Raw genomic sequence first — 54,169 nt, 5'->3', positions numbered from 1 at the left:
AGTCACCAACATGAACCGATTCTCCCAGCGCCGCGCACTGCCCACCGGATTCACCTCGGCGCGTTAACCAGAAAGTTCTGACCCACGCACCTAGGGCGCGACTGACACCCAGGAGGCCCTCGATGGTGCGCTCCGGGATCCGCAATGCCGCCCCCAACTCCGCCCGCAAACTCCGCCACGCTAACTGCCGAGACCCAGCCCGGGTTCGCTCCGTGCCGGACTCGCCCAGCAGTAAGGCCTGCTCGAACAGGATCGCCCGATCACCCAGAAGGCTCGCGACACCCTGTTCCACCCGCTCCAACTCGTCAAGGACCCGCTCCATTGCTTCGATCGGACCAGCCGCGCCTGCCGCGACACCGTACGGGTACCCACGACTCGCCTCAAGCCCATCGCCGGACCGGCCGGAACTGTCGCGGCGATCGGACTGGTCATACTGATCCGGCTGGCCGGGCTCGTCAAGCTGCCCCGGGTGGTCGGGGTAGTCGTGCTCGTCGACCCAGAGCGGATCATCCAGATCAGGGTCGTGCGGGAACATCTCCGCCGGCATCCCCTGAAACGGCAGGCCGCCCCCCGGCCGGTAGCCCTTCGCGGCCATCTCCCTATCCGCCTCGATATTGAACTGCAGCATCGACTCGGCAAGCTCCGCCTCCTGCTCCGCCGACCACCGATAGCTCCTCATACCCATAGTGAATACCCACCCACCGACATTTGAATTGACTCGGGAACGGCGCAAATCGGCCCAGCCCACGCCGAGCCGCGGACCCCGTTCCCGCGCCCCTCCGGCCGCGACGCCACAGAGCCGGCACCGCGATGCCAGGCGGACGGCACAAATCCGGCACAAACTCCGACTCAGGGGTTCGTCGGCGAAATCTCCGACCACGTGAACAGGCTCGCCCACGGGCCCAACGCGCGAGCTACAGGCTCTTCACCGCACTCAACACCTTGGTGAGCGAGGCCTTCGCGTCGCCGAAGAGCAGCGTCGTCTGGGGTGCGTAGAGCAACTCGTTCTCGATCCCCGCGAACCCGGGCCGCATCGACCGCTTGAGAAAGACCACCTGGCGCGCGGCCTCGACATCGAGGATGGGCATGCCATAGATGGGCGAGCCCGGGCTCGTCTTCGCCGCCGGGTTGACGACATCATTGGCGCCGACGACGAGCACGACATCGGCCGTCTTGAACTGCGGGTTCACCTCGTCCATCTCCTTGAGCTGCTCGTAGGGCACATTGGCCTCGGCGAGCAACACGTTCATGTGCCCGGGCATGCGCCCGGCGACGGGGTGGATGCCGTAGACGACCTCGATCCCCTTACCCTCGAGTGTCGAGGCCAGCTCGGCCATGGTGTGCTGCGCCTGGGCGACGGCGAGCCCGTAGCCGGGCACAACGATCACGCGCTGCGCATACGCCAGCAGGATCGCCACGTCCTCGGCGGAGGACGACCGCACCGGACGCTCCGACACGACCGTCGATCCGGCCGTCGACCCGCCCTTGAACGCCCCGAAGATGATTCCGCTCACGTTGCGGCCCATCGCGGATGCCATTGCGCGGGTCAGGATCGTTCCGCTCGCACCCACGAGGGTGCCCGCCACGAGCAGCAGAACGTTGCCCAGCACGAGGCCCGACGCGGCGACGGTGAGCCCCGTGAACGCATTCAGCAGCGAGATCACGATGGGAACGTCAGCCCCGCCGACCGGGTTGACGAGCAGCACCCCGGCGATCAGGCCGAGCACGAGCAGCAGCGATGCGCCCGGCATCCACCGGTCGATGACGACCGCAACGGCCAACCCCACCGCGGCGATGAGGACCAGCCCCATGACCCAGGCCTGGCCGGGGAAGATGAGCGGGCGGCCCGGCAGGATGCCCTGCAGCTTGGCGAAGGTGATGCACGACCCCGAGAACGACACGGCGCCGACGAGCACCGTGAACGCGATCGCGCCCGCGGCGAACTGCGTCTCGACGTGGGCGAGCTCGAGAAGGGCGACGATCGCGGCCGCGCCACCGCCGACACCGTTGAAGAGTGCGACCAGCTGCGGCATCGCGGTCATCTGCACCCGGCGCGACACGGGGGTCGCGATGAGCGCCCCGACGATGATCACGGCGACGACGAGCGGCACGTTGTCGAGATCGGTCGAGAGGAACACCGTCAGCACGGCGATGGCCGCGCCGGTGGCACCGATGAGGTTGCCGCGACGGGCCGTCCGCGGGTTGCCGAGGCCCTTGAGCGCGAGGATGAAGCAGGCGGCGGCGGCGAGGTAGAGCACCGCCGTCCATTCCGGGCTGAGCAGGCTCATCGGTCGCCTTCCTTCGCGGATGCGGAGGGCGGCGCTGCGGAGGGCGGCGCTGCGGAGGCCTGGGCCACCGGCCGGCGCCCGCCGAACATCTCCAGCATCCGGTCGGTCACCACGAAGCCACCGACGAGGTTGACCGTCGACATCAGCACAGCGGCGAGCGCCGCGATCAGGATGCCGACATTCTCGGCCTGCCCCGCAACGATGATCGCGCCGACGAGGATGATGCCGTGGATCGCGTTGGCCCCCGACATCAACGGGGTGTGCAGGGTGCTGGACACCTTCGAGACGACCTCGAAGCCGACGAAGACGGACAGCACGAAGATCGTCAGCAGGGTGACGGCATCCATCAGTTGGTTCCCTCCAGGGCGTCGCGGGTGGGTTGGTGCACGATGGCTCCCTCGTGGGTGAGGCAGGTTCCGCGGACGACCTCGTCGTCGAAGTCGGGAACGACCGCGCCGTCGACTGTCATGAGCGCGATGAGGTTGGAGATGTTCCTCGCCAGGAGCCTTGAGGCATCGTTGGCCATTTTGGACGGGACGTCCTTCATGCCGAGCAGCACGATGTGGCCGTCCGCGACCGCCACCCGTACCTCCTCTCCGGGGATGCTGCCCTCCACATTGCCGCCCGACTCGGCGGCGAGGTCGACGATGACCGATCCGCTCCGCATCCCCTGCAGCATGTCGGCGCTCACCAGGCGCGGCGCGGGCCGGCCGGGGATGGCCGCGGTCGTGATCACGACGTCGGCACCCGCAACGAACGGGGCCAGTCTCTCCTGCTGGAGACGCGCGCGATCCTCGGCCAGTTCAGGTGCGTAGCCCCCCGCCCCGTCGATCGCGTCGAGGCCGAGGTCGACGAAGGTGCCGCCCATAGAGCGCACCTCATCGGCGGATGCGACGCGCACGTCGTACGCGGACACCCGGGCCCCGAGGCGCTTGGCCGTGGCGATGGCCTGCAGCCCGGCGACGCCGGCACCCAGCACGAGCACCTTCGCCGGGGGGATGGTGCCGGCCGCGGTCATGTAGAGCGGGAAGAAGCGGGGCAGGCGCATGGCCGCCTCGAGCGCGCAGCGATAGCCGGACACGAGCGCTTGCGAGGTGAGGGCGTCCATCGACTGGGCGCGGGAGATGCGCGGCACGAGCTCCATGGCAAAGGCGGTCACGCGCGCATCACGGAATGCCGCGACCGCCGGGAGCTGACTGGACGGCGAGCCGAACCCGATCGTGATCGTGCCCGCGCGCAGGAGCCCGATGAACTCGGCGGTCAGCGGCCGCACGTGGGCGAGCACGTCGATCGTCTGCGGGTCGATGCTCGTCACGACCTCGGCGCCGGATGCTGCGTAGGCGGCATCCGTGTATCCGGCGGCCTCGCCCGCGCCCGCCTCGATGACGACCTCGAGCCCCTGGTCTGCGAGGTGGCGCACGGAATCCGGCGTCGCCGCGACGCGCAGCTCGCCGGGATCTTGCTCCCGTTTGACGGCTACCTTCATTGCCAGCTCCTCGCATCGTTGTGCTCAGTTGACGCTATCGAGATTGTGGGGATTTGTCGGGGAGGCGGGCGCGGCATTTGGTGGGGAGCGTCTGGCGCGGCGGGCACACCGAGGGACCTTGGCCCCTGACGCGGGAGCGTGCGATGCCCCAACGTGGGAGATCACGACGACTGGAGAAGCCATGCCCCCGCACTGCGATTCGCTCGACGGCCCGGTAGTCACCGCCGCTCGGCAGGCTCTGAAGGCCGAGGACGTGGAGCTGGTTCTTCCCTACGTTCACGCGGAGGGCGAATCGGAGGTGCGCAGGATGTTCGACATGGTGCTGCCGGTGCGCCGCGAGAGCGCGGAGACGAGGGCGGTCGCGGACCAGCTCTTCTTCGAGACAGTCGTTCGCGTGCATCGTGCGGGCGAAGGAGCGCCCTATACCGGCATCAAGCCGGCGGGGCTCTCGGTCGGCCGCGTGATTCCGCTTGCCGAGCACTCCGTCCAGAGTGGTTCGTCCGAGGCGCTCGTGGCGTTTCTCAGCGATGTGCTGCGCGACGAATTCACCAGCAGGCTCGAGCACGTCAAGCTACTGGAGGCCATGAAGCACCTCTCGCTGGACTTCGCGCGAAAGCACGTCGAGGCGATGCTCAGTTTCGAGGTCTATGCCCACCACGTGTACCAGGCGCTGTCCGCGCCCGCGATCCACAACGAACGCGATCTCGTGCACGACCGCTGAGTCGTCAGCGCTGCGAATCAGCGCTGACGGAGGAGGATCCGCGGCGTTTCACCGTGATCGCCGCGACCTCTTTCGCCTCGGGCCGGAGCATGTCGCCGCGCTCGACGATGCCGGAGACCCAGCGCACCCGCAGCCCGTCGGGGGTCTCGACCAGGCTCGCGAGGCAGTTGTCGAACCAGGGCCCCGCGATGCCCGACCAGTGGAGGGGCGGATCGGCGACCCCCGCCGTGCGGGCGAGGCGCGCGGCGAGCTTCGTGGCGATCCCGTAGGCGAGCACCGCGTTGAAGGTGCGCAGCACCACGTGCATGGGGTTGCGGATCGGCGAGCACACCGCCTGCACGATGCGACTGCCCGACGACCTCTCGACCTCGGAGATGTAGGAGAAGTGCACGTCGCCGGAGAGGAAGGTGACGGTCTCGGGTGGCTCGCCGCGCGTGCCGTCGGCCACCTCGGTCGCCATCTCGGCCAGCCGCCGGAAGCTCCTCTGGAACGCACCCCAGTGTTCGAGGTCGAAGGCCTGACGCAGCCGTTCGCCGACGGCGGCCGCGAGCCTGCCCCAGGCGCCCTCCGAGATCGCCTCGTCCCACGACTCGATGTGGTGCAGCCCCGGCGGCAGCAGGAAGGGCAAGGAGGTGCCGACGAGGAGGTGCCGGAACCCTCCCCGCATCCGCTCATCGAGCCACCCGGTCTCCTCCTCGTCAAGGAGCGCTCGGCTCGCCGGGTCGAGCTCGCGGGCGGCACGGGAGTCGATCACGATCAGCCGCGAATCGGCGAAGTCACGGCAGAAGCTCCACCGGTAGCTCCCCGACTCCCGGTCGCAGCGGGCGGCGAACTCGTCGAGCACCTCGCTCAGATCGAGCTCGGACTCGAGCTCGGACTCGAGCTCGGACGCGCGGCCGTGCTCGGCGATCCGCCGCCAGATCTCGTCCTCGGCGCGCTCGGCCGCGGAGAGGTTGCCGATGTGCTGGTGCACCCAATACGACGCCAGGCCGGCAACGATGCGCCCGTGCCACCAGGGCTTCGCCTCCATCGTGCGTTTCCAACTGAGGGATGCATTCCAGTCGTCGCGCACGTCGTGATCGTCGAAGATCATCGCGCTCGACACCGTCGACAGCAGCCAGCGGTTGGCCTCGTCCGACCAGGCCAGTCGGTACAGGTGCGCGTACTCCTCATAGTCGGCGAGCTCCTTCCCTGGCGGCTCGTGGATGTCGCGCCGGGCAGCAATGAACTCCTGCATCGCCGCGCTCGTCGAGTCGGCATAGACCTGGTCGCCCAAGAACAGCATCAGGTCGGGCCACTCGATCACCCGGTCTCGCGCGGCCAGCTGCAGCGCGAAGGCGCGCAGCGCATCCACCCCGTGGCTTCGATTGCCCGCCTTGTCGTGCGGCACGCTCGTGCGGCACGATCCGAACGACATCCGCAGCGGTCTCCCCCGCTCCAGGGTCGAGATGACGGATGCCGGAAGCGACGAATCGACATCCGGCCACGCCCGCGTGCCGTCGACCTCGACCGAGTACGGCGTGACCGAGCCGGCCGCAAGGCCCTCGACGTGCACGAGGGCGTAGTGGTGCCCGTGTACGGCGAACGTGCGTGCCGACGCGGAGCGGTGCGGGGTGAGGACGGTCACCGTCGCAGACTCCCTCGTCTCGACCCAGATGCTCGCCGAGACCTCGTCGACGTGACGCAGGATCGGACCGAGGACCAGAGGAGACGTCGTCATGACTAAAGGTCTAGCGTGCCATCGCGCACTCGGCTAGGGCTTTGACGACGGGGTCTTTCCCTGCCGATTTAGGGTTCCTCATCCCAGCGGGTGCCCTCGAGGTCGCCGCGCAGGGTGCCCGTCGCGTCGTCGACGGCCGCGCCGACGGTCTGCGCGAACCGCTCCGGCGGAAAGCGTCCGCTCAGGCCGTAGGCACGAAGAAGATCCTTCACCGGGCCCTTCATCTCGGCGAAGATCAAGGTGATCCCGCGGGAGGCGAGGAAGTCGTCGAGTTCGACCAGCTCGTCGATCGCCGTCGTGTCGATGTCGGTGATGGGTTCGGCCGCGAGGATCACGGTGCGCACCCCGGTGCCGGCCGCAGCGACCGTCTCACGCACGTAGTCGTCGAACAACCCGCCGTTCGCGAAGAAGAGCGGCGCGTCAAAGCGCACGATCACGATTCCGGGCAGGCGCTCACCGTCGGGATGCCGCGAGAGGTCGTGGTAGCCGCGCACGCCGTGCCGGCGGCCGAGTTCTGCCCGGTACGGCCGCCGCGCCTGGTTGACGAACGCCAGGAAGGAGAGCCCGATCGCCACCGCAATACCCTGGATCACCCCGACCACGAGCACCCCGACCAGCGCGGCGAACGACAGGAGCGCGTCGACCCGGTTCACCCGGGCGATGGCGACGAAGCCCTTCACCTCGACGAGACTCGCGGCGGCGACGATCACCACCGCGGCAAGCACCGCCGAGGGGAGGTAGACCGTGAGCCCGGGGGCGGTCAGCATGAACGCCACGATGAGTGCCGCGCCGACCAGACCGGTGAGCTGCGAGCGCGCGCCCGCCTTCTCAGCGACCGGGGTCCGCGACGAGGATGCCGAGATCGGGAATCCGCCGAACAGTCCGCTCGCGAGATTCGACACCCCGATGGCGGCCATCTCCTGGCTGCCGCTGACCGATTCGCCGCGCCGCGCCGCGAAGGTGCGCGACAGCACGGCGGTATCGGTGAAGGCGATGAGGGCGATGCCGAGCGCCGGCAGCGCGAGGTCCGCGACATCCGCCCACCCCACCCCGCCGAGGGCCGGCGCCGGCACGCCCTGCGGGAGCGCCCCGACCACGGGCAGCCGCTCCGACAGTCCGAGGATCGCGGTGAGCGCGGTCGCGAGCACCACCGCCACGAACACGCCGGGCACGCGCGACAGGAACCGGCCGAACAGCACGATCACGGCGAGCGATCCGAGGCCGAAGGCCAGCGCCAGGGCATCGACGCGACCCTCGACGATGCCGCCGATGATCGCGGAGACGTCTCTGAGCGGGGACTCCCGGTCGATCGAGAAGCCGAGCAGCGCCGGTATCTGCGAGACGAGAACGAGGAGGGCGATCGCGTTCAGGTAGCCGACCCGGATCGGCTTGGAGATGAGGTCGGTTACGAAGCCCAACCGCAGCAGTCCCCCTACCAGCAGGATCACGCCGACCATGAGGGCGAGCAGGCCGGCAAGAGCCACCGCGCGCTCATCATCACCGAGCGCAAGCGGGAGGATCGCGGCGGCGATGATCGGGGCAAGCGCGGAGTCGGGCCCGAGCACGAGAATGCGCGACGGACCGAAAATCGCGTACGCCAGAAGAGGGAGGATCGTCGCGTAGAGGCCGGTCTCCGGCGGCAGCCCCGCGACCTCGGCGTATCCGATCCCGGCGGGAATCAGCAGGGCGGTGAGCACCACGCCGGCACGGAGGTCGGGCAGCAGCCACGCGCGGTGGTACCCGCGTGCGGTTGCGAAGCCTGGCACCCAGCGTCGGGGCAGCCAGTGCCCCGGTCCCCAGCGGCGGCGCACCGAGCGCCGCGCCATCGCGCCCCCGGTCTCGTTATCGCCCATTCGGCTCATTGTGTCCCAGTTCTCGCGCGCACAGAAGGGTCGCTCGCGAAGCGCCGCGCTGCCCCGAACTGGGGAACCCGAGGAACCTTCGCGCGAGCACGGGCGCGCTATCGACTACCGTTGTACAGTGACGCATCCTGACACGACCGCGCCGAGCGAGGCAGACACTGCCAGCGACGCTAAGACCTTCTCCGACCTCGGGCTGAGCGACGCCATGCTCAAGGCGCTCAAGGACGTCGGCTACGAGACCCCGTCGGCCATCCAGGCCGCGACCATCCCCCCGCTCCTCGCCGGCCGCGACGTTGTGGGCCTCGCCCAGACCGGCACCGGAAAGACGGCCGCGTTCGCGCTGCCGATCCTGTCGCGCCTCGACGTGTCGCAGAAGAGCCCGCAGGCGCTCGTTCTCGCCCCGACCCGCGAGCTCGCCCTGCAGGTCTGCGAGGCATTCGAGAAGTACGCCTCCCACATGCGCGGCGTGCACGTACTTCCCGTCTATGGCGGCCAGGCCTATGGTGTGCAGCTCTCCGCCCTGCGGCGTGGCGTGCATGTCGTCGTCGGCACCCCTGGCCGCATCATGGACCACCTCGCCAAGGGCACCCTCGACCTCTCCGAGCTCAAGTACCTCGTGCTCGACGAGGCCGACGAGATGCTCAAGATGGGCTTCGCCGAGGACGTCGAGACGATCCTCGCCGACACCCCCAGCGACAAGCAGGTCGCGCTGTTCTCGGCCACCATGCCGCCGCAGATCAGACGCATCTCTCAGAAGTACCTGAACGACCCGGAAGAGATCACGGTCAAGAACAAGACGACGACCTCCGCGAACACCACCCAGCGCTACCTGATGGTGTCGTATCCGCAGAAGGTCGACGCCCTCACCCGCATCCTCGAGGTCGAGAACTTCGAGGGAATGATCGTCTTCGTGCGCACCAAGAACGAGACCGAGACTCTCGCCGAGAAGCTGCGTGCGCGCGGCTACTCGGCCATGGCGATCAGCGGCGACGTCGCCCAGGCCCAGCGCGAGCGCACCGTCAACCAGCTCAAGTCAGGCAAGCTCGACATCCTCGTCGCCACGGATGTCGCGGCCCGCGGCCTCGACGTCGAGCGGATCAGCCACGTCGTCAACTACGACATCCCGATCGACACCGAGTCCTACGTGCACCGCATCGGGCGCACGGGGCGCGCGGGCCGCAGCGGCGCCGCGATCAGCTTCGTCACGCCGCGCGAGCGCCGCCTGCTCGGCGCCATCGAGAAGGCGACCCGCCAGCCGCTCACCCAGATGCAGCTGCCGAGCGTCGACGACGTCAACGTCACGCGCCTCGCCCGCTTCGATGACGCGATCACCGAGGCCCTCGGCCAGGCCGAGCGCATCAGCGGGTTCCGCGACATCATCGCGCACTATGTACAACACCATGACGTGCCCGAGGCCGACGTCGCGGCAGCCCTCGCTGTGGTCGCCCAGGGCGAGGAGCCGCTGCTGCTCTCACCCCAGGATGCCCGGTTCCAGCGCCCTGAGCGCGAGCGGCCTCCCCGCGATGACCGCCGGGACGACGGGTGGGACCGCGCCGACCGCGCCGACCGCGCCGAGCGCGCCGAGCGTCGCCCCCGGGACAGCAACCGCAAGATGACATCGTTCCGCATCGAGGTCGGCAAGCGGCAGAAGGTCGAGCCGCGCCAGATCGTCGGTGCGATCGCCAACGAGGGCGGCCTGAGCCGCGAGGACTTCGGCGCGATCAAGATCCTGCCCGACTTCTCGATCGTCGACCTGCCGGCCGACCTGCCCGGCGACGTGCTCGACAGGCTCAAGGACACCCGCATCAGCGGCAAGCTCATCGAGATCCGTGTCGACCGGGGCACGCCGAACCGGCGTGACGACCGTGGCGAGCGACCTCCGCGGACAAGCTACCGCGACTAGGGCGTTTTGCCGGTGCGCACGATGACCTCCCACTCGCCGAAGCGCGTGAACCCTGCCGAGGTGGCCAACGCCACCGATGGTGCGTTGTCGCGCTGGCAACGGTACTGCGGTTCATAACCCATCGCGATCGCGTGCGCGCTGATCGCGCGCACGGTCGCTCCCCCCAGTCCACGGCCCCGATAGTCCGGCAGAGTAATCACGCCGAGGTCAGCAAGCCTGGTGCCCTCCCATGGATACATGCTCGCCGCGGCGACGAGCCGACCGTCCACGAAGGTTCCGAAGACGAGCCAGTGGTCGAGTTCGACGAACGCTTCGTCGATGTCGGCCTCGGGGGCCTCCCCGGCGAACCGGACAAACGCGTTCTCGTCTTCCGACGTCAGCTGCCGCGTTCCGCCCAAGGCAGGCTCGTCGCGGAGTGCAGCCTGCTCGGCGACGGGGAGATAGAAGACGTAGTCGGGGTCGTTGAGAGTGATGCGCGCGCCGCGGTTCACGGCAGCACCAGGCGCTCTCGATCCCACGACACGGACCAGTCGAGCTCGTCGAACATGCGGGAGAGCACGATCGCGGTGAATCCCCACACGAGTGCGCCGTCGAGGGTGAAGGCGGGGGTGTGCACGGTGCGCCCGCGCCACTCGTGCACCACGCTGGCGCGGTTCGCGGGGTCGAGCAGGTCGGCGACCGGAACGCGGAACACCTCCACCGACTCCCGGTGGTCGACCGCGGCCACCTGCGAGGTGCGCGTCCACCAGGCGGGAACCGGGGTGACGAGATTGTTGCTGACCGGCAGCGGCAGCTCGGGCAGCGTCCCCAGAATCTCGACGCCGCTCGGGTCGAGTCCGGTCTCCTCGACGGCCTCGCGCAGCGCGGTCGCCGCCGCGTCGGAATCGGATGCGTCGGCTCCCCCGCCCGGGAAAGAGATCTGCCCGGGGTGGTGGCCCATCGTCACCGCCCTGCGTTGCAGGAGCACGTCGAGGTCGCGTGCCACCGGGCCTGCCGCGGCCGCCGACGTTGCCCGGGCCGGCAGCGAGTCGAGCACCCCGAACAGCACGAGCACGGCGGCCCGGCGCGCGCGGGAGTAGTCGAGCAGCATCCGCGAGGGACCCACTGCCCAGTCGATCCCGCGCGCGCACAGGGCGCCGAGTTCGGAGCGGGCGTCACCACGGGGCTGCGACATGGCCGCAAGCCTAGGCGCGATGTGCCCGCTCCGTCGTTCGGCCGGGCTCAGACCTTGACCTCCGCGAGGATCGCGTCCATCTGGCCCATCGCCTCCCGCATTCCCTCCTCCATGCCCATCTCCATCATCTGCTGGAGCTGCTCGGCGCTCTCGAAGCTCGAGAGCGAGGTCATTCGGGTCTTGCCACCGACCTCGTCCAGGGTCACGACGCCGTGGACGATGCCCATCGCGTCGACCGGGTTGCCGTCGTCGTCCGCGAAGCCGTCGTCGAACTCGAACCTGGTCGGCTCCTCGATCGCCGTGATCTGCCACCATCCGCGGGGCTTCTCGCCGTCCGGGCCGGTCATGTAATAGGCGGATCGCCCTCCCACCCGAAAGTCGTGCTTCTCGAAGGTCGCCGGGTAGGTCGGCGGTCCCCACCAGCGCTCAAGCTGACGCGGGTCCTTCCAGAGCTGCCAGACCCGGTCGATGCCCGCGTCGAACTCCGCGATGAACTTCATCGTGAGGGCCTCGACGTCCTTCTCAATGCTCACTACGGTCATTGCTTCATTCCCTTCTCATCCTCGGCCAGCAACTGGTCGATGCGATCGGCCCGGCCACGCCAGATCTCCTCATAGGAGTCGAGCAGCCGTGCCGCTCTCCGGAGCATGCTCGGGTCGGGGTGCACGATCTGCTCCCTCCCCCGACGCTTCTTGGTGACGAGCCTCGCCCGCTCGAGCACCGCCACGTGCTTCTGGACCGCGGCGAAGCTCATGGTGTACACGCGCGCCAGGTCGGAGACCGACCGCTCGCGGGTGGTCACCCGGGCGACGATGTCGCGGCGAGTCGCATCCGCCAGTGCCTGGAAGATGCGATCCACCTCAGCTTCGCTCAGCTGGGTGTCGCTCGACTTTTCTACAACCATTTGGTTGTACGTTAGCGCTCTATCATCGCGGGCGCAATGGGCAATTTTGGCCCTTCCGCGCCCGGCGACCACGGGTCTACCGTGAAACGCATGGTGGAGCAGATCACACCCAGGCAATTCCATGACGGCGCGGGAGTCGAAGGCTGGCGGATGCTGGCCCACGGGGTCTGCGCGTACTTCCGCACCGGTTCGTTCCAGGCGGGCGCCCAGCTGGTCGACGCTATTGCCGAACTGGCGGATGCCGCGAACCATCACCCCGACATCGACCTGCGCTACGCCGGTGTCACCGTGCGACTGATCACCCACGAGGTCGGAGGGCTGAGCACCCGCGACGCCAGCCTCGCGCGCCAGATCTCCGAGGTCGCCCACGAACTCGACATTCCGGCCGACCCGGTCGCCCTTCACGACATCGACCTGACGATCGACTCGCTCGTCGCACCGCAGGTGATGCCGTTCTGGCGGGCCGTTCTCGGCTATACGCAGGTCGGCGACGCCGACCTCGAGGATCGGTTCGGGCGCGGGCCCTCAATCTGGTTCCAGGAGATGGACGCCCCGCGCCCCCAGCGCAACCGCATCCATGTGGATGTCTGGGTTCCGCACGATGCGGCCGAGGCGCGCGTCGAGGCGGCGATCGCCGCCGGGGGCCACCTCGTCACCGACGAGCACGCTCCCGCCTGGTGGACACTCGCCGACGCCGAAGACAACGAGGTCGACGTGGCCACGTGGATGGGGCGCGACTGACCGGCTATCCCGCCGTAACTTCCGCGAACTGCTGGGCCGGGGCGGCGAGCGGCTCGGGGAGCACGTGCAGCCCCCCGACGCTGTTCGCGGACCTCATCAGCTCCCCAAGCCACGCCGCATTGACGGGACCGACCGCCACCTTCGCGTACTGGAAGCACAGGGGGATGCTCGGGTCGAACCAGATGCTGACGCGTCCTCCGCCGGTGTCGACGGGCAGCGTCCACGTGCACATGAAGCGCTCGTCCCGGCGGAGCTTCGCCGTGATCACGAGCTGCAGGTGGGTAAGAACCCGGTCGTCGAACTCGAACCGTGTCATTCCAGTGCCATAGAGCAATACACCCACGCGTGACCTCCCTGATCCTGCCGTCCACGGTAAGCGAGAACAGTGACATAGTCTCGGGGCGAAAGTCCCCCAATCGATCACCTTCCGGCACCGCGTGCCAAGCGGGCCGTTCCCCACGCGTCAGCGCTGCATCAACGCGTCGAGCCCGACCGCCATCGCGGCGGCGAGCCGGAAGTCGAGCCGTGGGTCGGGAACAGTGACCGTGTATCGGTCGCGAAGCGAGAACTGGCGCTCGCTCGACATGACGATCGCGCCCGAGCTGCGGTCGGTGAAGTCGAAGTGGAACGCGAACGGGAGGTCGATGAAGCGGCGGATGACGCCGATGGCCGGGTTCCTCTCCTGCCCATACGCCTCGAGGCCGGGGCCGCCGAGGTGGAAGCTCGATCGCAGCAGGCTCGCGCGGAAGTCCTTCTGGAAAAAACCGAGCGGCTCTCCCGCAGCATCCGTCACGTCGTAGACCGCGGCGAGGTCGAGGGCCTGCCGGGCCTTGAACGAGAACACGGGCCGTGTGCGCGCTTCGTCGGCGTAGAAGGTGACCTGCTCTTTGAATGCCATCCGCTTCTGCTGGGCGATGGCGATCACGCCACCCTCGGAGCCGTCGGGCTTCGCCTCCCTGATCTCGTAGCGGTTCACCATCATGGTGATGCGCTGCTTGACGAAGAATCGGTTGAGGTGGTGGGGCGTTTCGCCCTGAGGGATGTTCGTCACTCGCGCAGCCTAACGCCGGGGGCAGCGCGGAGACGCGAAACGCCCTCCCGGAGGAGGGCGTTTCGTGAATCTGGTCCAACTGGCGTCAAGCCCGAGGATCAGGCCTCGCTCATCGCCGTCTTCTCGGCCTGGCCCTTGGCCGCGTAGTACGCGGCACGGGCGGCGATGCGCCGCGTCTGCTCGGCCTGGCCGGCGTCGAGAACGTCCTGCGCCACGTCGACGTTGGGCACGCGGCTCACGCCGTTGTGCTTCGCGATGTACTCGTCGAGCTGGGGGCCCGACTCCCACGAGGTGATCAGGCAGTAGCGCGGGTCGCTGCCGAGATGGGTGGCAGCGTGCCACAGGCGCTGCGTGTCGATGATCAGCTGGGCGCCGGCGGGAAGCGCGATGCGGTACTCGACGCTCGGGTCGGTGCGGTTCTCGCGCAGCACGAAGTAGCTGGTCTCGTCATCGGAGAGGTTGAAGAATCCACGCACGACCCAGCCGGTGCCATCCGGGTTCAGGCGGTTGTTGTCGTCCTGGTGCAGGTTGTAGAGGCAGTCGGCGTAGGTGTTCGGCAGCAGCTCGATGACCCGGCAGCGGCCGACGTTGGAGCCGGGCTCCTGGGCGCGACGGGTGAGGTTCGGCGCCTTCTCGACCTGGGACGGGATCCACACGCCGTCTTTGTCGGTGCGCGGCGGCTTGTGGTTCCAGAATCCGTTGACCTCGATCTCGCCGAACGCACTGGCGAGCGGAGCGAAACGGGTCTCGCCGGAGGACTTCCAGTCGACATACTCGATGTCGAGCCACTCCTTCGGCTCGAGCTCCTGGTTGTAGCGGTCGAGCACGACGTAGCCGGTCTCGTCGAGTGCAGCCGATTTGATATAACCCATGATCGAGATCATGTCCTTTCGTCAGGGGCCAGCACGTTTTAACAGGCCCAACTTAGGTAAGCCTACCTTCGGATACAGTTGATCGACATGGCCACTGCCACCAACATCACTGCGACCGCGGTCAACACGATTCGCTGGCTCTCCGCCGCGAACACCACCATCGTCGTGCCCGTCTACCAACGCCAGTACCGCTGGGACATCGGCGGATGCGAGCAGTTGCTCGCCGACATACGCGCCGTCGCCGACTCGGACGACCTGCACCGGCACTTCATCGGCTCGATCCTCTCCGCCGGGAGCACCGCATCCGAGGAGCTCGTGCTCATCGACGGCCAGCAGCGCATCACCACGCTCATGCTGCTGATCGCGGCCCTGCACCACACCGTTCAGGGTCAGCAGTTCGGCGATCACGCGCTTGCCGCCGAACTGGAACAGGTGCTCGTGCTCGCCGGTGACGGCAGCCGAACCAAGCTCCGCCCGCACCGGGCCTGGGCGGACGTCTTCGAGAGCGTCGTGCTGGGCCGACGGCTGGCCGCCGGCGATCTGCGCGACTCACGGTTCGACGACAACTACGCCTTCTTCCGTAGCCAGGTTCCCGCCGAAGAGGTGCCGCGCATCTGGGCGGGACTGCAACGGCTTGAGCACGTCGCCATCACCCTCGGCGCGGAGGCCAACGCCCAGCAGATCTTCGAGAGCCTCAACTCCACCGGCGAACCACTTCGTGACCACGAACTGATCCACAACTACGTGCTGATGGGCCTGTCTCACGCGGAGCAGACCGAGATCGAGGCGTCTTTCTGGCTGCCGATCGAGCAGAACACCGGGGAGTCCATCGCAGGCTTCTGGCGGCACTACCTGGTCATGACGACCGGCCGCGAGATCGACGTCAGCGACGGGCGCGGGGTGTACGACGCGTTCCGGCACGAGTTCCCGCGCCTCGACCTCGAGACACTGCGTACGCTCGCCCCAGAATGGTCCGCGAACTCGGCGGTCTACCGCATCCTCCTCGAGCCGACGCTCGAGCCGGACGCGGAGCTGGCCCGCCAACTGGGCTACGTCAACACCGTCGGGCGAGGCATGTACCCGCTCGTGATGCGCGCCTACCGCGACTACTCGCGCGGCACGGTGGACCGGGATGCCCTGATCGGCACACTGGAGCACATCCAGTCTCTTCTGCTGCGCAGAACCGTGGTCGGACTCAGCAACGACCGGCTCGTGGCGCGACTCTGCCGTGCACGGGACGCGGGACCGCAGAGCCTCGACGCCGCGATCGCCCGGATAACCCCGTCGGATGCCCGTGTGCGCGTGGAGCTCAAGTATGGCGCACTCCCCCACCCAGCCTATGTGCTCGGTCGCCTCGCCGGCGTCGACACGCTGGCCGAGCTCGACGTGGAGCACATCTTCCCGCTTGGACCCGGCGACGCGTGGAGCGGCGACGGGGTGCGGGAGTGGGCGGACTACAGCGACGACGAGCAGAACAGCCATCGGGCGCTCGCCGATTCGCTCGGAAACCTCACCCTGCTCGAGGAGTCGTTTGCCGAGCGCGCGGTTGACGCCTCCTTCCCGGAGAAGTGCACCGCCATCTACGCGCGGAGCTCGATCGCCGCGACCCGCGAGCTCACCGATACTTCCGTCTGGGGCACCGCCGCGATCGCCGAGCGGGCCGCGCGTCTCACCGCCGACTTCCTGGCGATCTGGGCTCGCCCGACGGCCGCCGGAATCGACGACGACGGGCTCACCCCTATCCTCGACGCGCAGAGGCGGCGTGGTTGGCCGCGCGGCTGGCAGCGGGAGTTCGAGTACGTCGAGTACCGCGGCGAGCACTGGGAAGTCCCCGACATGAAGTACCTGTTCAACCGCATCTTCAGCCGGCTCTGGGCCGACGATCGCGACACGGTCACCGCATTCAGCGCCCGGCGCGGCGGGCCGATCTTCGAGGCGCGGGCCTGGAACGGCCACTGGGATTCGCTCGACGAGACCCACTTTCTCTATATGGGCTGGGACTCGAAGTACATGCTCACCGCGGTGCAGGGCGTGCTCGACGAGACCGGCCTCGCCTCCGAGGTTTTCGTGAAGTACTCGTATGTCGGGGCCGCAATGTAGCTCGGGAGAATGCACTGCTCCGGAAAATCGTGCGACAATCTGCATATGAATGCAGATACGCGAATGTGCGGCCTTTCGCCTGACAGCCAGTACGTCGAGCTTGCCGTTGAGATCTTCTCGATGTTGGCCGATGCGACCCGGGTTGGCATCATTCTCGCCCTCCGCGACGGAGAGCTGTCGGTCAACCAATTGGCCGATGCCCTCGACAAGCCCCCCGCCGCCGTTTCGCAGCACCTCGCAAAGCTGCGGCTTGCCCGGATCGTCGCGACCCGCCACGAGGGCAACCGGGTGTTTTACCGGCTAGCGAACGAGCATGCCAGGCAGCTGGTCGCAGATGCGATATTCCAGGCCGAGCACGCGCTCGAGACCGACCCGTCGCACCACCGGGTCGAGCATCCGTCCTCCGCGACCGGCAGGACCATCACCAATGCTTAGGGTCCTTCGCAACGGCGCTTACGCGAAGCTGTTCAGTGCCCAAGTTGTCGCTCTGCTCGGAACAGGCCTGCTCACCGTTGCGCTCGGGCTGCTGGCTTTCGATATCGCCGGCGGCGACGCCGGCCTCGTGCTCGGCACGGCACTGACCATCAAAATGTTGGCATATGTGGGTCTTGCCCCGGTTATCGCTGCGGCGACCAGTCACGTGCCACGGAAAGTGCTGCTTGTCGCGGCCGACGTGCTCCGCGCCGGCATCGCGATCAGCCTTCCCTTCGTGACCGAGGTGTGGCAGATCTACGTTCTGATCTTCGTGCTGCAGTCGGCCTCCGCTACCTTCACCCCCGCGTTTCAAGCTGTCATTCCGGAGATCCTCCGGGACGAGCGCGACTATACCCGTGCGCTCTCGTTGTCCCGGCTTGCCTACGACACCGAAGCCCTCGTCAGCCCGTTCCTGGCTGCGGTGTTGCTGACCGCGATCAGCTATCACAACCTGTTCGTCGGCACGTTCGTCGGGTTCGTTGGCTCCGCGATTCTGGTCCTCACGACGACCTTCCCCGCGATGGGGCAGGCTGCACCGACCCCGTTCGCGGAGCGCCTCACTCGCGGCGCCAGAGTCTTCTGGCGCACCCCCGTGTTGCGCAGCCTCCTCGCCATGAACCTCGTTGTCGCTTCGGCGACGGCAATGGTGATCGTGAATACTGTCGTGCTGGTGCAGGGCGACCTCGGCCGACCGCAGACGGATGTCGCGCTGCTGCTCGCCGCCTACGGTGCCGGCTCGATGACCGTGGCGCTTGCCCTGCCCAAGTTGCTGGATGCGTTGCCCGACCGAGCGATCATGCTCGCCGGCTCTGGCGCGCTGCCAATCGGGCTGATCGTCGTCGCGATAGTGACGTCATTTCCGGCGTCCACGGCCAGCTGGGTGGCCCTCATGGTGACTTGGCTGTACCTCGGCGCCGCCACCGCCCTGATCTTGACGCCGTCGTCCCGGCTGTTGCGGCGCGCATCGAACGACACAAACCGGCCGGCCGTGTTCACCGCGCAGTTCTCCCTCTCCCATGCCTGCTTCATCGTCACCTACCCGACCGCCGGCATCCTCGGTGCGCTCATCGGCCTCCCGTTCACGGCTCTGGTTCTCGCCGGTATTGCCGCGATCGCGGCCACGATCGCGGCGATCGCGTGGACACCACGCAATCGCGCCGATGCCGGTGCGCCGGCGGCAGCACACGGGCACTAGTTCCGGGGCGTCTAGGCGCGGAGCATCATCAACACGTGATAGAGCACGTAGACCGGCCAGATGATGGCCTGCACCAGTCCGAGCACGACGGCCAGGAAGCTGCCATCCGAATCTGAAATGAAGTAGATCGCGGCACCGATGTAGGCACGGAAGAAGAAGGCTCCCCACGGGGCGGCGCTCGCCGCAGCCGCGCCATTCTTTGCGACCATGCCATCCTCCTCGCGATCGGCGGTCGGTCCTCACGACCGTAGGCGCCGTGACGCGGGAGGATCAGGGGACAAAGTCCCGCCCTATCCGGTGAAGGTGGACGCACGCTCCTCCGGGTCAGGAAGCACACGTCGAAGAACATCGGCGAGCGTCACGACACCGACGAATCGCTCGCCCTCCATGACTACCGCGAACTGCTCGCCCGCCTCACGCAAGCGCGCGAGGGCCTCGTGAACCGGGGTCCCGACTGTGATCACGAAGGCAGTGCGAGCCAGCTCGCGAGCCGCACGCGTGGCCGGTTCGAGAAGCGTGTCGCGCACGTGCACGACGCCGGGCAGCGAGCCCGTGAGCCCCACGTCGGCCGCCACCAGAATGCGCATGTGGCCCGATCGTGCCGCCGCTGCCTGGACCTCGGCAACGCTGGCGCCAGCCGGGACCGCGGTCGGCTCGCCGTTCGCGGCGATGAGGTGTTCGACGTGCATGGTCTCGAGCTCGATCACGTTCGAAATCTGGGACCGGAACGACGACCCCAGCGAGCCCACGCTGGCGGAGTGCTCCACAAGGTGCCGGATCGTCTCGGCGTTGAGCCCACCGACGGCGGCACTCTCGACCGGCTCGACCCCGGTCGCCGCCACGAGACGGTTCGCGATGCTGTTCACCCAGCTCAGCAATGGGCGGAACAGCCACACGAAGGCGCGCGAGGGAATTCCGATGAGGATGGCCGAGCGTTCAGGGTGCGCGATGGCCCACGACTTCGGGGCCATCTCGCCGACCACGAGGTGCAAGAACGTGACCAGCAGCAGCGATAGAGCAAAGGCCGCGCCTCCGGCCACCCACGAGGGCATCCCCCACGACTCGAATACCGGGCCGAGCCACCCGTCCACCGCGGGCTTCGTCACGGCGCCGAGCGCGAACGTGGCTACGGTGATGCCGAGCTGAGCGCCGGCGAGCATCAGGGTGAGCTCGTTCACTCCTCGCAGCGCGGCCCTGGCCGAGCGGCTCGTCGCCGCCGATTCTTCGAGGCGGTGACGCCTCGCGCCCAGCAGGGCGAATTCAATGACCACGAAGAACGCGCTCAGGGCAATCAGTAGCACGGTCACGAAAATGATGACCCAGGGATTGCTCATCGCTCGACCTCCTTGTCGGTCACGTCGGCGACCTCAACCAAGCTCACCCGCACCTCGCTCGGCACGTGGCGATCGACCTTGAGAATGTCCACATCGAGCATGCGGCGGATCGGCTCATCGAGCACCAGGTCGGCGGGGTCGACCGGAAGGGTGATCCGCATCGTCTCGCCCGCACTCGGCAGCGCACCTCGCTCGGCGATCAGCAGCCCCGCGACGGTCTCGAAGTCCCCGCGCGGCAGGTCGTGACCGATCGCGCGTTCGGCCTCGTCAACGTGCACATCGCCACCCATCAGCCAGATGTTGTCACCGTCGGGCTCCAGAACAGACGTTGCGCCGTCGTCGTGCTCGTCCGTGATCTCACCGACGAGCTCTTCCGCGAGGTCTTCGATGGTGAGCACACCAGCGAAGCCGCCGTACTCGTCGATCACACACGCGAGTTCGTTGTCGGTTCGGGTGAGTTGGGCGAGGGCATCCGGCAGCCTCATGAGAGTCGGCACGACCGTCGGCGGTCTCATGATCTGCGTCACCGGCACGTTCTCGTCGACCCTGTCCCCGAGCAGATCAGCAAGTTGCGCGACGCCCACCGGCTCACCGCGGGCGTCGATGACCGGATACCGGGTGTGGGCCTTCGCCATGAGGATGCGCAGCTCTCCCACCGTCGTCTCGGGCCGCACGGTATCGACGTGCGCGCGCGGAATCATCGCGTGCTCGACGTCGCGGTGGGGGAAGTCGAGGATGCGGTCAAGCAGGTACGACAGCTCGCCGGGCAGGTCGCCGCTCTCGCGGGAGTCGGAGACGATGCGCTCGAGGTCCTCGGCGGTCGCACTCGTGTCGACGTCGTGCACCGGCTCGATGCGCAACGCACGCAGCAGCAGATTTGCGGCGCGGTCGAACATTGCGATGAGCCAACCGAAGCCGGTCAAATAGATCGTCGTCGACCGCGCGAGCCCCTTGGCGAGAGGTTCGGGGTTGGCGATGGCATAGTTCTTTGGAAACAGCTCGCCGAAGATCATCTGCACAATCGTCGCGGTCACGAGAGCGAGCAGCGTTCCGACCGTGATGCTCACCGCGGCGGGAACCCCGACTCCCCCGAGCAAGACTCCGAGCGACTCACCGACGAGCGGTTCGGCGACGAAGCCAACGAGCAGGCCGGTCACCGTGATGCCGAGTTGCGCACCCGAGAGCATGAACGACGTGCGGCGCGTCACGGCGAGAGCGCGCTTCGCCGATTTGTCGCCCGAGTCGGCCTGCGCTGAGAGCTTGCGGCGGTCGACCGACATGTAGGCGAATTCCTGGGCGACAAAATATCCGTTCGCCGCGATGATCACCAGGATCACCAGAATGCCCAGGAGCAGTGTGAGCAGCGCGCCGATCATCGGATGCCTACCGAGTGCGCTTCGCGATCACAACAATGGTCGGGGTCAGAAGATGACCCGGTAGAACTGGTCGTATGGTCCACGTGGGTGGCGATGCCTCCGGTTTAGATGATTGGGATCAAGTTTACCCTGAGCGGCTGGGGGATACTTGGTGTGCGGCGGGACGGCACACCGACACATCTCCACACCACACACAGGGGCACACCGCCGACGGAGGAGATGAGCAATGGCTGAACGCACCGACAAGATCACGCTCGCTGGGTCGATATCGCTCGGCACCGGGGTGATGATCGGCGCGGGGATCTTCGCTCTCGTCGGCCAGGTTGCCGGGTTCGCGGGCGACTGGTTCCCGCTCGCGTTCTTGCTCGGCGCCATCGTCGCCGGGGTCAGCTCATACTCGTACACCCGCTACTCCTGCACGAACCCGTCGTCCGGCGGTATCGCGATGCTGTTGAAGGATGCGTATGGTCCGGGCGTGGCCGCGGGCTCGTTCTCGCTGTTCATGTTCGTGTCGATGGTGGTCGCCGAGAGCCTGCTGGCACGCACGTTCGGCACCTACCTGTTGCGTCCCTTCGGCCTGCAGGACTCCGCGATTCTCGTCCCTGTCCTGGCTGTTGCCGCCATCGTCGCCGCGGCCGCAGTGAATCTCGTCGGCAACAAGCTCGTCGAAGGCTCGGCGACCACGACAGCGGTGCTGAAGATCGTCGGTATCGCCGTGCTCGCGATCGCCGGACTGGTCGGAACCGCTGTATCCGGCAATGGGTTCTTCGCCGAGGCATCCGGGGACTCGTTCGATGTCATCGGCCTGCTCGCCGGGACCACCCTGTGTGTGCTCGCCTACAAGGGCTTCACGACCATCACCAATCAGGGTGATGACATCCAAGACCCGAAGAAGAACATCGCGCGGTCGATCATCATCTCTCTGCTCATCTGCACGGTGCTGTACCTGCTGATCACGGTGTCGGTCGAGTCGAGCATCGGAGCGAAAGGCGCGGTCGACGCCCGCGACTATGCACTCGCGCAGGCGGCCGAGCCGCTCTTTGGCGCTTGGGGCGTCGGAATCACCGTCGCCATCGCCGTTGTCGCGACACTTTCGGGTCTCCTCGCAAGCTTGTACTCCGTATCGCGCCTCTACGGGATGTTGCAGGAAATGCGACAGGCGCCGTCACTGCCGGACAAGGTCTCGCACCAGCCGATGATCATCACCGCCGGCCTGGCCGTCGTGGCCACTGCATTTCTCGATCTCAGTCAGATCGCCTCCATGGGGGCGTTCCTCTACCTCTCCATGGACATCGCCGTGCAATGGGGCGTCATCCGCCATCTCCGCGCAAAGATCAACGCCAAGCCCTGGCTTCCGGCGCTCACCATCGCCCTCGATCTCGGCATCCTCATCCCCTTTACCATCCTGAAAGTACAGAACGACATCCTCACCGTCATCGTCGCCGCATCGGTTGCCGCCGCAATCGTCCTCGCGCAGGTCTTCACGATGCGTGTGCGTGCACAGCAGAAATGAAGACACTCGATCACAGCCGAGGCAACAAAAAAGGCGGGTGGCCCGCCGATCCGAGCCACCCGCCTTCGAGCCGACCTAGTTAGACGCTCTTGTACACCGCAACGTAGTCAACGAGCATCGGAACACCCGATTGGGTCTGACCGGTGGGTCGCCCCGGCCAGCCGCCGCCGATGGCCACGTTCAGGATGACGAAGAAGCCGTGATCCGTCGCGTTGGCCCAGGTCGTGGCATCCACATCGGTTTGTCTGACCGTGTTGTAGAGCACGCCGTCGACATACCAGCGCACCTGAGCGACCGCTCCACTGCGATCCCACTCGACTCGGTAGACGTGGAACGCGGACTGGCAGGTCGCCCCCGGGCAGCTTGTGCTGCTCCCGAGACCGGTGGTCTCGTTGCACGGGCCGCCGGGGCTCGTTCCGCAGTGCAGGGTGCCCCAGACAGTGTTGAGGCCGTTGATGTTCTCCATGATGTCGATCTCGCCGACCGACGGCCAGTTCGTGTAATTGCCGCGGAAGGGAGCACCAAGCGCCCAGAACGCTGGCCAGTACCCCTGCGCCTTTGCGCCCGTGACGTTGGGCATCTGGATGCGGGCCTCGATACGCATGATCTTGCCCGCGGCCGGCTGGAAGTCGGCGCGCTGGGTTTCGATGCGACCGGACGTCCAGTTGCCCCGGACATCGCGGATGGGTTTGATATTGAGGTTGCCCACGCCGTCTTGGTACACGTTCGCGGTGGACGACGTCATCGTCTCGATTTCGCCCGTGCCCCACTGGGCGGCGCCACCCGGGTAGCTCGTGCCAATGTCATACAGCCAGTTGGTGGTGTTGACGCCGGTTCCCGCTGCCCCGCTGAAGTCGTCGCTCCAATCGAGCGTCCAGCCGGTGGGGGTTGCGGGAATCGATGCCTGGGCGGAGAGCGCGGCAGAGGGAACCACGGCCACGACGACCGCTACCGTGGCAGCGACCGCGGCGAGCTTGTATTGTGAGCGAAACTTCATTGTTGAACTCTTTTCGATTGTGCTTCCAGAATTCTCTGAGAGCGCTCCCACTGTATAAGAGAGCGCTCTCAGTACCCACTAGAAGCCCAGATTTTGTGCCCTGGCCGGCGCCGCGCCCATGCGCCCCTCTACTTCGACTCGCCGCTCGACGCGGAGGTTGGAACCATCCGTTGCAGTGGACCCTCGGCAAGGGCCTCCGGGTCGCGCCGGTTGTCGCGCCCGGCGTCGACCGCTGGACGGTGTACGTGCCGGAGGGCGAGTGGGTGGACACCCGCGACGGTTCGGCGCACAGGAGAGGAGTCGTCGAACTGGACCCGCCGATCGACAGCGCCGTTGTCCTGTGCCGTGCGGATGCCTGGACCTCGGGCCTGCGCGAGGTGTTCGGAAACCACCGCGCAGTTTTGCCCGCAGGATAGAGACATGAAATCGCAGACTCTCACGAACACAAACCTCGAAGCATCCAGCGTCATCCTGGGCCTGATGAGGATCTCCTCGATGACCGATGGAGATATTCGCTCTCTCGTGAGCGGCGCCCGGGACGCCGGCATCAACTTCTTCGACCACGCCGACATCTACGGCACCGAGACCCACGAATGCGAGAAGCGCTTCGGCGACGCCGTGACGTTCTCCGCCGCGGAGCGCGCGTCCGTCATCATTCAGTCGAAGGTCGGCATCCGCTCGGGATTCTGGGATTTCTCCACCGAGCACATTCTCCGGTCCGTGGACGAGTCCCTTGCGGCGCTGCAGACGGAGTACCTCGATCTGTTGTTGCTGCACCGCCCCGATGCGCTCGTGGAGCCGGACGAGGTGGCCGCGGCATTCGACGTGTTGCAGAGCTCCGGCAAGGTGCGCAATTTCGGTGTGTCCAACCACACCCCGGGGCAGACTGAGCTGCTGAAGAGCTCGGTGAGCCAGCCCCTCGTCGTGAACCAGGTGCAGCTCAGCCTCACGCACGCGCCGATGATCACCGCGGGCATGTCGGCCAACATGGCCGGTCTCGAGCAGTCCGTCGACCGCGGCAACGGCATCATCGACTACTCCCGCCTCAACGGCATCACCCTTCAGGCATGGTCGCCCTTCCAGAAGGGATACTTCGACGGGATCTTCCTCGGCGATCGAGAGACGTACTCGGCTCTGAACGACGTCATCGACGAGCTCGCGGCGAAATACGAGGTGGCTCCCGCGGCGATCGCCGTTGCGTGGATTACTCGGCACCCCGCCGACATCCAGGTCGTGCTGGGCACCACGAACATCTCACGGCTCACGGACTCCGCGGCCGGCGCCGACGTACGGCTCACCCGCCCGGAATGGTACCGCCTGTTCACTGCCGCGGGCCACGTGCTGCCGTAGCACGCTGGTCACCCCAGGAGCGTCGTGCCGAATGCGGTCAGTATCGGCCCCGCGGCGATCCCGATGACGAGCACGGCCAACGCGCCGGTGACGGCAGCCCGAGCAGCCCAGCTCGGCTCCGACACCGGCGCTTCGACATCCCCCCGCCCCCGCGAGAGAATCGGGGCGAGCCAGCGCAGGTAGTAGAACAGGCTCGCGACGGTGTTGATCGCTGCGACGACGACCAGCCAGGCGAAACCGCCGTCCCAGGCCGCGCTGAAGGTGGTGAGTTTGCCGACGAACACCGCCGTCGGCGGGGTACCGGCGAGTCCGAGCAGGCTCACGACGAGAGCTCCGGCGAGCCACGGGTGCGCTGCCGCAGCGCCGCGGTAGTCCTCGATCGAGCGACGGGCCGGCAGTGCGGCGACGACCGCGAACGCGGTGATGTTCGACGCCGCGTAACCCGCGAGGTAGAGCAGGAGTGACGGCAGTGCGAGATCGGCATTGCCCGCAACCGCGACGGGCAGCAGCAGATAGCCCACCTGGCTCACCGTCGACCACCCGAGAAGGCGCCTCACGTCCGTCTGCCAGAAAGCCGCAAGGTTACCGAGTGTCATGCTCGCGGTGGCAACGATGGCGACCAGCAGGGGCCACCCGACAGCGCCTGAGCCAGACCCGTCGGGAAGCATTTCGAAGAAGCGATAGGCCGCGATCAGTGCGCCGAGCTTGGGAACGGACGTGAGGAACGCCGCGACCGTCGTTCCCGATGCCTGCGTCGCGTCGGGCACCCAGAAGTGGCCGGGAACCCCGCCCGCCTTGAACATCAGTCCCGCCACGACCCCGACGATCCCGGCGAGGACCGCCGCGGGCGGTGCATCGCCGAGCGTCGACCGCAGTTCGGAATACGATGTGCTTGCGCCGACTCCGTAGAGGATAGTGACCCCGAGCAGCAGTGCGATGCCCATGATCGCGCCGATCAGGTAGGTCTTGAGGGCGGCCTCAGCCGCGCCGGGCGACCGGCTCATGCCGACGAGGGCATAGAGGGGAATGCTCGCGAGCAGGTAGCCGGCGGCGAGAACGAGCAGGTCGTTCGCTCCCGCCATCGCGATCGCGCCGAGCGCAGAGAGCATCATCAGCGAGTAGGTTTCGCTCTCCCTCGCGCTTCCGCCGAGCTCCTCGACGCCGAGTACGAGTACGAGGATCGTGGCGAGCGGGATGATGATCCGCGCTGCCCCGGTCGCGACGTCGACCGCGAAACCGCCTTCGAAAATCGTCATCGCGGGGGAAGTCATTCCGGCCACCGCCGCCGCGGCAGCCAGCAGCAGCGCGACGATCGCGACAGATCGTGTTACCCCCTGCCGGTCCCGGGGAAGGAACGACCCCGCAAGCAGGACGATCACCCCGCCGGCGAGAACGAGAATCTCCGGGAGCAGCGCGAGGGTATCCCGTTGCATATTCACGAGGACGCTACCGGCTGACGAGTTCGATGACGACGGATGACGCGGGCTCGATGACATCCAGCAGGAAACGCGGCACGATTCCGATGATCACGGCTAGGAGCAGGAGCGGCGCGATCGCAAGGATCTCCCGACGGTCAAGGTCATGGAATCCATCGGACAGCCCTCGTGTCTCGCCCATGAGCATCCGCTGCAGCGCCCGCAGGAACATGGCGGCCGTGATCAGGATGCCCGGGAGGGCGAGCGCGGTCAATGGAACGGGACCAATGCTGCCGGCGAAGATCTGGAACTCGGCGATGAAACCGCTGAAGCCGGGCAGCCCGAGGGAGGCGAAGGCCGCGACCACGAAGAACGCGGCGTAGCGCGGCGCCGGGGCCGCGAGTCCGCCGTAGGAGCCGATGTCGTAGCTACCCTTGCGGTCGTAGAGCACCCCCGCGAGAAGGAAGAGGGCGCCCGTGATGAGTCCGTGGCTCACCATCTGCACGACGGCGCCGGTGATCGCGACCTCCCTCGCTTGAGCTGAGCTGTTGCTCACGACCCCCGCCGCGCCGACCGCGAGAACCACATAGCCCATGTGATTGACCGAGGTGTAGGCGATCATCCGCTTGAAGTCGGTCTGGGCGAGCGCGACGAGTGCCCCGTAGAGCACCGAGATCGCGCCGATCACGACGATCAGCCACGCCCAGTCTCGCCAGGCGTCCGGCAGCATGGGCATGGCGATGCGCACGAAACCGTAGGTGCCCATCTTGAGCAGGATGCTCGCCAGCACGACCGAACCGATCGCCGGAGCATCCGTGTGGGCGGGCGGCAGCCACGTGTGGAATGGGAACGTCGGCGTCTTGATGGCGAGGCCGATGAAGACGGCGGCGAGCACCAGTCCGCCGACGACGGGTTGGTCGCCGAACGGCGGGTTTTGCGCGAGCTCGACCATATCAAAGGTCTTCGCCTCGGAGCCGAGGTAGAGGCCGATGAACCCGAGCAGCAACGCGAGCGAGCCCAGGAAGGTGTAGAGGAAGAACTTGAGCGCCGACCGTGCCGCGTTGCCGTGCCCCCAGCCAGCAATGACGAAGTACATGCCGACGATCGAGAGGTCGAAGAAGACGAAGAAGAGAATGAGGTCCTGCGCCGCGAAAACTCCAAGGCTCGCCGTCTGGAGAAAGAGGAACAAAGCGGCCTGCGAGCGGGGCCTGTCGGTGTCGCGAAGCGCGAAGACGGCACAGACGACAAAGATGAGCGACGTGAGCGCGACCAGCGGCAGCGACAGCCCGTCAAGGCCGAGGTGATAGGTGCTGCCGACGTTCGGAATCCACGGCAGCTGCTCCTCGAAGGCCAGGCCCCCGGCACCCGGGTCCCGGTAGGACACCCACAAGCCGACCACGAGGGCGAGATCGAGGAGTGTGACGACAAGCCAACTCCAGCGGGCCGCGGCATCCGTGACGCGGGGCATCACAGCGAGCACGATCGCCGCGAGCACGGGGAGGAAAACGACAAGGCTGAGCATGGGTTACCTCACGAGAAGGATCAGGATGAACACGACAGCCAGGGCGATGGCGATCTGGGCGTAGTACTGGTGGATCCGGCCGGTCTGCGGGCGCCTCGCGAGCGTGCCGAGGCGTCGCAGCTGGCGGGCGAGGCCCTCGACGGCGCCGTCGATGCCCCGGATGTCGGCGCGCGCCGCACGCGAACCCGCATGCGCACCAGCATGCGCGGTCGCGCTGACTGCCGCATCGAGAGCGCTGTCGTCGAGCCGTCCAAGTCGACGTGCGCTGGCGACGGCGGCGCGCGCCGTTCGATGTAGGCCGCGGTCGAGGATGCCGTCGTCGAATATCGCCAGCGCTTCGCTCAGCGCGAGCGTCGGGAGCACCACGACGAGGTGGACGGCTCGCTCGAGTCCCAGCCAGTTGACTGCCCAGGATGGCCGCGGGAGCCTCCGTCGAAGCGCCACCGCGACAAGGGCGAGCATTGCCAGCGCCAGCAGCGCCGAGCCGGCGAGCTCCACCGCGCCGGGTGTCGCGGTCCCGCTCTCCCCCAGCATCGCCTTCAGCCGCTCGCTCACCTGCGGCAGCGCCAGCAGTCCGAGCAGTGCTGCACCGGCCGCGAGCACGGCCAGCGGGAGCCGTTCCCACCGTCCGATGTGACCGGTTCCCGGCTGCTCGTCGTCGAACCCCGCCTCGGTCGCGTCATCCGCTCGCCCCCACACGATCAGGAGCGCCTTGCCGGAGTAGACCCCGGAGAGTGCCGCCGCGCTGAGGCCGACGATGTAGAGCACGGGGCTCGTCTCCAGGGCGACGGCGAGCAGTTCGTCTTTGAGCGCCCAGAGCGAGAGCGGCGCAATGCCCGCGAGCGACAGTGCCCCGACGGTGAACAGCACGCCGACGAGCGGCCACCGCCGAGCGGCGCCGCGGAGCGCCGACAGCTGCTTCGTGCCGAGAGCGGCAAGCCACGCGCCGGCCACGAGGAAGAGCAGCGCTTTGGTGGAGGCGTGCGCGACGAGGTAGCCCGCACCGCCGGCGATCGACCCCACCCCGGCCGCCAGCACGACGAATCCCAGTTGGGCGGCGGTCGACGCCGCGAGCAGCTGCTTGAGATCGCGTTGGGCGACAGCGACCGCGCCGAGCAGCAGGGCGGTGAGCGCTCCAATCCACGCCACGGTAATTCCCGCCCAGACCGTCGCCTCGAGCAGCGGCGCCACCCGCAGCAGCAGGTATCCGCCCATCGCCACCATCGCGGCCGAGTGCAGCAGTGCACTGACGGTGCTCGGCCCTTCCATCGCACGTGACAGCCAGGAGCTGAACGGCAGTTGCGCGGCCTTGCCGAGGGCGGCCGCGATGATGCCGGCGGCGATGACGTCTCGCCACGGTGAGGACGCGGCCGGCAGATCGGCGAGCGCGAGACCCGCGCCTCCCATCAGCGCGGCGCCCGCGGCGAGATAGAGGCCGAGATCGCCCGCCCTCGTCATCGTGAAGGCGACGAGCCCCGCCTGCACGCGCCGGTCATCCCGCCAGTGGAAGCCGATGAGCGCCCACGACATCGCACCCATGATCTCCCAAGCGAACAGCAGAGCCGGGAGCGTCGTCGCGGTCACGGTCACCACGACGGCGGCGGCGAAGATCAGCATGAGGCCATGGAACCGTCCCGGCGACTCCGTTCCCTCGGCGGCCGCGAAGATCAGCACGAGCAGGGTCACGATCGCGACGGCGGGAAGCAACAGGGCGGAGAGCCCGTCGACAGCAAGCCCGAGCGGCGCGCCGGCGATGAAGGGGATCTCGAGCGCGGGGCGTGTGAAGGTGACGACCACTGCGAGCGCCGCCGTCACGGTGGCGGTCGTAAGCGAGACCGGGATCGCGGCGGCCCGTGCACGCGGTCCGGCGAGGCAGAGCGAGATTCCGGATGCCGCGGGCAGCAGCACGACCAGGGCGAGGGCGAGCCCGCTCATCCGGAGAGGTCTGTCGCCGAGTCGGTCATGTCTGATCCGCGGGACCGGTGCAGCAGGGTCGCGACGGCGAAGCCCATCGCCATCTCCACCGTCATCGCGGCGATCACGATGAGCAGCAGCACCTGGCCGTCCGGGGCGGGCGCGAGAAACCACCAGAAGGCGCCGGCCGCGAGGATGACTCCGTTGAGCATCAGCTCGAGTCCCATCATGACCATCACGACCACCTGTTGGGACAGCGCGCCGTATAGGCCGACACAGAACAGCGCGGCGGCGACGAGAAGAACGGCTTCGAGTGTCATCGGCCGAGCCCTCCCCGCATCGGATCGTTCGGCGTGTCGCGCTTGAGGTCATCGCCCCAGCGGTCATACCGCCCGCGCGGGTTGGCGATCACGAGGCCGGCGATGATCGTGGCGAACAGCACGGGGCTGATGGTGAGCATCGCGAGCATCTTGGGCCCCATGATCGCCTCGCCGAGCGAGGCGGTGAGGTCGGGTGCGGGTGCACCCACGCGGGCGGGCCACGGGATGAGCAGGGCTCCCGCGGCCAGCAGCACGAAGGTTCCCACCGCCAGCACCGCCGACCAGCGTTTGCTGTGGGTCATGTCCATCGGCATCAGTGCCGGGTTCATCCCCATGTACATCACCATGTAGACAGCCATGATCGCCATCTCCATAACCATCATGAGAATCGTGATGATGCCGATGTACTCGAGACCGGCCATCACGAGCATGATCCCGACGGCGACGAACGAGACCGCGAGCGCGTAGGTGGCCCGCGCCATCGAGTCGACCACGAAGACCGCGACACCGGATGCCACGGACACGACCGCGAGCGCCCAGAACAACAGGTCGACCAGCATCCTCAGCTCCCCACGGCGATGATCGCGACGACAAGCACCTGCAGGAGCGCCGCGGGCAGCACGATGATCCAGGCCACCTCGGCGAACCGGTCAGGACGGATCGTGGGCACCCTGTGGCGGATCGCGACGAATGCCGCGAGCACGAGCGCGGTCTTGACGATCGTCCAGAACCAGTCGGGCAGCAGCGGACCCGCTCCACCGCCCAGGAAGAGCGGCACGGCGAACGCGGCGCCCGCAGCGAGCACCGCGTAGCGACCGGTGAGGATGAGCAGCCTGTCGACGCCGGAGACGTCGGCGAGAAAACCGCCCGCAATGTCCCGCCCGGCACCCGTCGCGAACGGCCCCCAACTCGAGAAGGCGATGACGCTGCCGCAGAAGATGACGAACGCGACCGGCATCCAGATCACGAACCACAGGTCGTGCTGGGCCGCGACAACGTCGCCGACCCGCAGGCTGCGGGCTGCGACCGCCGGCGTGATCAGCGCAAACATCAGCGGCAGCTCATACGAGACAGCGAGCGACAGGAAGCGATAGCCCCCCACGAGCGCGTGCGCGCTGTTCGCCCCCCAGCCGATGAGCCAGAACAGCGCCCAGATCATGACGTCCATCGTGTTGAACCAGACGACGCCCACGTCGAGGTCGGCGAGGGTCCACGGCCCGAGCGGGATGACCAGGATCTTGAGAATAGCGACAACCAGAAGGCCACCAGCACCGATCCGCCACAGCAGCACATCGGCCGCGACGGTGACCTGTCGTCTCTGCCTCAGCAGCCGTGCCACCTGGGCGAACGGGGCACCCGCTCCTGAGCGGACCGGGCGACCGGCCGACCGGGCCGCGAGCGCACCATTCAGCCCGGCTCCCGCGAGGGCGAACAACAGGAGGGCGAGCGACGCCAGCACCGCCCAGGCCGGGCTCACCTGCACGATGGGCTCAGTCATGAGAGCGCTCATGGGTTTCTCTGAGAGCGGCGGTGTCGAGACCGAGGCCGGCGATGAGCAGGCGCGCGGTTCCGAGATCCGTTCCGCGGAGCAGGTCGGGCAGGGCGTCGAGCAAGTCCTGCGCCTCCTGCGCCCGATTGGCATCGTGCCCAGCGATTGGCCGCCCACCGGGTGTGGTCCCAGCCAGCTCAGCAGCCTCGCGGAGCCAGCCAATCAGGCGATGACGGATGCTGAGGTCCGCCCCGTCGTCGCGGGTCGCGGAGCCTGTGAGAGTGAGTCCCTTCAGCGACCAGCGCAGCAGCGTCGAGCGCTCGACGCGTCGGCGCAGCCGATCGAGTTCCGCGCCATGATCAGTGAGGTCCGCTCCCCGAAGCGAGTCGTCACGCAGCCGGCGCGCGTTCTGTGCGGCAGCCTGCCAGCCGACGAGTGCGAGTAGCTGCGAGGCCTGGTCGCAGAGCCGGATCATGCGCCGGCGAGCGTCCACGACACCCGTCATCGCCTCCTCCGACGCCGACGCCGACGCTGCCGGGAGAATCCGGGCCTGCGCACTCACGATCACGTCGCCCTGCAGCACGCAATCCACCACGAGGCCAGCCGGCCAGTGAGGCAGCACCGGACCGAGCGGAACGTTGAGCACATCCATCTCGAGTCCGTCGCGGTCGTCGCCTCCACCGGCGAGTGGGATGCCGCCGGGCATCGGCATGTCCATGCCGCCGTGGTCCATCGCGCCATGGTCCATGCCGCCGTGGTCCATCGCGCCATGGTCCATGCCGCGGTCGATCCCGCCGTGGTCCATGTCCTCGTGCGACATGCCTTCGTGCTCGTCGGCATCCGGTGTCGCATCTGTGGCAGCGACGTGCTGGGATCTCGCGCGGGCATCCTCGCGTTGCCGCGAATCGTCGACGAGGTGCGCCACTGCTCCATCGAGCAGTGCCGACAGCGCGGCTGCGGTGGTGACGCTCGCTCGGGAGCGTGGTCCCGGCAGCTGATTCCACACGAGATCGCATGCCGTCCGGAGCTCGTTGCCCGGTATCCCGCACACGGCGAGCAGGTCGGCGTCGGCTGGGGAGAGCGCGACGCTCCAGCCACGACGGTCGAGCTCGGCCTCGAGCAGCATCCGCGATTCGTCCGAGCCCGGCACCTCAACGACGAGGACATGCACGCTAGTGGAGGCCCACCGGGCGAGCACTGAGGTCACACCCATCTCAGCGATCCTTCCCGCCAGGCCCAGACGACGCCCACCATGAGCAGCCCGAGGAAGATGAACATCTCGATGACTGCCGTGGGACCCTCGCTCGCCACGACGACGGCCCAGGGGTACATGAAAAGCATCTCGACGTCGAAGGCGAGAAAGATGACGGTGAGCGGATACCAGCGAGCGTGGTAGCGGGACAGTGCGTGCTGTTCAGGCATCCAGCCGGACAGAAACGGCGTGGTCACGAGCGGCACCGGCGACACCGACGTGGCCCGGGCCACAAGGTAGAGCACGCCGATCCCAGCCACTGCCGCTCCGACGATCACGGCGACGCTGACGTAAGCCGACATTCGTCCTCCTCATCTCCGCGCGCTCATGGCAATTTATCAGCTACGAGAACCTGGCTGGGAAATACTCCCACCGTGGTGGCGTACGATCGTGCAAGCAAACAAGGGCGGATGAACGGCGAAATGTTTCGGATTATGGCAGGTGCACCACGGCAGCACACCATCGTCACCGCGATGATCGTCGTTGCGGCCGTGCTGTTCGGAATCCTCGCTATGCACACGATGATCAATTCAGCTGGGCGCCTGATGTTCTTACCGCTGGTGCGTGTCGTCCGCATCGCCACTACTCGCGTCTCGTTGCCATGGACGCCATCACTGGAAGTCCTCTCGATCAGTCGAGTCTGATGTATCAGTCGCACCCGCTCCCGGGCGCGATAGAGCGCCGTCTCTGCGGTACCCCCAATACATCCATTTCTACTGATTGGCACGATCACACATGTTCAACAAACGCACACTCATCGCGGTCGTCGGCGTTCTCGCCGCCTCCCTCACCCTCAGCGCCTGTTCCACGGCCAGCACCGACACGGGAGACAACTCCCCCGGATCGTCATCCGACGCCTCCGCGACCTTCAACGACCAGGACGTGGTGTTCGCCCAGTCCATGGTCGTGCACCACAGTCAGGCCATCGATATGGCGCAGGTGATTCTCGATAAGGACGGCATCGACCCGCGTGTCACCGAACTCGCGCAGGACATCAAAGATGCCCAGGGGCCCGAGATCGACCAGCTGAACGGCTTCCTCGAGCAGTGGGACGCACCGGCCGACATGGACGGCATGGACGGCATGGACGGCATGGCCGGCGTGATGTCGGAGCAGGACATGGCGGACCTAGAAGCCGCCACCGGCACTGAGGCAAGCCGGCTGTTCCTCGAGCAGATGACCGTGCACCACGAGGGCGCGGTCGAGATGGCGCAGGTGCAGGTTGATGAGGGCCAGGATCCGGATGCCACGGCTCTCGCCGAGAAGATCATCAAGGACCAGAACGCCGAGCTCGAGCTAATGGACGAGCTTCTCGCGACGCTGTAGGCACCAGCGTCGCTCTACGACGCCGCATCGGGGTCGCCGTGATTCACCGCTCGGCGACGTTATGTCGCACGCCGTGGCCGCGTCACCTAGCCGAGCCTGTGTACCGATCGTCGACGCCAATTTCGGTATACACGCCGACGAGGGAGCCCGACGCCTTCACGCCCTCCAACAAACCCCACCCATCGATGACTGTCCAGGTCCCCGTCGCGCCCAGTTCTCCGAACCGGGCGTTCAATCGCACATCGAGACCTCCCTCACCGCCGGCGCACGTGAACTCCTTCACCCCGACGAACGCTCCGCCCCACGGGGTGAAGTGCGGCCCGCCGGCACCATCGACCACAGTGCCGGTCTCGCACCCGGGAATGTTGCCCTCGAACTCGCTCGCATCTGCGCTGAAGTCCGTGTGCGCCACCACGTCAACCGGGAATCGCACCGGTGCCGCATTGACCGGTGCTATGACACCGACCGTCAGAAGCGTACCGAGCCCCACACCCGCCGCACCCATTTTTGCCATCGACCTCGTAAACATTTTCTCGCCTCCACACTCGAGCACCTTGCTCGACGGCTCGGATGGTACGCCTCCGCGGCATTCAGCGTCCAGCCCTCGCCGTGGCTCAGAGGAACGTCGTCCTCGACGAGCTCAAGTGCTGCTTGGCCGCGCTCCATCCCGCCGGGGACGCACGGCCTACCGGCGCTGGAGGCGAGGGAGTACCGTGGTCCCCGGCCGGAGCGCATCTGAGACGCCGTCAGCGCTGTGTGCACCGCCCAACGAAGGGAATGTGGAAATGGCGAAGTACATTGTGCTCTATCACGCCGACGTGAGCGCGGAGCAACAGATCGAGCAATCGGAGGAGGAAGGCCAGGCGGAGATGCAGGAATGGATGGCTTGGGCTGGCAAGGTCGGTGCCGCGCTCCTCGAATTCGGATCGCCACTCGGGAACGCGAGATCCGTCTCATCTGCGCGAACGACGAGGTCCCCCTCGACCGCGGCGGGCTACTCAATCGTCGAGGCCGCGGACGCAGATGCGGCAGCGACCCTGATGGACGGGCACCCCCACCTCAAGCTCGGCACCATCGAGGTCCTCGAGACGATCGAGCTCCCCGGTATGTGAAATTCGGGCGCCCCAACCCCCTGAGAACACGAGGCACGGCCCATCCTGCCGAGACAGTTTTCCGCTCAGCGGCCGAAGAAGTCGCCGAGGCCGGGGAGGTTGAAGTCGGATCCGAATTCGCTCAGCTGATCGCCAAAGCCCGAGACGGTTTCGCCCGCGCTGGCCGCGAGCCCGTCCGCTCCCCCCGTGAGGCCCTCGAGGTCGATGCCGCTCGCCAGGGCGTCGAAATCAACTCCGAAGCTCGCCGCCTGCTCGAGAAGGGGGCCCGCGACGGAGCTGACGACGGCTCCGCCGGCGACCGCAGCGAGAACACCGCCCGCGGCGATCCCGGCTCCCGCGGCGGCGCCACCCAGCAGCGCCCCACGGCCGATGCCGCCGACCGAGCGCGAGTCCTGTCCGCCGGCGCGGGCGAGGAGGCCCCGGAGGAATCCGGGGCGGCCCGCCTCCGTACGGGCGGCCGCACGTGCGAGGTCATCGGCACCCGAGGTGCGGGGATGCTCGTGGTCGGGGAGGTCTGCGCGCATCCTCTCCCGGATCTGATCGCGCTGCGCCGGGGTGAGGCGCTCGAATGCCTCGCGGTGCACCTGCTCGATCTGGTGCGGTTCGGCGGTCTGTAGCAGGTAGTCGTAGCGCGCGATCGCCGCCCGATCGGCGTTGTCGATCACCCCGGATGCGTTCGCCCTCTGGGTCGACGAACCAGGGTTGTCGAGGGCCTTCTGGGCGAGGCCGGCAAGTTTGGAGAACATGCTCATTTGGAGTATTCCTTCCGGGTTGAGGGATCGATCGGCGTGGGTGTGCCGGGACGCGAACTCCTTTTACGGGTCTTGAGCAGGCTCGCGACGGTGGCAACGGTAATCGTGGCGCCGATGAATAGCAGGGAGAACGAGATCGGGATCTCGGGGACCCACAACAGCGGCTGCCCGCCGTTGATGAACGGCAGCTCGTTCACGTGGAGGGCGTGGAAGACGAGCTTCACGCCGATGAACGCGAGGATGACCGCGAGACCCTGCGCGAGGTAGACCAAGCGCTCGAGCAATCCACCGATGAGAAAGAACAACTGCCGCAGCCCCATCAGCGCGAACGCATTCGCCACGAACACGATGTACGGCTCGCTCGTGAGCCCATAGATGGCGGGGATGGAGTCGACCGCGAAGATCAGGTCGACGAAGCCGATGGCGACGATGGTGAGCAGCATGGGGGTGATGAACCGCTTGCCATCCTTCTTCACGGTGAGCTTGTCCCCGTGATACTCGTCAGTCACGGCGAGGTGGCGACGCACGAAGCGCATCAACGCGTTGTTGGCCGGGTCGGTTTCGTGGTTCGAGAACGCCTGCCGGTAGGCCAACACGAGCAGCAGTGCGCCGAAGATGTAGAAGATCCACGACAGGTTCTCGATCAGGGCCGCGCCGATGGCAATGAATCCTCCACGCAGGATGAGCGCGATGACGATGCCGATCATCAGCACCTTCTGCTGGTAGATCTTCGGCACCGCGAACGCACTCATCACCAGCAGGAAGACGAAGAGGTTGTCGATCGAGAGCGCCTTCTCGGTGAGGTAGCCGGCGAAGTACTCGCCGCCGAATGTCCATCCCGAGGTCACGCCGATGCCGACGCCGAAAAGCAGGGCGAGACCGATGTAGAACGCCGACCACCGGGCCGACTCGCCGATGGTGGGTGCGTGCGGCGTGCGCACGTGCGCGAAGAACTCGTAAACGAAGAATGCGATCGTCACAGCGATCGTGATGATCCAGATCAGGGGTGTCACCTGCATGAGCGTGCTCCAAAGGGGTTGGCGTGGATATGGCGCCAAGGTCTCCTCCGCTCTGATCAGATCAGAACCGGTGGCCCGGAATGCAACAACGCATTCGTAATGACGGGCCGCCCGCAGACGGGAGTACTCCCCTTGTTGAACCCAAGCCTATAAGACGATTGTCCGGATCGCTGATTCCGGCATCCGCATTCTCAGGATTCAGCCCTGAACACGACTTCCAGTCCGTCGGCGTTCACCTCGATGCCCAATCCGTGACCGGTCGGGGCGGAGCCGCGACCACCGACGGAGCGTGGGGCGTACCCGGCGACGTGACCATCGGTCCAGTCGTTCATGAACGAGGCGTTCTGGAAGTTCTCCGGCCTCGTGCTGGCGGCCAGGTGGCTCACCGCGGCGGTGACGATGTCGCCTCCCCAGGCATCTTCGACCGAGACCATCATGTCGAGCTCTTGCATGAGGTCGCGCATGCGTGCCGCCTGGGTCAGCCCACCGACACGACTGATCTTGATGTTGATCGATACTGCTCCCGCAACATTCTTCGCATGGAATACGTCCTGCGGGGTGAGGATCGACTCGTCGAGCACGAGCGGCAGCGAGGAGTGCCGCATTGCGAAGATGCTGTCCTCGGTCGACCGGCATGGCTGCTCGATGAAGATCGGGAAGTCAGCGAGTCCCCGCACCGCGATCTGCGCTGCCCGCAGGTTCCAGCCGCCGTTGGAATCGGCGACGATCAGGGTGTCGCGATCCGCGACATCGACGACCGCGCTCGTTCTGGCGATGTCGTCGTGGGGGTCGCCTCCCACCTTGAGTTGGAAGCGGTGGATGCCGGCATCCTGGCGCTCCGAGACAAAGCCCGCCATCTCATCCGGGGTTCGCAGTGGAACGGCCTCGTACAGGGGGAAGTCGTCTTGCAGAACACCGCCGAGAAGCGCCGAAATGGGCAGGCCGGCCGCCTTGCCGAGCAGATCCCAGCACGCCACATCGATGGCGGACTTCGCAAAGCCCCCGCCCAGCAGCGTGCTATTCATCAGTCGGTGGATGCCGGAGAGGTTGGTCGGGTCTGCGCCGATCAGGCGGGTCGCGAGAGTGTGCAGCGCGGCGCGCACTTCGGCCCAGTAGGTCGGCAGGTACAGGTCGCCGAGGGGCGTTATCTCGCCCCAGCCTTCGAGCCCCTCATCGGTTCGCAGGCGCACGAGCGTGCCGACCTCCGACGTCGCCGCGCGGCTCCCCGACATGACGTACTCGCCATGCGCATAGTTCAGGTGGTAGCCGAAGCAGTCAATGGCCGTGATCTTCATTGGTCCGAGCCCCTTGCGTTGTCATCCGCCGACGGCGCCGCGCGTACCGGGGCATCCGCTTGCGTTCAAATATGTGGCATATCACTGACACGTTACACGCGATCGGCGCCCATGACTGCTGTGCCACCCACGGTTTCAACCCGGCCACGCCTATCGGCACGGCGTACGGTGTGATACCCGCCCGCGGCCGCGTGGACGCTTTCCCCCGGGAGAGATTCGGCATCACCCACCGCGGCGGCGCCGGGCTCAGGGCCATCGCAATTCGACCCATGGCATCAGGAGTCACGCCTTAGTCGCCACCGGCAAGCTTCCAGAGCGCGCTGAAGATCGAGGTATCCCCGCCAGCCGGATCGGACTCGGCATCACTCTTCGGGATGACCTCAGTGTCGGTAGGGCCGGCCCATACCGGCTGGCATCGACCCAAGCCTCCAGCCGAGAGCAGATCGGTGAGTACCCCGAATGCTCCGTGGCCGGACGATAGTCGAGTCCAGATCGCGGTTGTCGCGGCGGGCGTGGCAGGTACGGGCACGGCGAGGCGCGATGCCATGAGTTGCTGACGGAATCGCTGGATACCCGCCGAAGCGCCTCGCGAATCGAGTTGGCGGTCGATCGTCGCGACGTCGCACGCTCCATCGAACGTCATTCCGCGGCGCCGGAAATGGGATGAGCCCACGAGGGCATAGACGTCGTCGACAACGACCGTCGTGGATCGAATGAACGTCGATCGGCCCGGGAATCCGACAGGATGGAATGCGGCGACGCGCTCGCGATGCCCGGCGGTGAGAGACTCGATCGCGCTCGTGCGTTGTGCGAGCGCGGCGCGCACGTAGGGCTCGTACTTGGTCGTCGCCTGGTCGAAATCCGGGGTGCGCGGCACTGCGATCATCACAAGAAGTCGCGGGTTGTCGACGAGCGCCTCATCCAACTCGCCCACCAGGTCAACGGCTGAGGCGGGGTCTCCGGTCTTCGCGAACTGTGCGCTCTCGATGTACACGAACTCACGTGCCTGATGGATCGCGCGTCGCAGCGACCAGAGCGCATCACGCTGCCCGACTCGGGCGGTGACGGCTTCGCGTTGAAGGCGGGCCCGGATTTGACTCTCATTTGCCAGTGTCACCGCTGGCGCCCCGACGCCGAGAGCGCCCGCCGCAGCATTCACCAGTTGCTGAACAGTCTGGGTGAGCACCGCTTCAGGCAGTAGGGAGAGCTCCGGGCTGTCCGAGATGGGTGCGACGGTCTCGAGCATGACGCCGGACATGGTCGCTGTTGGAGGGTCGAGGGGTGCTGGCGCCCAGTTGTTGCCGGCCGTTGCGATGAGCCAGCCGACGGTATTCGCTGCGATCGGGAGCACGGGTTGGGCGCGTTTCATCGCATGGAGGGCGAGGTCCTGAGCGAGTTGACCGCCTGCTCGAAAACCGGTCGCCACGACGTCGGGTCCGGCCGGGTTACCCGGATCTCCCAGCTCGGGTTGAGCGCTCCGACTCTCTTCAGACCAGCGAGCACCCGTGAGCACCGCGTTCCAGACCAGCAGTGGTCCCGGGACAGCGGCACCTACGGCGAGCACCGTCTCGAATCGGGCTTGACTGGGCTGTCGCGGGCCTTGCCGTGGCCGGGTGCTCTCGCTCGCGAAGGCGCGGACCATGTCGACGGGGCTGGGTGGCAAAGCGCCAGCGACCGGGAGTTCCGGTATTCCGAATAGGCCCGACGGGGCGACCGACGTCGATCCGAAAGTGGCGCTGAGCGCTGCAATAGCTGGCTGCTGCAGGGCGGCGGTGCCGCCGAACGTGGTCGGAACGAACGGTTGGTCAGCCCCGAGGGGAACAGCGACCTCCGACATGATTCGTCGCGAGCCGTCACGTCCGGTGACGACGAGGTCGACCATGAGTTCGGCAGGTGCCGGGCGCGGCTCGCCGGGAAGAAGCCCGAAGGGATTCCGAACCAAGATGCTCGACGCTGTGCCAGCGGCGGCGATGCCGCTGCCGCCGTCGTCGCGGACGAATGATGGCCTTTCGCCGATGGATCGGATTGTCTGGAATCGGCGCGGATACACGCGAACGTGCGTGCCGTCAGGCACGACGTCCGCGGCGATCGTGACGATCGCATCGTGAGGTCCACCTGTTCCCGAGGCCCACGTGCCGGTGATGCCCGCCGTCGGGTCCACCGAGGCAGGGAGCATCGTTGCAGGTCCGGCCGGGAATTGCGGCCAGTGGCCTTGCGCACCGGGAGCGGGCGGCAGGGCGAGGGACTCGTCGATCACCGGCGAGCAGAGCAGCATAAGGCTGTCGACTCCGTTCTGCGGAAATCCGGTGAGCAGCTGGCCCATGGCCCCCAACGCATCTTGAGCGTCGACGAGGTAGGCGGCGTTCGGCACGAAGGGCCGGACGACTGGCAGCGCATAGGTGGGGACCGAGGCGTCGTCGCCGGGCACATCCAGCACCGTCGCGTCGGTCCGATTACCGAGTAGGTGCCAGTCCAGATCGACAGCCGTGAGGCGGAAGAACTCGTTGCCGAGGGCAACTGGGCTCGTGGGCACCGAGACGTTGCTGCGTGCAAGCGTTGCGTTGCGGGCGAAGCCCCAGAACAACCGTGGCGCGATGTCATCCTGGGCCTGTTCACTCGCCGACCGCCCGATCGTGGCGCCGGACGGCCACGTGCCGACGCCCGTGTCGTCGACAGGTGTTGCTCCGGCCCCGGTGATGACGCTGAGCGTGGCGGCGATCCGGGGCGGGCTGAAGCCGTGACCGTGGGGGTCGACGATGTGGAATCGGACGCGGCTGGCTAGTCCGGCGATGCCGGAAAGGCCACCGGGAGAGCCGAGTGCCGGTTGTCCGCTTGCGCCATGGGCCAGCGCCGGGAGTGCCTGTTGGAGCGCAAGAAATAGTGAGGCGACCGCCAGCGGGTCGATGGGCAATCCGCGGTCGTCGTGGAACGAGACGATGTGTGAGCCCGCGGAGAACGGGAGAGGTTCGCCGGCCTCGGCAGACTTCAGGGGAACAGCCGGGGCTGGCACCGCGACACCACGGATCACCATTGCTACCGGCGTGGGGCGGATGACCGCGGAGCCCAGCACGCTGCCGGCGAGGGCGTCAAGTTTGAGCGCGGCCTCGGGATGCAAGCGAAGGATTTGCACAGGGCCGGTGAGAGGGGCTCCGTTCGGTCCGCTGCACGACACAGTCGTGCCTTCGTACTGGATGATCCCTTGGAAGGGCGCGCGGGCGCCGGTCAGAGCGATCGTCATCGCATTCTCGTCGACATCGCCGAGTGTGGGAGCGGTGCCGGCCCACGCGGTCGCGAGTGCGGGCATGGCCAGTCCGAGGGCATCGAGCCCATCCGACTGCAGACGACTTGCGATGTCGGCCGGGGTGAGGACCGGTCGCGCGGGCAATAGATCAACCATGTCAGCTCCCTACAGTCTTCCCCGCCAGGTCGCGATCATGCCATCCGGCGCTTCGAGCGCGAGTGATATCGAGCCAGTGACGCGCACGAGCGCGGTGATCTGGGTTTGTCCGTCAACGTCGCTGCGCCCCACGCTGATCGTGGAGGCGGATGCGGGGCCGAGATTCGCGCCCGGTGTGATGTCGGCGAGAGCGATGTCGATGCGCGGACGTTGCGCCGGTGGGCGGAGGATGCGTGGCCTGACGACGATGTGGAGCAGGTACGGACGACCCGTCGTGTCTGTGTCAGGGGCGGTTGTGGAGAACTGTATGACCGTTCCGCGGCCTGGGATTCTGAACGTTTCCGGGTCAATGATGTCCGGCGGCTGCACCGGGATGCCGGTGGGCACAGACAGCGTGTGCTCGGTGAGGCGTCCGAGGGGATCGGTGATCCGGATGCGCACGCTCAGCGCGTCGTCGAATGAAGCCCGCGGGACAGCGACGCGGATCGGCGTGCGGCCCGGCTCGCCCGCGCCGGTGGGCACCGTGGCTTCGTGCCAGAGGATTCCCGGCACGTCGGGGACGTTGTGGAGCCCGTCGGAATCCGCGTCGGGAGGGGCCGGCGGAATCGGTTGCTGAGGGTAGTGAAGCAGCGTGGTGGTTGTGCCGTCCGGGTGGTGGGCGAGCGCTTCCGCACTGATCCGGTGCGGTCCGAGCGGGGTGAGAGCGAGGGGCGCGAAGACCGCGGTGCCGACTACCCCGGCAGGCGACCCAGGGGTTGCTGGTGTCCACGCGGGCGGGGAGAGTTGCGGCGGGTCGGCAGGAGGGACGACGACCATTCGAACGGCGCTGGCATCCGACCGCCCGCCGATGATCCCTCGGCTCGCGTCGTCGTAACTCCACGCGACGGCTCGGTAGAAGACGGTTTTCCATGAGCCTGGCACCGGGTCAAGTCCGCGGATCGTCCCGATGGGCTGGGCTTCGCCTCTAACCGCGGAGACTGTTGGTGCGACCGCGAATGTGGCGCCTGTACCGTCGATTTCGGCGACGGCTGGTCCCATTGATTCGACGGCGAGGGCCGCGTCCGGCACGCGGACGCGGTGCAGATCAATCCGTTTGACTCGGGCGCCGGGGGCGCTCGTGATGCGGACGGATGCCTTGTACAGCCCGGCCGCATTGTCGAAGGCTGAGGCCACTTCGAGTTGGGGCGGGGCCGGGGCGGTGACGTGAGGTGCTGCGTAGGCGACGAAGCGGAGGCGGAGGCCGGGCGATCCGGAGTCGGGCCATTCCGATTCGACGCCTCCCCCGGACACGCCGAGAACGACATAGAGGTGGAGCTCCTTGCTTCCTCGGGGAAATGTAATCGGCATGCGGGTGCCCGTGACCGGCGTGGAGTTGATTCGTGCGAAAGAACGCCGATCCGGATTGGCTTGGAATGCATCCCTCAGGATCACCAGACGCTCTTCCAGCGTGAGCGAGAGTTCGGAAGGGGTAAGCCCACGGTCGGCGAGGAACCGCTCCTCTGCGCAGTTGTAGGCAAAGTAGGCGACCGCTCCTTGCGCCGGCGCCCAATTCAGCACGGCGTGGTGGATCCCGTCGGCGTCGGCGAGGCTCGCGAGCTGTACGAATTCCCGTGTGTTGGTGACGATGGGGGGCCGAGGGTCCGAGGTCGACGCGATCACAGGATGCGACGACCAGTCCCCCACACGCCCGGGCGCGCGCGCCTCGCGTCCGCGCACCCATAGCGCAAGCCCTTGGCGTGCCGCAGCGTCGAAGTCGAGACGGTAGCCGACCACCTCGACCTGGTAACGTCTCGGCCCGGCGGCCGCGGACGGCGCCCCGATCACGGAGCGGCCGTCAGGCGAGAGGTGTCGGAGCGTGGCTGCCAACCCGGAGCTGATGCCGGTGATAGCTGCGCTGCCGTCCGGCGCAAGGTCGATCGTGAGAAGACTGCCCGGGGCTGCGAATGTGGTCGCGAGTCCGGGTGGAATGGAGAGGTCGGCGGGGGCGTCGCCGAGTTTCGCTTGGGGATAGAGGCTGCCGGAGATCTGGATGAAGTCGGGGGTGCGCACTGCCCAATTCCACGCAAACTCGACGACAAGTGTGGCCGGGCAGAGCGCCCCGGAACCGCCGTTGGCGACGTCGAGGCGCGCTGAGGTGATCGTTGCGCGCTCGACGGGTGGCTCGCTCACCGCAGCGTTCACTGTTGACCAGCGGCTGAAGATGCCGAAGAGGTCGTGATGCGCGACCGCGTAGGTGAGCGCATTGGAGGCTGTGTTCGAGTCGATCTGATAGTCGTCGTCGGTTCCGTATCGACGGGTGTCCTGGGCCGTCGGCATGCCGAGTCCGAGCGGTTGGAGTGCGGTATCGCGTGGTCGTGCCTGCATGAGCGCCGTCACTCCGCGCGCCGGAGCGACGTTGGCGCGCGCGAACGCGTACGAGCCGACACGGTGCCCGAGCTGGGCGGCCAACGCGTCCCAACCGACCCGGATGACCGGCGCCCATGGTTCGTCTGGTGCCGGCAGGCTGGTGAGGCCTGCAACTTCGGTCGTCAGCCCCGACGGTGCCGGGATGCCTCCGAGCGCGCCGGGCGCGTACAGGATGGCGGCGAACTCGACCGGACCGGGCTCGTTGCCGACACCGTTCTCGTACCGGGCGGTGACCATGTAGTCGTGTCTGACTCTGACCGTGCCGTGTCGGTCGTCGAGGAACATGGACTCCTGGAACGCGGTGCCGTAACCGGCGATGAGCGAGGCGAGGCCGTCGGTCGCCGCCCCGTAGAGCAAGGCCTCGAGGGGACGGTGGTGCAGAACGACCGGGAGGTTGCCTCCGTTGGAAGCGAGAGTCTGGTCGATCTGGAACTGGGCGTGTTGTTCGGGAGGGAGGGTAATCACCATCTGCCGCAGGTCGTCGAGCATGTCCTTTTGCACGGTTTCGATCATCGACTTCGGGTCGGCGAGCTGCCACGGCGGTGACGGGGTTCCGGGGAAGAGTTCGTCGTCCCATCCATAGAACGGAGCACCTCGTTGGAACCGCTCGAAAGCCGCCTGGCGCGGATCGACCGGTACGGCGACGAAACCCTGCGGTGCGCCGAAACCGCCAATGTTCGCCCAGTCGGTGCGCACCGGGAGTCCGACGGTCTCGATGGGCTCCCAATCGGGCGCTTCAGCGACGCTTTCGTCGAGCGCCAGAACCCCGTTCAGCGACGCGCCGAAGGGCAATTCGATGGTGTGGATCGCTGTTGCGGAGAAACTCATCCGTGTCATCGATACCGTGGTGACCGCGGATCCGACGAGCGTCGATGCCATGGGCGCCCCAGACCATACGCGAATCGCACTTCCGACGGGTGCCGTGAGCTCGAATTGGACGAAGACGTATGGCACATCGAACACGATCATCACGCCGGTGAAGGTGGCGATGGTCCGGGAAGACGCTGGATTGAGTTCCTGCTGGATACTGGCCGGTCGCCGCCACACCGTAAAGGGCTCGGTGGGGTACCCCATGGTCTTCGCTGTCAGCCAGCGAAGTTGCATGACGCTGCCGGATTCAAGGCCGCGAGAGCGTGCGATTTCGCTAGGGGTAATCGGTTCGCGACGCTGCCGGGACTTCGCGATGACGCTCCAGTCGGTCAGCCCGCCGAGGAGGATGAATTTGTTGGGATCGACGATTCGGCGGTCCATCACTCCTCCCACGGGGCTCGGTCGAGGGCAACCCAGACGACAGCACGGCGGTGCTCGGTCTGGTTGAGGAACGGTAGGTCAGGGAATGCAGCATCGACGAGGTCGAGTTCTACGAGGCGTCCGCGGGCGCCTGGCTGGAGCAGAACAAGGTACCGGTCTGCTCCGGGTGAATGGATGATCGACTGCACTACGCCGGCAGCGGACGCATCGACGAGGTCGAGCCACGTGCGGTCCTCCAACACCCATCGATCGGCGGGGACCGGACCCGTCATGTCCGTGACCGCTCTCGGGTATGGCCGCCTGCGGGTAAGCGGTGCGCTCGCCTCAACGAGCAGTCCGGTGGGAACAGGAGGAAGGCTGACGTCGGGCTGCTCCCAGAGCACGGTGATTCGTGGGACCGACGCGGTCTGCAGAGGGTCGAACCCCGCCGCGACCCAGGCATCATCGAACTCGGATCCAGCCGGGGCGTGCCCGGCGAGAGCTGAAACGATCCCGGCGACCGCACCGGTGCGAGCACCGCGCCCGACGACTCGTGCTCCCGCGAGGGAACCGGCCAATTCGCCGACGGAACCAAACATTCCGCTCGAGAATTGGCGGCGGAATACCCGTGGCCCGCGCGTGCCCACCGCTGCGCCGTCGGGGACGACTTCGACGTCGAGGATGTAGTCGGTGGCCCGATCGAGGTGGATAGGGATGTCGATCTCGATGTGCCGGGTCCGGGTCTCGTCAATGTCGATGCAGAACTCCGCATCCCTGCTGATGATGGCTGCGGCGTCGAGGAGCGCATCTTCGTAGGGGCTGAGCACGGTGGCGGCGACGGGGTGGAGGAGACCCGCAGTGAGCAGGAGTGGAAGCGCCAGTCCGTCACCCGTTTCCTTGGGGTGGCGGCCCGACGACGCCTCGATCCGCACCTGGAGCTGCTTGCCGTAGGCCTTGAAGATCCGTTCGACATCCGCGGTGTTGAACACGACCTTGACGTTCTGGTCTGTGAACACGTTTCTCTCACCCTCCGCGGGTAACGTCACGAGAAGCCACGGTTCCAGCCGGACTGGCAGCGGGGGCCTGCTTGCGAAGTGGAGCGCCGGAGCGTTCGCGGCTGCCACCGGTTCGGCGGGACCGCCTCCGGTCGCCGGGACTGGTCCGTCGGCGATTCGGTCAGTGCGGAACCAGAAGGACTCCGCGGTGGGCGCCACGCTCGAGCCGCGAGTGGCGCCGTCTCCCTTGCGCGTGCCGTACGAATTCACGGTGATCCGGTAGAGGGAGTCGGGGATGAGCAACACGTCGTCGGTCGGGGTCGGGCCGAGCAACTTCGTGAGGACACTCTTGTCGCTGTCCTGCTGGGTCTGGTCCCAATCTCGTCGGGTGATTTCGGCCCAGCTGACCGTGCTGAAAGCTGCAAGCCAGTAGGCGGGAGTCAGTTGCTTGTCGCGCCTGCTGTCGTCGTGCCTGCTTCCGACTTCAACCGTAACTGCGTCGGGGTATTCGTCGAGATGAACGAGCAGAGCGAGGAGTCCGGTCGTCGTCGCGTAGGCGAGGACGTCGTCGACATCGTTCGCCCACGGCCCCGCCGGGTCATCCCAGCGCGGCGGAACACCTGCTGGGGAGATGATGAAGGATCCATCGAGCTGAATCCGGTCGAGGGTCGAGTCATCCTTGCCAACGACTCGAACGACGGGCCAGTCGTCTTCGCGTTTGCGGTGGCAGAGCAGCAGCACGTCGGCTGAAGCGAATCCGCTCGTGTGCATGACGACGACGTCGTCGAGTTCACCGTGGGTGACCTTGAGCTCGTCGAGTCGCTTCGCCACCTCCTCGGCGCGGCGCTGGTCGCCAATGGAGATGGGCGAACCATCGTCGAGCATGGGCGCCTGAAGAACCTTTGCTGCACATGTGGGTTTCGTGGCCCGGCCGGTCTGGTCGTCGGAGGGGCGAAGCGCGCCAAGGGCGGCCGCCTGGGCTGTTCTACTCACTGCGTCGCCAGCGGACGATCGCGTGATCACATCCCGGAGGGCGCTCGTAGTGGAGCCCACTACTGCGGTGCGAAGGTGCTCCTCGGTCAGGGACGCGACAGTGACTTTGTCGAGGAGGCGGCTTGTCACCCGGGCGGGCTTCTGGACGTCGTTTCGCACGAGGTGACCGAACGCATCGCCGTGGTCGGGGAGGAAAGCTCCGGATGGGGAATCGGCTCGGATGGGTCCTCGGCCTCCGATGACAATCGCGGGGCCAACCTCATCGAAGTCCGGACGTGTGGGTTTGCGGCGACACGGCACCGCGGCGGCGACGACGACGGCGGGGATCACCCCGCGCATCCCATCGAGTTGCAGGTCGCCGCTGCGCCATCGCTCCGTGACCCGAAGGTCGGTCGCGGGCGGCGCCGTTCGGACGGTGCCCGCGGCATCCGGCCAAGCGACACCTTCGAGGTCCCACCCGGTGATCGAGGGACCGAGGTCTTCGAATCGGAAGGTCCACAGAACTTCGGCCGCCTCCGCGCTCACCGAGCAGGCAGTCCCCCACCGGTTCACGAGGTCCTCGACCAGATGGTCTGTCTTCTCGACGGCCTTCGTGGCGGGAGACGGTTCCCAGGTGAACAGCGCGAGTTGCGCAACGGGGGCGGGTTCGTTTGCGGAGCTCTGGCGCCACCACGTGACCGGCGCCGTGGTGCCCGACACCGCTGGGGTCACCGGGTTTCCGGTGGCCGGGTCGATTCGTTCGACGAGGATGGAGGACAGGTCGTAGCGGTAGCGTTCACCGCCGCGTTCGGCATAACCGACGTCGGGTGCGCCGAGGAGTCCGCCGGCGGGCGAGATGCTCGCAGCGGGCAGTCCGCTGATCGTGAGTCCTGCGGGTACCACCGGTGGGACGTTCATGGAGATGACGGGGACGGCGTCGATGGGCACAATGGGGAGATTCGGATCGTTGAGGGCAGGCATCGCCCCTCGAACCGCCTCGCCGAGGCTCGTGTCGATGCCACGGTCGACGCCAGTGCCCTGCAGTAGGGCGGGCGAGCGTGACTTCAGCGACAGCTTGTCGACGAGGACTGGCATTTTGGCGGCGGGAGGATCGCTGTTGATGTCGATTTCGACGCAGCCGCTCACCTCGAAGAAGAAGAAGTCGACGTGGCCGCATGCTTGGCCGTGGGCGGAGAAGTCGAAGCTACCGTCCGGCTGTTCGGCGACGATCGCCGTCAGTTGCGCGTCGGCTCCAATGGAGATGATGAAGATCCGCAACTCCCCAACGACCCAGATTGTGCCTGCGAGGATGAACGGATCGAATCCGATGACCGCGTCCATTCCGCCGCCCACCTTGAGGTACAGGCCCGCGTCGACGTCGCCCCAGGTGAAGCTCGCCCCGACGCCGAGGCCGATGGCGAACCCTTTGATTTCGGGCAGCGTGGCCTTGTGCACGGGGAACGCGGGCAGTCCATCCCCCTTGAACATCAGGTATCCGGTGCCTCTGACGATTCCGAGCACATCCACGGATACCGGCTGCCCGAGACCGGGGCGCGCTCCGAGGTAGATATGCCACTTTGATGCGTTGGCACCGAACGGGAACACCGCTTCGATGGGAATGACGATCCTGATGAGGTCCTCGATCGACCACTCGACGATGAGTCCGATCAGGAAGTGATCGGGCGAGATTTCAATGACCGCGAGTATCCCGCCCGACATTCCCATGCCGTCCATCGAGGGTGGTGGGCTCACGATGCGGGCGTTGAGCATGATGATGACGCGCGGTCCGGGCAACTCGAGAAGGAAGGTCCCGTCGAGATTGAGGATGTACCCGCCCTCCATCGTCCCGATGAGGATGCCGATGCCGAATGCCCACTTGTCGATCTCCGGCGTCCACAGTTCCACTCCCCCATTGGCGAGGAGGTTTGGTCGCCCTCCCGCCGCCTGAAGCCACGCGAGCGAGGGAATGTTGCTACTCGCCCCAATCGCCGGGTTGCGTTGGTAGTGCATCCCGAAGATTCCGCGGAAGCCGAAAATGCCGAGTCCGGAGGAACCGAGGGGAATGCCGACGGGAAGGATAATGTCCATGCCGACGTACACGCCGGTTGCGGGGCCTCCCGCCTCCTCCGGGATGGTTGCGATCGCCAGGGCGGCCGACACGCGGAGGCTGATCGTTCTCAGAGTGAGGTCGAGCTGGCCGCCGATGACCGAGATTTCGTTCCCCTGAGAGTCGGTTGTTTTTCCGATCTTGATATAGCCGCTGCCGACGAGCGCGCCGGGAATGTCGACAGACGCACCGAGCGAGGTCAGCTCAACGCTTGGCGGCTCACCGAAGACGACCCGCAGGCCCGCGCGTTCGATGGATACGACACCGAGATCGATACCGAGCCCGATCTCGATCTCGAAGCTCAACGGGTTCTGCTTGGACACGCGGGCGCCGAGGATCTTGAGAATCTGCCCCAGCGGGTCGATGAGTTTGATCGACCCACCACTCGCAAGGTCGATCGTGAACCCGCGGCCGGAGTCGAAGATCGGGCGCAGCATGAACCCCTGAGAGCCGTCGTCCTCGGTGTTGCCGAACCGCAAGCCGATGGCCTTGTATCGAACCTTCAGCGGAGCCTGCGTGCTGATTTCGATCAGTCCGAGGAAGTTTGCGCTCCAGTCGACTTCGACGTCGAACAACAGCCTGCCGTCGAATCCCACGACGCCGTCAACGCTGCGCCATGCCCCTTCGAATTCGGCGCCATAGAGAACGACGCGCTCGACTTGGAACCAGGGCACGGCCGCGATGACCGCGGGGAGGACGAGCGCGGCACCGGCGATCGAGGCGTTGACGATATCTCCCGTGGTTGCTTCGCCGTCGGCGAGGGCCTCGCCTGCCTCAACGGGCGGAAACTCCGCCAGGAGGGGCCAGAACGTGAGGTAGGCGCCGAGAAGAGTGCGGGGGAAGTCCTTGGGCGATGCGGGATGTTGCAGGGTCGGAGCGCCCGGGTCGCCCGGCATCCAGCCGAACAGATAGAGACCGTCCTTATCCGCGGGATCGGCGCCGGCGGCGATGAGCGTCGTGATCTTGCCGGTTGCCGGGTCGCTTTGCACAAGCACCCGGAACTTCGTTATTCCGTCGGCCGGATTGCCCGGCCCGACGGCGGTTCCGTTGACGAGCGCTTTCCCGGTCGGGGATTGAGACCCGGCGGGAAGTTGCCCGGTATTCCGCAGCCGCTCTTCGGCGAATGTTTCGAAGTCGACCTCCAGCGTGAGTTCGACCGCGATGATCTCGGAGGCGATCACCCGAACCTTCACGCTCGCCGCTCGGAACCAATCGGGCGAGGCGGGACGCTCCGGCTGCGGATCCTGAGGAGGTTTCTCGACTTGTGTGGGCACCGTGGGTCGTGCGATCGAGATCGTGCCGGTGCGCTCGGGTGAGGCAACGGGGATGGGGAAAGCCACGTCGACGCGCCAGTATTGGTTGCGGTCGGTGACGTGTGAGCTCCACCCGGTCGCGGCATCCCACGCGGCCGGTGGCGTGCTTGCTAACGGATACGCGGTGATGTCGAAGCGCTTCGCAGAATAGGCGCGCTGGATGGCTCTCTTGACGGACGCGGCGCGGCGCAGCGCGAGCTGGAAGTTGTAATTCAGTCCCGCCGTTTCTTTGCTGGCCTGACCCGTAATCGCGATCTTTGCGTTGTCCGGCAAAGCCGTCAGTAGCGCGTGGTTTGCCACCATGGAATCTTGGCCGCCGGGCACACGGGACACCGGGACTGACTGGGCCGCGGCCTTTGTCGTCCACACGTCCGGAGTGGGCGTCGACACCGCGGGTTCCTCGAAGCTGAAGTAGAACGGCTGTGCCGACGGGACCGAGGTCGCGGGTCGACGCGCCGTCACGATATGACTGGCCCCGACAGCGACAGGAACAGTTATCGTCGCCGAGGCTGCACCTGGGGCTCCCCCATCGACCGCCCACAGGATGGTGTCGTCGCGGGGGTCGGTCGCGAGCACGACATCATCCGTGTGGCGCGTGACGACGACGATTGTGAGGTCGCCTGTCGGTGGGCCGACCTCGAGATCGCTGGTCGTTGCGGGTTGCGGCCCCGGGGTGTCGAGCCTGCCGATCACGGCGAGTCGCTCGGCCGTGATGGTGAGCATTTTCGTGGTTCCGCCCTGCGCTGTGGCGGTTACTTCGATGGTCATCGTGTTGCTGGCACCAAAATCGACGACGAACACGCGGCCGCTTGTCTTCGGTGCGGCGCCGACTTTCGCCTCGATCGTGTACGGGGTGCGTCCACCGGAGACATCCACGAGGAGTTGGGTCTTCGCGGGGATGCGGGCTCGCGCCTTCAGCGGTTCGAATTTGTGGATGCCGTACAGGTGCCCGGACGGATCAGCGAAGCGTGCTCCGACAATCAGTTCGCCTGAGCCCTGATTCATGAGAACAGCCTCAAAATCGCCCCAGATGCCCGCTGACTCGTTCACCCCAATCAAGAGCTCCTTTGCTCCCACATCGAACGCGAGTCCACGATCCTCGGTCGGGGCGACGAAAATTCGTGCATCGGGCAGGTACAGCCCCGTCCAGTCGTCGCCAACCCCGGTCTTCTCACGAATCGCAGCGGGCGTCGATTCGCCTGACAGGTCGAGTGTCGCGGAACGGAGTCCGATTCCGATGACGCGGTCTGTCTGTCGACCGATGAAGGCGTACGGCGGATCCATCGTGATGAGTTCCGCTACCCCGATGTCTCCGGGGTCGTCGAGTCCGGCAGCCCCTGCAGAGACAAGTTCCACCCGCAGTCCCGGGGCGGCCTGGCTGATTCGGAAGCGTAGTTTCGGAAGAGTGAGCGCGACCTCGGCCTTCGTCGGGTCGGGCGAGAGAGTACCAACGTCATTCAGTTTCGCGGGATGAAGGAACGGTGGTCGCAGTCGAGGGGCATTGAGCATCAGCTCCAAGGAGAAGTCCGTCGCCGGATAGTCGCTTGGCGGCACCCCTGGCGCCGGCTGCGCGAGCGCGTCCAGAACTGCTTGAGTCGGCGCGAAACTCGCGGGAGCGCCGATCGACTGCACCCCTGCAGCGATGACAGACGATCCAGTTCGCGCGGCGACGAGTTCGAATTCGACAGTCGTCTCACGGATGTCGAAAACCGGTGCGCGTTGAGCGGGATCGAATGCTGGGGCGGCCTCATCCACTCCGGCTTTGACGGACAGCCCGTTGCTCGCATCGATGCTCAGAAAACCGTTGAATTTGCATCGCCCGCGGATCACTGTCGCGAACGCGTCCGAATCGGTCCGGTAGTTGACAACTCGCAACACTGCCAGGGCTGGATGCAGGCTACCGAGATTCTCGCCGCGCGCAACGAAGTGCCGAACAAGGTCCAACAGCGCAACGTCGCCCATTTGAGTCTCCACTCCGAGACCGGCTTCCCGCGCTCACCATAGACCCGCGTGAACAGGTCTGTATAGCCCCGAATCGCGCCCCAATTGCGGACCGTGTCTATGGGATGCGAAGCTAGCGCGCCCCCCGCGTTCGCCGCCCGGCGAGCATGGCCTGATGGTCCAGGCCGAAGGTTCGTCGGGCCGCGAAGCCTCCAATTGTTGTTCCCGCCGCGAGCCCGATACCGGTAGCAAGGGCGACCACCATGGCGGGAAGCGCCTCCGTCACCGCGTATTCGGAATCCATGAATCCGTAGAGCGCGCGGTACACGGCGAGACCGAGGGTGAGCATGAGAACCTCCATGCCTCGTGCTGTCGCGGTGACGTAGTACCCGTCGATCGCGTCGCGGGCCGATGCGCTGCGGCCGATACCCGAGAGCAGCATGATGATTCCCGCGATAACGATGACCGTCGGTTGGTTCGAACCGGGCAGTTCGATGCCCACCGAGCGCAACCAGAAGATGAATACCGCGATGCTCGTCGTCGCCACAGCGGCCGCCATCTGGGCGAAGAAACCGGGAACCGACCACTTTGCCAGCCTGCGGGTGATGACGTCGGAGATGATCGCGGAGGCGGCGGCAACGAGCACGAGCACGAAGCTCACATCGAACATCACCACAACGCCACTGGCCAGAATGGCCTTGCCTGCGGTCACGACCCAGCGACGGTACGGGTGTGGGCTCGTCAGCATCGAGGTGAGCCGCTCTCGCGCGTCGTCCACATCGACCGGGCTGTCTTGGCCGGAAATCTCGTCGATGAGCAGGTACACATCGTGCAGCCGCGTGTAGTCGGTGGTGCGCACCCTCGCAATGCGCATCACCGACATCGGGTCTTCGTTCATCCCGCGATGGATCGAGACCATGATCGACGTGAAGGTGATGTCCACGTGCATGGCACTGATCCCGTACGCGTCGCTGATCCTCAGCACGGTGGCCACCACGTCGGCCGCTGACGCGCCGTTAGCAGGCATCGCCTCCCCGGCGCGCAGACACAGGTCGATAACCAATCGGGCGTGCCGCTGGGGCAACTGATCGTCGCCGCCGACAACGGAAATAACCTGGGTGGGAGCGTCGAGCCCCCGGGCTTCAGGCTACGGGCACACGCGTCCGATCTCACGTTGCACGAAGACGCGCACACCCGCATCTGGGGCGATTTCCTCCGGGCGCGGGCCCCCATCGTCTAGGTGCGTGGGTCAGAACTTTCTGGTTAACGCGCCGAGGTGAATCCGGTGGGCAGTGCGCGGCGCTGGGAGAATCGGTTCATGTTGGTGACTG

45 protein-coding genes are annotated in these 54,169 nt (G+C 66.8%); 12 read left to right on the top strand and 33 right to left on the bottom strand.

The window, feature by feature from the left end; all coding sequences use genetic code 11:
- The 4 genes from ABIB15_RS13655 to ABIB15_RS13640 form a co-directional block, all read right to left on the bottom strand.
- On the bottom strand, positions 1-679 hold a 679-nt coding region (locus ABIB15_RS13655; protein WP_354479705.1), incomplete at its 3' end, for a hypothetical protein.
- A gap of 235 nt (positions 680-914) precedes the next feature.
- A complete protein-coding gene (locus ABIB15_RS13650) occupies positions 915-2,288 on the bottom strand; it encodes an NAD(P)(+) transhydrogenase (Re/Si-specific) subunit beta (protein ID WP_354479702.1) in 1,374 nt (457 codons plus the stop codon).
- Complete coding sequence (locus ABIB15_RS13645; protein ID WP_354479699.1) at positions 2,285-2,635, bottom strand: NAD(P) transhydrogenase subunit alpha part 2; 351 nt, start codon at positions 2,633-2,635, stop codon at positions 2,285-2,287. Before ABIB15_RS13645 ends, ABIB15_RS13650 begins: the two co-directional genes overlap by 4 nt.
- On the bottom strand, positions 2,635-3,774 hold the full coding sequence (locus ABIB15_RS13640; RefSeq protein ID WP_354479696.1) for an NAD(P) transhydrogenase subunit alpha: 1,140 nt from the start codon (positions 3,772-3,774) through the stop codon (positions 2,635-2,637). The genes ABIB15_RS13645 and ABIB15_RS13640 overlap by 1 nt, the downstream gene beginning before the upstream one ends.
- 181 nt (positions 3,775-3,955) lie before the next feature.
- Between ABIB15_RS13640 and ABIB15_RS13635 the strand changes: the two genes are divergently transcribed.
- Positions 3,956-4,495 (top strand): DUF6448 family protein, encoded by a 540-nt coding sequence (locus tag ABIB15_RS13635; RefSeq protein WP_354479693.1) that lies wholly within the window; start codon positions 3,956-3,958, stop codon positions 4,493-4,495.
- A gap of 4 nt (positions 4,496-4,499) precedes the next feature.
- Here ABIB15_RS13635 and ABIB15_RS13630 read toward each other — a convergent pair whose 3' ends face one another.
- Entirely contained in the window at positions 4,500-6,215 is a 1,716-nt protein-coding gene (locus ABIB15_RS13630) for an alkaline phosphatase D family protein (protein ID WP_354479690.1), read from the bottom strand.
- Positions 6,216-6,283: 68 nt separating this feature from the next.
- Entirely contained in the window at positions 6,284-8,068 is a 1,785-nt protein-coding gene (locus ABIB15_RS13625) for a SulP family inorganic anion transporter (protein WP_354479687.1), read from the bottom strand.
- 127 nt (positions 8,069-8,195) lie between these two features.
- On the opposite strand from ABIB15_RS13625, the gene ABIB15_RS13620 reads away from it, so the two are divergent.
- Positions 8,196-9,980 (top strand): DEAD/DEAH box helicase, encoded by a 1,785-nt coding sequence (locus ABIB15_RS13620; protein ID WP_354479685.1) that lies wholly within the window; start codon positions 8,196-8,198, stop codon positions 9,978-9,980.
- Here ABIB15_RS13620 and ABIB15_RS13615 read toward each other — a convergent pair.
- Genes ABIB15_RS13615 through ABIB15_RS13600 form a run of 4 tightly spaced genes read right to left on the bottom strand, consistent with a single transcriptional unit; the run spans position 9,977 to position 12,058 of the window.
- Complete coding sequence (locus ABIB15_RS13615; protein WP_354479682.1) at positions 9,977-10,498, bottom strand: GNAT family N-acetyltransferase; 522 nt, start codon at positions 10,496-10,498, stop codon at positions 9,977-9,979. The two genes, ABIB15_RS13620 and ABIB15_RS13615, sit on opposite strands and share 4 nt — an antisense overlap.
- Positions 10,468-11,154 (bottom strand): NUDIX hydrolase, encoded by a 687-nt coding sequence (locus ABIB15_RS13610; protein ID WP_354479681.1) that lies wholly within the window; start codon positions 11,152-11,154, stop codon positions 10,468-10,470. Before ABIB15_RS13610 ends, ABIB15_RS13615 begins: the two co-directional genes overlap by 31 nt.
- Before the next feature lie 47 nt (positions 11,155-11,201).
- Positions 11,202-11,696 carry an SRPBCC family protein gene (locus ABIB15_RS13605; protein ID WP_354479678.1) on the bottom strand — a complete coding sequence of 165 codons (495 nt, stop codon included), beginning with the start codon at positions 11,694-11,696 and terminating at the stop codon, positions 11,202-11,204.
- Positions 11,693-12,058, bottom strand: a complete 366-nt coding sequence (locus ABIB15_RS13600; protein ID WP_354479675.1) for an ArsR/SmtB family transcription factor — start codon at positions 12,056-12,058, stop codon at positions 11,693-11,695. Before ABIB15_RS13600 ends, ABIB15_RS13605 begins: the two co-directional genes overlap by 4 nt.
- 90 nt (positions 12,059-12,148) lie before the next feature.
- Here ABIB15_RS13600 and ABIB15_RS13595 point away from each other — a divergent pair, with 90 nt between their 5' ends.
- Entirely contained in the window at positions 12,149-12,799 is a 651-nt protein-coding gene (locus ABIB15_RS13595) for a 4a-hydroxytetrahydrobiopterin dehydratase (RefSeq protein WP_354479673.1), read from the top strand.
- A gap of 4 nt (positions 12,800-12,803) precedes the next feature.
- Here the strand turns inward: ABIB15_RS13595 and ABIB15_RS13590 are convergent, their stop codons facing one another.
- The 3 genes from ABIB15_RS13590 to ABIB15_RS13580 all read right to left on the bottom strand — a co-directional run bounded on the left by ABIB15_RS13590 (position 12,804) and on the right by ABIB15_RS13580 (position 14,722).
- Positions 12,804-13,142, bottom strand: coding sequence for a DUF7882 family protein (locus tag ABIB15_RS13590; RefSeq protein ID WP_502908983.1), 339 nt, complete (start codon positions 13,140-13,142; stop codon positions 12,804-12,806).
- Between the two features lie 120 nt (positions 13,143-13,262).
- Positions 13,263-13,850, bottom strand: coding sequence for an LURP-one-related family protein (locus tag ABIB15_RS13585; protein ID WP_354479668.1), 588 nt, complete (start codon positions 13,848-13,850; stop codon positions 13,263-13,265).
- A 98-nt stretch (positions 13,851-13,948) separates the two neighbouring features.
- Positions 13,949-14,722 (bottom strand): hypothetical protein, encoded by a 774-nt coding sequence (locus ABIB15_RS13580; protein WP_354479665.1) that lies wholly within the window; start codon positions 14,720-14,722, stop codon positions 13,949-13,951.
- Positions 14,723-14,809: 87 nt separating this feature from the next.
- On the opposite strand from ABIB15_RS13580, the gene ABIB15_RS13575 reads away from it, so the two are divergent.
- From ABIB15_RS13575 to ABIB15_RS13565, 3 genes are read left to right on the top strand one after another with little or no spacing between them, the layout of a single operon-like run.
- Complete coding sequence (locus ABIB15_RS13575) at positions 14,810-16,822, top strand: DUF262 domain-containing protein (protein ID WP_354479663.1); 2,013 nt, start codon at positions 14,810-14,812, stop codon at positions 16,820-16,822.
- 45 nt (positions 16,823-16,867) lie between these two features.
- The gene (locus ABIB15_RS13570) at positions 16,868-17,257 is read left to right on the top strand and encodes an ArsR/SmtB family transcription factor (RefSeq protein ID WP_354479660.1); all 390 of its coding nucleotides are present in this window, start codon (positions 16,868-16,870) and stop codon (positions 17,255-17,257) included.
- Positions 17,250-18,491: an MFS transporter gene (locus ABIB15_RS13565; RefSeq protein ID WP_354479657.1), complete on the top strand. Its 1,242-nt coding sequence runs from the start codon at positions 17,250-17,252 to the stop codon at positions 18,489-18,491. The genes ABIB15_RS13570 and ABIB15_RS13565 overlap by 8 nt, the downstream gene beginning before the upstream one ends.
- 11 nt (positions 18,492-18,502) lie before the next feature.
- Here ABIB15_RS13565 and ABIB15_RS13560 read toward each other — a convergent pair whose 3' ends face one another.
- The 3 genes from ABIB15_RS13560 to ABIB15_RS13550 form a co-directional block, all read right to left on the bottom strand.
- On the bottom strand, positions 18,503-18,700 hold the full coding sequence (locus ABIB15_RS13560) for a hypothetical protein (RefSeq protein ID WP_354479655.1): 198 nt from the start codon (positions 18,698-18,700) through the stop codon (positions 18,503-18,505).
- An 81-nt stretch (positions 18,701-18,781) separates the two neighbouring features.
- Positions 18,782-19,825 (bottom strand): CNNM domain-containing protein, encoded by a 1,044-nt coding sequence (locus tag ABIB15_RS13555; RefSeq protein ID WP_354479653.1) that lies wholly within the window; start codon positions 19,823-19,825, stop codon positions 18,782-18,784.
- On the bottom strand, positions 19,822-21,201 hold the full coding sequence (locus tag ABIB15_RS13550; RefSeq protein WP_354479650.1) for a hemolysin family protein: 1,380 nt from the start codon (positions 21,199-21,201) through the stop codon (positions 19,822-19,824). The genes ABIB15_RS13555 and ABIB15_RS13550 overlap by 4 nt, the downstream gene beginning before the upstream one ends.
- Before the next feature lie 226 nt (positions 21,202-21,427).
- Here ABIB15_RS13550 and ABIB15_RS13545 point away from each other — a divergent pair, with 226 nt between their 5' ends.
- Entirely contained in the window at positions 21,428-22,714 is a 1,287-nt protein-coding gene (locus ABIB15_RS13545) for an APC family permease (protein ID WP_354479648.1), read from the top strand.
- Positions 22,715-22,793: 79 nt separating this feature from the next.
- On the opposite strand, the gene ABIB15_RS13540 is transcribed toward ABIB15_RS13545, so the two are convergent.
- Positions 22,794-23,711 carry a glycoside hydrolase family 16 protein gene (locus ABIB15_RS13540; protein WP_354479645.1) on the bottom strand — a complete coding sequence of 306 codons (918 nt, stop codon included), beginning with the start codon at positions 23,709-23,711 and terminating at the stop codon, positions 22,794-22,796.
- Here ABIB15_RS13540 and ABIB15_RS13535 point away from each other — a divergent pair.
- Complete coding sequence (locus tag ABIB15_RS13535; protein WP_354479642.1) at positions 23,615-24,127, top strand: glycoside hydrolase family 31 family protein; 513 nt, start codon at positions 23,615-23,617, stop codon at positions 24,125-24,127. The genes ABIB15_RS13540 and ABIB15_RS13535 overlap by 97 nt on opposite strands.
- Positions 24,128-24,131: 4 nt before the next feature.
- Positions 24,132-25,061, top strand: coding sequence for an aldo/keto reductase (locus ABIB15_RS13530; protein ID WP_354479640.1), 930 nt, complete (start codon positions 24,132-24,134; stop codon positions 25,059-25,061).
- Positions 25,062-25,069: 8 nt separating this feature from the next.
- On the opposite strand, the gene ABIB15_RS13525 is transcribed toward ABIB15_RS13530, so the two are convergent.
- Genes ABIB15_RS13525 through ABIB15_RS13490 form a run of 8 tightly spaced genes read right to left on the bottom strand, consistent with a single transcriptional unit; the run spans position 25,070 to position 33,275 of the window.
- Positions 25,070-26,494: an NADH-quinone oxidoreductase subunit N gene (locus ABIB15_RS13525; RefSeq protein WP_354479637.1), complete on the bottom strand. Its 1,425-nt coding sequence runs from the start codon at positions 26,492-26,494 to the stop codon at positions 25,070-25,072.
- A gap of 13 nt (positions 26,495-26,507) precedes the next feature.
- Entirely contained in the window at positions 26,508-27,998 is a 1,491-nt protein-coding gene (locus ABIB15_RS13520; RefSeq protein ID WP_354479634.1) for a complex I subunit 4 family protein, read from the bottom strand.
- 3 nt (positions 27,999-28,001) lie between these two features.
- Entirely contained in the window at positions 28,002-29,933 is a 1,932-nt protein-coding gene (locus ABIB15_RS13515) for a proton-conducting transporter transmembrane domain-containing protein (RefSeq protein WP_354479631.1), read from the bottom strand.
- Positions 29,930-30,232, bottom strand: a complete 303-nt coding sequence (gene nuoK / locus ABIB15_RS13510; protein WP_161886684.1) for an NADH-quinone oxidoreductase subunit NuoK — start codon at positions 30,230-30,232, stop codon at positions 29,930-29,932. Before nuoK ends, ABIB15_RS13515 begins: the two co-directional genes overlap by 4 nt.
- Positions 30,229-30,792 (bottom strand): NADH-quinone oxidoreductase subunit J, encoded by a 564-nt coding sequence (locus tag ABIB15_RS13505; RefSeq protein WP_354479627.1) that lies wholly within the window; start codon positions 30,790-30,792, stop codon positions 30,229-30,231. Before ABIB15_RS13505 ends, nuoK begins: the two co-directional genes overlap by 4 nt.
- 2 nt (positions 30,793-30,794) lie before the next feature.
- On the bottom strand, positions 30,795-31,730 hold the full coding sequence (locus tag ABIB15_RS13500) for a complex I subunit 1 family protein (RefSeq protein WP_354479624.1): 936 nt from the start codon (positions 31,728-31,730) through the stop codon (positions 30,795-30,797).
- Positions 31,723-32,934 (bottom strand): hypothetical protein, encoded by a 1,212-nt coding sequence (locus ABIB15_RS13495; protein WP_354479622.1) that lies wholly within the window; start codon positions 32,932-32,934, stop codon positions 31,723-31,725. The genes ABIB15_RS13500 and ABIB15_RS13495 overlap by 8 nt, the downstream gene beginning before the upstream one ends.
- Positions 32,925-33,275, bottom strand: a complete 351-nt coding sequence (locus tag ABIB15_RS13490; RefSeq protein ID WP_354479620.1) for an NADH-quinone oxidoreductase subunit A — start codon at positions 33,273-33,275, stop codon at positions 32,925-32,927. Before ABIB15_RS13490 ends, ABIB15_RS13495 begins: the two co-directional genes overlap by 10 nt.
- Before the next feature lie 72 nt (positions 33,276-33,347).
- Here ABIB15_RS13490 and ABIB15_RS13485 point away from each other — a divergent pair, with 72 nt between their 5' ends.
- Together ABIB15_RS13485 and ABIB15_RS13480 are read left to right on the top strand one after the other, a co-directional pair.
- On the top strand, positions 33,348-33,617 hold the full coding sequence (locus ABIB15_RS13485; protein ID WP_354479617.1) for a hypothetical protein: 270 nt from the start codon (positions 33,348-33,350) through the stop codon (positions 33,615-33,617).
- Positions 33,618-33,708: 91 nt separating this feature from the next.
- A complete protein-coding gene (locus ABIB15_RS13480) occupies positions 33,709-34,299 on the top strand; it encodes a DUF305 domain-containing protein (protein ID WP_354479615.1) in 591 nt (196 codons plus the stop codon).
- A gap of 82 nt (positions 34,300-34,381) precedes the next feature.
- Here the strand turns inward: ABIB15_RS13480 and ABIB15_RS13475 are convergent, their stop codons facing one another.
- Entirely contained in the window at positions 34,382-34,804 is a 423-nt protein-coding gene (locus ABIB15_RS13475) for a hypothetical protein (RefSeq protein ID WP_354479612.1), read from the bottom strand.
- Between the two features lie 280 nt (positions 34,805-35,084).
- Here ABIB15_RS13475 and ABIB15_RS13470 point away from each other — a divergent pair, with 280 nt between their 5' ends.
- Positions 35,085-35,411: a hypothetical protein gene (locus tag ABIB15_RS13470; protein WP_354479609.1), complete on the top strand. Its 327-nt coding sequence runs from the start codon at positions 35,085-35,087 to the stop codon at positions 35,409-35,411.
- Positions 35,412-35,476: 65 nt separating this feature from the next.
- Here the strand turns inward: ABIB15_RS13470 and ABIB15_RS13465 are convergent, their stop codons facing one another.
- The 7 genes from ABIB15_RS13465 to ABIB15_RS13435 form a co-directional block, all read right to left on the bottom strand.
- Positions 35,477-36,163 carry a hypothetical protein gene (locus tag ABIB15_RS13465; protein ID WP_354479607.1) on the bottom strand — a complete coding sequence of 229 codons (687 nt, stop codon included), beginning with the start codon at positions 36,161-36,163 and terminating at the stop codon, positions 35,477-35,479.
- Positions 36,160-37,182 (bottom strand): TerC family protein, encoded by a 1,023-nt coding sequence (locus ABIB15_RS13460; protein WP_354479604.1) that lies wholly within the window; start codon positions 37,180-37,182, stop codon positions 36,160-36,162. Before ABIB15_RS13460 ends, ABIB15_RS13465 begins: the two co-directional genes overlap by 4 nt.
- Positions 37,183-37,373: 191 nt before the next feature.
- A complete protein-coding gene (locus tag ABIB15_RS13455) occupies positions 37,374-38,477 on the bottom strand; it encodes a mandelate racemase/muconate lactonizing enzyme family protein (RefSeq protein ID WP_354479601.1) in 1,104 nt (367 codons plus the stop codon).
- A gap of 289 nt (positions 38,478-38,766) precedes the next feature.
- Positions 38,767-41,874, bottom strand: coding sequence for a phospholipase D-like domain-containing protein (locus ABIB15_RS13450; protein WP_354479599.1), 3,108 nt, complete (start codon positions 41,872-41,874; stop codon positions 38,767-38,769).
- 9 nt (positions 41,875-41,883) lie between these two features.
- Positions 41,884-45,531 (bottom strand): hypothetical protein, encoded by a 3,648-nt coding sequence (locus ABIB15_RS13445; protein ID WP_354479596.1) that lies wholly within the window; start codon positions 45,529-45,531, stop codon positions 41,884-41,886.
- Complete coding sequence (locus ABIB15_RS13440; protein WP_354479595.1) at positions 45,531-52,253, bottom strand: hypothetical protein; 6,723 nt, start codon at positions 52,251-52,253, stop codon at positions 45,531-45,533. The genes ABIB15_RS13445 and ABIB15_RS13440 overlap by 1 nt, the downstream gene beginning before the upstream one ends.
- A gap of 718 nt (positions 52,254-52,971) precedes the next feature.
- Positions 52,972-53,949 carry a threonine/serine exporter family protein gene (locus tag ABIB15_RS13435; RefSeq protein WP_354479708.1) on the bottom strand — a complete coding sequence of 326 codons (978 nt, stop codon included), beginning with the start codon at positions 53,947-53,949 and terminating at the stop codon, positions 52,972-52,974.
- Between the last annotated feature and the right edge of the window lie 220 nt (positions 53,950-54,169).

Origin of the sequence: Marisediminicola sp. UYEF4, assembly GCF_040546025.1 — a bacterium.
Lineage (GTDB): Bacteria > Actinomycetota > Actinomycetes > Actinomycetales > Microbacteriaceae > Marisediminicola.
Note: the sequence above shows the minus strand (reverse complement) of the source record. Positions and strands in the feature narration are given on the sequence as shown.

Bases quoted from the DNA above. Each gene is read 5' to 3' on its own strand.
- ABIB15_RS13480 (WP_354479615.1), top strand. From the start codon at position 33,709: ATGTTCAACAAACGCACACTCATCGCGGTCGTCGGCGTTCTCGCCGCC.
- ABIB15_RS13560 (WP_354479655.1), bottom strand. From the start codon at position 18,700: ATGGTCGCAAAGAATGGCGCGGCTGCGGCGAGCGCCGCCCCGTGGGGA.
- ABIB15_RS13545 (WP_354479648.1), top strand. From the start codon at position 21,428: ATGGCTGAACGCACCGACAAGATCACGCTCGCTGGGTCGATATCGCTC.
- ABIB15_RS13645 (WP_354479699.1), bottom strand. From the start codon at position 2,635: ATGGATGCCGTCACCCTGCTGACGATCTTCGTGCTGTCCGTCTTCGTC.
- ABIB15_RS13610 (WP_354479681.1), bottom strand. From the start codon at position 11,154: ATGTCGCAGCCCCGTGGTGACGCCCGCTCCGAACTCGGCGCCCTGTGC.
- ABIB15_RS13600 (WP_354479675.1), bottom strand. From the start codon at position 12,058: ATGGTTGTAGAAAAGTCGAGCGACACCCAGCTGAGCGAAGCTGAGGTG.
- ABIB15_RS13515 (WP_354479631.1), bottom strand. From the start codon at position 29,933: ATGAGCGGGCTCGCCCTCGCCCTGGTCGTGCTGCTGCCCGCGGCATCC.
- ABIB15_RS13625 (WP_354479687.1), bottom strand. From the start codon at position 8,068: ATGGGCGATAACGAGACCGGGGGCGCGATGGCGCGGCGCTCGGTGCGC.
- ABIB15_RS13550 (WP_354479650.1), bottom strand. From the start codon at position 21,201: ATGATCGGCGCGCTGCTCACACTGCTCCTGGGCATTCTGGTGATCCTG.
- ABIB15_RS13450 (WP_354479599.1), bottom strand. From the start codon at position 41,874: ATGGTTGATCTATTGCCCGCGCGACCGGTCCTCACCCCGGCCGACATC.
- ABIB15_RS13535 (WP_354479642.1), top strand. From the start codon at position 23,615: ATGCCTGGGCGGAGAGCGCGGCAGAGGGAACCACGGCCACGACGACCG.
- ABIB15_RS13495 (WP_354479622.1), bottom strand. From the start codon at position 32,934: ATGGGTGTGACCTCAGTGCTCGCCCGGTGGGCCTCCACTAGCGTGCAT.
- ABIB15_RS13505 (WP_354479627.1), bottom strand. From the start codon at position 30,792: ATGCTGGTCGACCTGTTGTTCTGGGCGCTCGCGGTCGTGTCCGTGGCA.
- ABIB15_RS13555 (WP_354479653.1), bottom strand. From the start codon at position 19,825: ATGAGCAATCCCTGGGTCATCATTTTCGTGACCGTGCTACTGATTGCC.
- nuoK (WP_161886684.1), bottom strand. From the start codon at position 30,232: ATGACACTCGAAGCCGTTCTTCTCGTCGCCGCCGCGCTGTTCTGTGTC.
- ABIB15_RS13445 (WP_354479596.1), bottom strand. From the start codon at position 45,531: ATGGACCGCCGAATCGTCGATCCCAACAAATTCATCCTCCTCGGCGGG.
- ABIB15_RS13475 (WP_354479612.1), bottom strand. From the start codon at position 34,804: ATGGGTGCGGCGGGTGTGGGGCTCGGTACGCTTCTGACGGTCGGTGTC.
- ABIB15_RS13460 (WP_354479604.1), bottom strand. From the start codon at position 37,182: ATGCAGGTGACACCCCTGATCTGGATCATCACGATCGCTGTGACGATC.
- ABIB15_RS13595 (WP_354479673.1), top strand. From the start codon at position 12,149: ATGGTGGAGCAGATCACACCCAGGCAATTCCATGACGGCGCGGGAGTC.
- ABIB15_RS13575 (WP_354479663.1), top strand. From the start codon at position 14,810: ATGGCCACTGCCACCAACATCACTGCGACCGCGGTCAACACGATTCGC.
- ABIB15_RS13635 (WP_354479693.1), top strand. From the start codon at position 3,956: ATGCCCCCGCACTGCGATTCGCTCGACGGCCCGGTAGTCACCGCCGCT.
- ABIB15_RS13455 (WP_354479601.1), bottom strand. From the start codon at position 38,477: ATGAAGATCACGGCCATTGACTGCTTCGGCTACCACCTGAACTATGCG.
- ABIB15_RS13490 (WP_354479620.1), bottom strand. From the start codon at position 33,275: ATGTCGGCTTACGTCAGCGTCGCCGTGATCGTCGGAGCGGCAGTGGCT.
- ABIB15_RS13565 (WP_354479657.1), top strand. From the start codon at position 17,250: ATGCTTAGGGTCCTTCGCAACGGCGCTTACGCGAAGCTGTTCAGTGCC.
- ABIB15_RS13650 (WP_354479702.1), bottom strand. From the start codon at position 2,288: ATGAGCCTGCTCAGCCCGGAATGGACGGCGGTGCTCTACCTCGCCGCC.
- ABIB15_RS13530 (WP_354479640.1), top strand. From the start codon at position 24,132: ATGAAATCGCAGACTCTCACGAACACAAACCTCGAAGCATCCAGCGTC.
- ABIB15_RS13465 (WP_354479607.1), bottom strand. From the start codon at position 36,163: ATGAGCATGTTCTCCAAACTTGCCGGCCTCGCCCAGAAGGCCCTCGAC.
- ABIB15_RS13580 (WP_354479665.1), bottom strand. From the start codon at position 14,722: ATGGGTTATATCAAATCGGCTGCACTCGACGAGACCGGCTACGTCGTG.
- ABIB15_RS13520 (WP_354479634.1), bottom strand. From the start codon at position 27,998: ATGCTCAGCCTTGTCGTTTTCCTCCCCGTGCTCGCGGCGATCGTGCTC.
- ABIB15_RS13640 (WP_354479696.1), bottom strand. From the start codon at position 3,774: ATGAAGGTAGCCGTCAAACGGGAGCAAGATCCCGGCGAGCTGCGCGTC.
- ABIB15_RS13500 (WP_354479624.1), bottom strand. From the start codon at position 31,730: ATGACTGAGCCCATCGTGCAGGTGAGCCCGGCCTGGGCGGTGCTGGCG.
- ABIB15_RS13540 (WP_354479645.1), bottom strand. From the start codon at position 23,711: ATGAAGTTTCGCTCACAATACAAGCTCGCCGCGGTCGCTGCCACGGTA.
- ABIB15_RS13525 (WP_354479637.1), bottom strand. From the start codon at position 26,494: ATGCAACGGGATACCCTCGCGCTGCTCCCGGAGATTCTCGTTCTCGCC.
- ABIB15_RS13605 (WP_354479678.1), bottom strand. From the start codon at position 11,696: ATGACCGTAGTGAGCATTGAGAAGGACGTCGAGGCCCTCACGATGAAG.
- ABIB15_RS13630 (WP_354479690.1), bottom strand. From the start codon at position 6,215: ATGACGACGTCTCCTCTGGTCCTCGGTCCGATCCTGCGTCACGTCGAC.
- ABIB15_RS13470 (WP_354479609.1), top strand. From the start codon at position 35,085: ATGGCGAAGTACATTGTGCTCTATCACGCCGACGTGAGCGCGGAGCAA.
- ABIB15_RS13570 (WP_354479660.1), top strand. From the start codon at position 16,868: ATGAATGCAGATACGCGAATGTGCGGCCTTTCGCCTGACAGCCAGTAC.